General features: G+C 49.8%; 44 protein-coding genes and 6 pseudogenes (2 of these 50 cut by a window edge). 15 read left to right on the top strand and 35 right to left on the bottom strand.

Annotated features, from left to right (window positions below):
* The 9 genes from JO375_RS16915 to araA all read right to left on the bottom strand — a co-directional run.
* Positions 1-244, bottom strand: the beginning of a protein-coding gene (locus JO375_RS16915; protein WP_229525563.1) for an STM4013/SEN3800 family hydrolase. 539 nt of this gene lie to the left of the window's left edge; only the first 244 of its 783 coding nucleotides appear in the window; it begins with the start codon at positions 242-244; the stop codon falls past the left edge of the window.
* A gap of 35 nt (positions 245-279) precedes the next feature.
* Positions 280-1578 carry an STM4014 family protein gene (locus JO375_RS16910; RefSeq protein WP_229525562.1) on the bottom strand — a complete coding sequence of 433 codons (1299 nt, stop codon included), beginning with the start codon at positions 1576-1578 and terminating at the stop codon, positions 280-282.
* Positions 1579-1647: 69 nt separating this feature from the next.
* Positions 1648-2490 (bottom strand): STM4015 family protein, encoded by an 843-nt coding sequence (locus JO375_RS16905; protein ID WP_229525561.1) that lies wholly within the window; start codon positions 2488-2490, stop codon positions 1648-1650.
* A gap of 232 nt (positions 2491-2722) precedes the next feature.
* A complete protein-coding gene (locus tag JO375_RS16900; RefSeq protein WP_229525560.1) occupies positions 2723-4189 on the bottom strand; it encodes an efflux RND transporter periplasmic adaptor subunit in 1467 nt (488 codons plus the stop codon).
* A 65-nt stretch (positions 4190-4254) separates the two neighbouring features.
* Positions 4255-5775 (bottom strand): DHA2 family efflux MFS transporter permease subunit, encoded by a 1521-nt coding sequence (locus tag JO375_RS16895; RefSeq protein WP_229525559.1) that lies wholly within the window; start codon positions 5773-5775, stop codon positions 4255-4257.
* Positions 5776-5791: 16 nt separating this feature from the next.
* Complete coding sequence (locus JO375_RS16890; RefSeq protein ID WP_229525558.1) at positions 5792-6445, bottom strand: HlyD family secretion protein; 654 nt, start codon at positions 6443-6445, stop codon at positions 5792-5794.
* Between the two features lie 360 nt (positions 6446-6805).
* A complete protein-coding gene (locus JO375_RS16885) occupies positions 6806-7618 on the bottom strand; it encodes a hypothetical protein (protein ID WP_229525557.1) in 813 nt (270 codons plus the stop codon).
* A 20-nt stretch (positions 7619-7638) separates the two neighbouring features.
* On the bottom strand, positions 7639-8097 hold the full coding sequence (locus JO375_RS16880; RefSeq protein ID WP_229525556.1) for a flavodoxin: 459 nt from the start codon (positions 8095-8097) through the stop codon (positions 7639-7641).
* 196 nt (positions 8098-8293) lie between these two features.
* A complete protein-coding gene (gene araA / locus JO375_RS16875) occupies positions 8294-9775 on the bottom strand; it encodes an L-arabinose isomerase (protein ID WP_229525555.1) in 1482 nt (493 codons plus the stop codon).
* A gap of 327 nt (positions 9776-10102) precedes the next feature.
* Here araA and JO375_RS16870 point away from each other — a divergent pair, with 327 nt between their 5' ends.
* Both JO375_RS16870 and JO375_RS16865 read left to right on the top strand, forming a co-directional pair.
* Positions 10103-10966 carry a class I SAM-dependent methyltransferase gene (locus tag JO375_RS16870; RefSeq protein ID WP_229525554.1) on the top strand — a complete coding sequence of 288 codons (864 nt, stop codon included), beginning with the start codon at positions 10103-10105 and terminating at the stop codon, positions 10964-10966.
* Between the two features lie 8 nt (positions 10967-10974).
* Positions 10975-11721: an RluA family pseudouridine synthase gene (locus JO375_RS16865; RefSeq protein WP_229525553.1), complete on the top strand. Its 747-nt coding sequence runs from the start codon at positions 10975-10977 to the stop codon at positions 11719-11721.
* A gap of 283 nt (positions 11722-12004) precedes the next feature.
* Here the strand turns inward: JO375_RS16865 and JO375_RS24825 are convergent.
* The 20 genes and pseudogenes from JO375_RS24825 to JO375_RS16770 all read right to left on the bottom strand — a co-directional run.
* A pseudogene (locus JO375_RS24825) lies at positions 12005-12094 on the bottom strand (MarR family winged helix-turn-helix transcriptional regulator); the annotation flags it as partial.
* 50 nt (positions 12095-12144) lie between these two features.
* A complete protein-coding gene (locus tag JO375_RS16860) occupies positions 12145-12615 on the bottom strand; it encodes a MarR family winged helix-turn-helix transcriptional regulator (protein ID WP_229525552.1) in 471 nt (156 codons plus the stop codon).
* Between the two features lie 274 nt (positions 12616-12889).
* On the bottom strand, positions 12890-15352 hold the full coding sequence (gene gyrA / locus JO375_RS16855; RefSeq protein ID WP_229525551.1) for a DNA gyrase subunit A: 2463 nt from the start codon (positions 15350-15352) through the stop codon (positions 12890-12892).
* A gap of 22 nt (positions 15353-15374) precedes the next feature.
* Positions 15375-17354, bottom strand: coding sequence for a DNA topoisomerase IV subunit B (parE, locus tag JO375_RS16850; RefSeq protein WP_229525550.1), 1980 nt, complete (start codon positions 17352-17354; stop codon positions 15375-15377).
* A gap of 98 nt (positions 17355-17452) precedes the next feature.
* A complete protein-coding gene (locus JO375_RS16845; protein ID WP_229525549.1) occupies positions 17453-18442 on the bottom strand; it encodes an ABC transporter permease in 990 nt (329 codons plus the stop codon).
* Positions 18435-19511 carry an ABC transporter ATP-binding protein gene (locus JO375_RS16840; protein WP_229525548.1) on the bottom strand — a complete coding sequence of 359 codons (1077 nt, stop codon included), beginning with the start codon at positions 19509-19511 and terminating at the stop codon, positions 18435-18437. The genes JO375_RS16845 and JO375_RS16840 overlap by 8 nt, the downstream gene beginning before the upstream one ends.
* On the bottom strand, positions 19508-20458 hold the full coding sequence (locus tag JO375_RS16835) for a GDSL-type esterase/lipase family protein (protein WP_229525547.1): 951 nt from the start codon (positions 20456-20458) through the stop codon (positions 19508-19510). The genes JO375_RS16840 and JO375_RS16835 overlap by 4 nt, the downstream gene beginning before the upstream one ends.
* Positions 20459-20689: 231 nt before the next feature.
* A complete protein-coding gene (locus JO375_RS16830; RefSeq protein ID WP_229525546.1) occupies positions 20690-21442 on the bottom strand; it encodes a CAP domain-containing protein in 753 nt (250 codons plus the stop codon).
* Between the two features lie 231 nt (positions 21443-21673).
* A complete protein-coding gene (locus JO375_RS16825; protein WP_229525545.1) occupies positions 21674-22135 on the bottom strand; it encodes a GNAT family N-acetyltransferase in 462 nt (153 codons plus the stop codon).
* Positions 22128-23312 (bottom strand): formate-dependent phosphoribosylglycinamide formyltransferase, encoded by a 1185-nt coding sequence (purT, locus tag JO375_RS16820; RefSeq protein ID WP_229525544.1) that lies wholly within the window; start codon positions 23310-23312, stop codon positions 22128-22130. The genes JO375_RS16825 and purT overlap by 8 nt, the downstream gene beginning before the upstream one ends.
* A gap of 144 nt (positions 23313-23456) precedes the next feature.
* A pseudogene (locus JO375_RS16815) lies at positions 23457-24894 on the bottom strand (ABC transporter ATP-binding protein).
* 283 nt (positions 24895-25177) lie between these two features.
* Positions 25178-28849: a dynamin family protein gene (locus tag JO375_RS16810; RefSeq protein WP_229525543.1), complete on the bottom strand. Its 3672-nt coding sequence runs from the start codon at positions 28847-28849 to the stop codon at positions 25178-25180.
* Positions 28850-29322: 473 nt separating this feature from the next.
* Positions 29323-29595, bottom strand: coding sequence for an NAD/NADP transhydrogenase alpha subunit (locus JO375_RS16805; protein WP_229525542.1), 273 nt, complete (start codon positions 29593-29595; stop codon positions 29323-29325).
* Positions 29596-29653: 58 nt separating this feature from the next.
* Positions 29654-30328 carry an endonuclease III gene (nth, locus tag JO375_RS16800; RefSeq protein WP_229525541.1) on the bottom strand — a complete coding sequence of 225 codons (675 nt, stop codon included), beginning with the start codon at positions 30326-30328 and terminating at the stop codon, positions 29654-29656.
* Between the two features lie 212 nt (positions 30329-30540).
* Complete coding sequence (locus JO375_RS16795; protein ID WP_229525540.1) at positions 30541-31191, bottom strand: GerMN domain-containing protein; 651 nt, start codon at positions 31189-31191, stop codon at positions 30541-30543.
* Positions 31192-31236: 45 nt separating this feature from the next.
* Entirely contained in the window at positions 31237-32730 is a 1494-nt protein-coding gene (locus JO375_RS16790) for an N-acetylmuramoyl-L-alanine amidase family protein (RefSeq protein ID WP_229525539.1), read from the bottom strand.
* Positions 32731-33018: 288 nt separating this feature from the next.
* Complete coding sequence (locus JO375_RS16785) at positions 33019-34530, bottom strand: N-acetylmuramoyl-L-alanine amidase family protein (RefSeq protein WP_229525538.1); 1512 nt, start codon at positions 34528-34530, stop codon at positions 33019-33021.
* 182 nt (positions 34531-34712) lie between these two features.
* Positions 34713-35315, bottom strand: a complete 603-nt coding sequence (leuD, locus tag JO375_RS16780; protein WP_229525537.1) for a 3-isopropylmalate dehydratase small subunit — start codon at positions 35313-35315, stop codon at positions 34713-34715.
* A 20-nt stretch (positions 35316-35335) separates the two neighbouring features.
* Complete coding sequence (leuC, locus tag JO375_RS16775) at positions 35336-36760, bottom strand: 3-isopropylmalate dehydratase large subunit (RefSeq protein WP_229525536.1); 1425 nt, start codon at positions 36758-36760, stop codon at positions 35336-35338.
* Positions 36761-37281: 521 nt separating this feature from the next.
* Positions 37282-37395 (bottom strand): YjcZ family sporulation protein, encoded by a 114-nt coding sequence (locus JO375_RS16770; RefSeq protein WP_229525535.1) that lies wholly within the window; start codon positions 37393-37395, stop codon positions 37282-37284.
* Positions 37396-37804: 409 nt separating this feature from the next.
* On the opposite strand from JO375_RS16770, the gene JO375_RS16765 reads away from it, so the two are divergent.
* The 7 genes from JO375_RS16765 (at position 37805) to hydF (ending at position 45977) form a co-directional block, all read left to right on the top strand.
* A complete protein-coding gene (locus JO375_RS16765) occupies positions 37805-38170 on the top strand; it encodes a Na-translocating system protein MpsC family protein (RefSeq protein ID WP_229525534.1) in 366 nt (121 codons plus the stop codon).
* A gap of 131 nt (positions 38171-38301) precedes the next feature.
* A complete protein-coding gene (gene fdhF / locus JO375_RS16760) occupies positions 38302-40467 on the top strand; it encodes a formate dehydrogenase subunit alpha (RefSeq protein WP_229525533.1) in 2166 nt (721 codons plus the stop codon).
* Positions 40464-41093, top strand: a complete 630-nt coding sequence (locus JO375_RS24585; RefSeq protein ID WP_322098749.1) for a 4Fe-4S dicluster domain-containing protein — start codon at positions 40464-40466, stop codon at positions 41091-41093. Before fdhF ends, JO375_RS24585 begins: the two co-directional genes overlap by 4 nt.
* A 32-nt stretch (positions 41094-41125) precedes the next feature.
* Positions 41126-42631: a [FeFe] hydrogenase, group A gene (locus tag JO375_RS16740; RefSeq protein ID WP_229525532.1), complete on the top strand. Its 1506-nt coding sequence runs from the start codon at positions 41126-41128 to the stop codon at positions 42629-42631.
* 70 nt (positions 42632-42701) lie between these two features.
* Complete coding sequence (locus JO375_RS16735) at positions 42702-43292, top strand: 4Fe-4S dicluster domain-containing protein (protein ID WP_229525531.1); 591 nt, start codon at positions 42702-42704, stop codon at positions 43290-43292.
* Between the two features lie 56 nt (positions 43293-43348).
* Positions 43349-44737: an aspartate ammonia-lyase gene (locus JO375_RS16730; protein WP_229525818.1), complete on the top strand. Its 1389-nt coding sequence runs from the start codon at positions 43349-43351 to the stop codon at positions 44735-44737.
* Entirely contained in the window at positions 44724-45977 is a 1254-nt protein-coding gene (hydF, locus tag JO375_RS16725; protein WP_229525530.1) for a [FeFe] hydrogenase H-cluster maturation GTPase HydF, read from the top strand. The genes JO375_RS16730 and hydF overlap by 14 nt, the downstream gene beginning before the upstream one ends.
* 115 nt (positions 45978-46092) lie before the next feature.
* On the opposite strand, the gene hydG is transcribed toward hydF, so the two are convergent.
* The 3 genes and pseudogenes from hydG to JO375_RS16710 form a co-directional block, all read right to left on the bottom strand.
* Positions 46093-47505, bottom strand: coding sequence for a [FeFe] hydrogenase H-cluster radical SAM maturase HydG (gene hydG, locus JO375_RS16720; RefSeq protein ID WP_229525529.1), 1413 nt, complete (start codon positions 47503-47505; stop codon positions 46093-46095).
* Positions 47506-47555: 50 nt separating this feature from the next.
* Positions 47556-48614 (bottom strand): [FeFe] hydrogenase H-cluster radical SAM maturase HydE, encoded by a 1059-nt coding sequence (gene hydE / locus JO375_RS16715; RefSeq protein WP_267497732.1) that lies wholly within the window; start codon positions 48612-48614, stop codon positions 47556-47558.
* Between the two features lie 306 nt (positions 48615-48920).
* Positions 48921-49082, bottom strand: a pseudogene (locus JO375_RS16710) (alkaline phosphatase); the annotation flags it as partial.
* A gap of 80 nt (positions 49083-49162) precedes the next feature.
* Here JO375_RS16710 and JO375_RS16705 point away from each other — a divergent pair.
* Positions 49163-50080 (top strand): LysR family transcriptional regulator, encoded by a 918-nt coding sequence (locus JO375_RS16705; protein WP_229525528.1) that lies wholly within the window; start codon positions 49163-49165, stop codon positions 50078-50080.
* A 189-nt stretch (positions 50081-50269) separates the two neighbouring features.
* Here JO375_RS16705 and JO375_RS16700 read toward each other — a convergent pair whose 3' ends face one another.
* The gene (locus tag JO375_RS16700) at positions 50270-51091 is read right to left on the bottom strand and encodes a carbon-nitrogen family hydrolase (RefSeq protein WP_377570325.1); all 822 of its coding nucleotides are present in this window, start codon (positions 51089-51091) and stop codon (positions 50270-50272) included.
* A gap of 219 nt (positions 51092-51310) precedes the next feature.
* Between JO375_RS16700 and JO375_RS16695 the strand changes: the two are divergent.
* The 5 genes and pseudogenes from JO375_RS16695 to JO375_RS16675 form a co-directional block, all read left to right on the top strand.
* Positions 51311-52492 (top strand): annotated as a pseudogene (locus tag JO375_RS16695) (aminotransferase class I/II-fold pyridoxal phosphate-dependent enzyme).
* A 342-nt stretch (positions 52493-52834) separates the two neighbouring features.
* The gene (gene proB, locus JO375_RS16690; RefSeq protein WP_229525527.1) at positions 52835-53941 is read left to right on the top strand and encodes a glutamate 5-kinase; all 1107 of its coding nucleotides are present in this window, start codon (positions 52835-52837) and stop codon (positions 53939-53941) included.
* Between the two features lie 12 nt (positions 53942-53953).
* The gene (locus JO375_RS16685) at positions 53954-55246 is read left to right on the top strand and encodes a glutamate-5-semialdehyde dehydrogenase (RefSeq protein WP_229525526.1); all 1293 of its coding nucleotides are present in this window, start codon (positions 53954-53956) and stop codon (positions 55244-55246) included.
* A gap of 38 nt (positions 55247-55284) precedes the next feature.
* Positions 55285-56151 carry a pyrroline-5-carboxylate reductase gene (gene proC, locus JO375_RS16680; protein WP_229525525.1) on the top strand — a complete coding sequence of 289 codons (867 nt, stop codon included), beginning with the start codon at positions 55285-55287 and terminating at the stop codon, positions 56149-56151.
* Positions 56148-57135 (top strand): annotated as a pseudogene (locus JO375_RS16675) (RuBisCO large subunit C-terminal-like domain-containing protein); the annotation flags it as partial. The gene proC and the pseudogene JO375_RS16675, both read left to right, overlap by 4 nt.
* Positions 57136-57197: 62 nt before the next feature.
* On the opposite strand, the pseudogene JO375_RS16670 reads toward JO375_RS16675, so the two are convergent.
* A pseudogene (locus JO375_RS16670) lies at positions 57198-57498 on the bottom strand (DNA-binding transcriptional regulator); the annotation flags it as partial.
* A protein-coding gene (locus JO375_RS16665) for a Crp/Fnr family transcriptional regulator (RefSeq protein ID WP_229525524.1) crosses the window boundary here: on the bottom strand, positions 57499-57671 show its end. It continues 526 nt past the right edge of the window; 173 of the gene's 699 nt are visible here — the last part of the coding sequence; the start codon falls outside the window, past its right edge; its stop codon occupies positions 57499-57501. It abuts the pseudogene before it with no gap.

Below are 57671 nucleotides of genomic sequence, written 5' to 3'. Positions count from 1 at the left end.
TCGTATGAAACAGCCGGATATGAGAACTTTTAACCGTATTCGCCGGAGTCGGTAAAAATCCGCCAAAAAAAGCATGATGTGCAGCATAAGTAAAGCTGCCGGGTGTATGGCGTTTTTCCCATGGCCCGGAGCCGCATAAATTCGGACAATTCTCTTCCTCCAGCTTTGCTACATCATATCGCAACGTATCGAGTGTAATCATGACAATATCATGAGAGCCGACAATTTGGTTCATATCAGTCATTATCCGTCTTTCCTTTCCAAACTGTACTTCCACGGCTAGAGATGCAGCATTTCCCATTCATACGGATTCCTGCCTTGATGCTTCACCCGGTATAGCAAGTCACCGAACGGATTTACATCCAGCACGTAGGGACGACCGCCATGAGCCGGAACCAGTACGTCCAGCCCAGCTACCATAGAGGCAGGAAAAGCACTCATGGCCGCTTCCGCAGTAAGCTGTATGGATTGCACCGTATCCGGCGGCAAGCCGGCTTCCTCCAGTAAAAGCCGCTCATTCCTTAGATGCAGGTTTGTAATGGGACTGCGGCTCAAACGCAATACCGCATGGCAAGCCTCTCCTCCGCACACGAGCTGACGAACGTCATAGACGCGTCCGTTCAGCGTCGCTTTGGGAATCCAGCGTTCCGCGTGGATGCCTTCCATACAAAGCCAGTTCAGAATGGCATGAATATCCTGCTTATCTGTATAGCGGCGCAAGCGTCCAGCATTGTAATACACGCGCTGTCCCTGTACGATTTCTGTGCCAATCGTCGTTACAGCCAGCTCGGCTTGTGTCCGCGGATGTATCTGGTAGGCCATGACGCCAGATGCGCCGGAACCGCAAAATAGTTTTACAAATATGCGGTGAAACCCGCTCTCCCTCATGGCCGTGTGCAAATCGGCAGTGTCGCCAAATGCTGCACCTGATGGTGACAACGCTGGCGGAACCCTGATCCCCGCCTTGTCCAATACGAGGCTGCAGCGCCGCTTATCGAACATCACGGCCACTTCCGCCGGATCATTCATCCAGCGTGACAAGGGCCATAGCAGAGCCGCTTCCCGGCGCAGCCAGGCCAGCAGACGGCAATAACCCCGGAACCATTGTCCCGGGTGCCAAATACGGCCATGCTGCTCTTGCAGACGCCGTGCTTCTGCCGCTGAAATACCTATGCCCTGTGTCCGCTCCGGCCATAGCAAGAGCGAATCATCCCCCTCAGCATCCGGCGCGCCCAGAGCGATCAGCTCACGCTCTATCTCAAAGTTTTCGCCCGGTGCATCCAGACGAAGCAGCGGACTACAATCCGCTTGCCCTGCCAGCAACCGAATGATGCTGTCTTGCCCATGGACACTGCCATCCACGCGATCTGGCGCAGACTGAGCAGCCAATCGGGCCAGCAGCTCACCCAGACTGTATTTCTTCCGAATGGCTGCCAGCACATCCCTGCAGGAAACCTCCACCGCCGGCGCCAGCTTCAATGCCGCACGTGCCTCCTGCAGCCCCGTGGTTCGACGGTTTCCCGGATTTCCGAATAAAATCAACGGCTCACTGGCACTAGTGTAGGATATTTCAACCATAAAAGCCGCCTCACTTTAAACCGCTTTATTTGAACATCATCTGTTACTGATGCATCTTCTCGGGTAAAATTACTCAGTCAACGATGGATAGCGCCAATCATCTTCCTCATCTGCTTTCTGCTGATCGTCCACATTTACAGATCGTCCGGTGCTTTTCCAGCGCTGCATCATTTCATTGGACATATAATGATAGTTCAAATCCAGATGCTTCAATCCTTTAATGCTTTCACTAGACAAAAGTGCCTCTGCTCCCTTATCTGATAAAGTCCCTTGGGACAGATCAAGCACTTCCAATTGTTGGATCACAGGGGCATTCGCTGCTGCAATCGCGATTTCATCCTGCAATTCACTATCTTTTAACCCCAGATATGTAAGCTTGGGAAACGGATTATGGTCGAGGAATGGTAAAACATCCTTCAGGCTGCCGTCAAAACCGTATTCATCCACCCCCAAATACAGCTCCAGCTTGCGCAATTCAGGCAATTCGGCATTGTGGATTTGGTGAAGGACGCTGGCCGGCAGACCGCCGCAAATAATGACCAGCTCCTGTAAGCGGCTATGGCGAAGCGGCTCCAAGCTCAAATCCTGACTTCCCTTGACATAAAAGGATTCCAATGTTGGAAACGCTTCTAACAGCGGAGACAGATTCGTTTGATTAATCCATGATACCTCACACTCGTCATATTCCATATCGCCGATAAACAGCTTGCGCAGCTTCGGAAATTGATCTTTATGCTTTACCAGCACCGGGATAAAATCCTCAGGCGAATTTTCATAGGCTCCGCCCCAATCCCCAATAATCAAATCCGTGATTTCTGCGCACTCCGGCTTGGCTGCCAGCTCCTCAACCAATTTAGCCATCGTTTGCCCATCCTCATAAGCATCAAAATCCACGACTAATTTAACTTCCACAGTCCAATTCCCCCGATCATTTATTTGAGAATGAATAAATTTCGATCTAGTAAACGATCTATTTCCGGTTTAGTCTATCCTATCATACCAAAGTTCGCCAAAAATAGCCTCTTTCCGACATCAAACTATGTAAAAAATATATGTGCAATAAAATAAAACAGGACAGACCCATAGGCTGCTACGGTCTGTCCTGCACATGATGCTTCATTATTTTAGTAGATGCTGAACCACATTATTGGCTGATTGTAATCGGTGAGTTATCGGACAGCAACGCCAGATTATTCACAATTACATTCTCTTCATCGCTCAAACCACTGGTAACCAGCGTTTGGGAGCCTGTCGTTTGAACGGTTTTTACTTCCTTGCGTTTGGCATGGTCTCCATTAACAACATAGACATATTCTTTGCCTTGATCCTTTTGAACGGCTGCAGTAGGAATAACAATGCCCTCTTGTGCATTGGCAGCGACAAAGCTGATATCAGCCAGCATACCGGATTTCAGCTTCATATCCGGGTTCGTGACCGAGATTTTCACAGGATAACCTTTGCCGCTGGCGTCTAACGGGCTTACATTTTTTACCGTACCTGTTGTTACAATATTGGATGCTGCGACACGAACCTGTACCTTGTCTCCTACTTTAACATTGTTAATCTGTTCAGCCGGAACATAGATCAGCGTATTTACTGTACTCAGATTGGCGATAACCAGCGCAGGAGCCTGAGCAGAAACCATTTCGCCGACCTCTGCATTTTTGGTACCTACAATACCGTCGATCGGTGATGTAATTACAGTATCGTTTAGTGCATCCTGTGCGATATTTACATTCAGCTGTGCCTGTTTGAGCGCTTGCTGGCTGGACTCAATAACCGCAGTATTTTGAGCCACCTTAACTTGACCTTGGGCATTGCTGTAACCGTTGTTGGCATTGCTGTAGCTGCTTTTCGCTGTATCATAGCTGTTGTGGGCGGTGGTGAGTGCCTTTTGCGCAGCTACCAGCTGATCCTGTGCGTTAGCCTGCGCATTTTGCGCATTTTTATAGGCTGCTTCCGCGTTCACGACAGCTGTTTTGGCTTGTTCCAATTGAGCTTGGGTGCTTGCACCTGCATCAAACAGGCTTTGTGTACGTGCCACATTTTTTTGTGCATCCGCCAAAGCTTGCCCTGTTTGCTTCACGGTGTTGGCAGCCGAGGAGACACCATGTGTCGCCTGTTCTACTGCTGTAGTGGCCTGATTAATAGCGCCCTGCGCCTGATTGATTGCGCTTTGCGATTGAATCACGCCGCTCTTGGACTGTACCAGGCCAGAATTGGCTTGGACCATGGATGATTCATGGGATGCTTGAGCGCTGCTTACTCCGGCTGCCGCTGCTGCTGCAGCTGCACGAGCTTTTGCAACATTGTTCTGCATATCCTTGTCATCAAGTTTGAACAACACTTGGCCTTTTTTGACCACTGAGCCAATATCCACAGGCAGCTCCATCACTTTACCGCCTGCTTTAGGTACGATATTTACCGTCTCCGAAGGGGTGACTGTACCTGTATAAATGTTACCCTGTCCGATCATGCCCTGCTGGGCTTGCGTGATCTTGACCGGAACAACCATGTCCTGCGCCGCGCCGCTATTACTGGAGCAGCCCGCTAACACTGCGCCGCCGAGGACCAAAGCCGCTAATGTACTTTCTACTCTCAATATTTTCATGATAATTCCCTTTCTTTCTGTCCGTGGAAATAATGTAAGCCATCCAGTCGATATTTGGTAGTTCTTTATTCAGCTTCCGGCTGTGTCTTTGCTCGCTTCCCCTGAATAAACAAAAAGATTAGCGGAATCGTGCAAAACAGCGGTATGGATGAAATGAGGAACGTATCCCCGATGCCTCTTGATGTGGCATCCAGTGTGATTAAACTACTGATGGATGACATCCATGAGCTGCCCAATGTCGCTTGTAGCACATGAGCCGAGTCTTGTGTAATGGACTCCGAAATTTGTTGGGCATGAGCTGCCGACCGGCTTTGCATAATCGCGGTCAATACCGCAATCGCCATCGATGCAGCCACGGTACGTACCAGATTGGATGCTGTAGACGCATTCGCCACCTTGCTCGGGTGAACAGCGTTCATGCCGACCGTGGACAATGGCATCATACAAATACCAATTCCCACCCCCCGTAATGCCATTACGGTCTCCAACCAGGCATGCGGAGTATCTGGCGTAAGCTGATGAAGGTGATAGGTCATAAAGCTGGTTAATGTCAGACCGACCAGACCCAGAGGCACAATGCCGAACTTATCGAACAGCCGCCCGGCAACAGGCATCATGACCGCCATGGCAATGGCCTGTGGGATGAGGATAATACCGGTATCAATCGGGGACACACGCTGAATATTTTGCAAAAACAACGGTGTCAAGAACGTTCCGCCATACATCCCCATCATGACCAGACTGGAGGCAATAACACTAATCGTATATTTGAAATTCTTGAATAATGAAATCTCAATTACTGCATTATCCTTGCCGCTCTCTACATAAATGAGAAAGACAAGTGCCCAGAAAGCAATGAATAGAAGCGATATGATTCCAAAAGAAGTCCAGCCGTCACGCTGCCCGTTCGTCAAAGCATACAAAAGCGTTCCAGCACAAGTTGCAGCCAGCAAAAAGCCCGGCACATCAAATGGCTTTGGCTTTACTTTCGGCGGCTCCTTGATTAGAAGAATCACCATTAAAATGGCAAATAAGGCAACAGGCAGACTGACAATAAACAAGAAACGCCAGTTAAACCACTCAATTAAGTATCCGCTCAGTGTAGGTCCAATCGCTGGCGCCGCCATTGCGGCGATCCCCCATATCCCCAGTGACATGCCGATTTGTTCACGCGGCATGATTTTGTAAATAATCGTCATACTCAGCGGCATAATAACCCCGCCGCCCAGACCAGCGAGCACACGGGCCGCGATCAGGGAAGAATCACTCCATGCAAAAATACATACTCCTGTCCCCAGCGAGAACACGCTGAGCGCAAGAATCAAAAACTTTTTATATCCGATACGCTGCTCCATATATCCGGTAATCGGGACGATAACACCGGATGCAAGCGTGTAACCTGTAATAACCCACTGAATCCGTGTCGTCGTTGATCCTAAATCCGTCGTCAATCGGGGAATGGCGACATTGATCAGACTGTTGTTCAGAATGGCGACAAAGGCGCCTAAAACGATAGCGAAAAAGGCAAGCCAGCGTTCTTTGGAGGAATCTGTCGAAGGAGCAGCAGCAGTTTCATTGGCAGCCACATGGACCCCTCCTTTTTTAAGATGTATGGATTTTTACTTCCACGTTCGTTCCCGGGATCAGCTTCAGGCCCTTCGGCTTGTTCACAGCAATTTCGACAGGCACACGTTGAGTTACCTTATTAAAGTTGCCGCTGGTGTTCACTGCCGGAACGAGTGAAAATACGGCATTCGAAGCTTCGCCTACTTTGCGAACCTTACCTTGAATCGTCTGATCTCCTGCCGCATCAAGCGTAATGTCAACAAGCTGTCCCGGTTTAATCCGGTCAATATCGGTTTCTTCAATATTCGTGGATACGTACAGGTTGTTCATATCAACCATCGTCGCAACAGCACTGCCCGGTGTTCCGATTTCATGCTCCTTTGCATAAATCTTGATGACCGTTCCGTTGATCGGCGCACGCAGTACAGATTTACTAATCATACTGGCATCCAGTCCAGACACATCCTGCTCGGCAATCGGTTCATTGCGCTGCAGCACATCGCCTTCTTCCACATCAATGTGGCTGATTTCTCCGGAGATTTGCGGCATCACCTTATACTGATCGGCTTGAATGCGCGCATCGTCGCTTTTAACAAAGTGTGTGGCCTGATACCAATAATAATAACCAATAGCTCCACCGCTCAAAATGAACAGCACGATGAGGATTGGCAATACAGTTTTCTTACTCACTTGTTCCACCCCTGTTGTCCAAAAAAATTTTTATTATTCAACGCTAATATTTTAAAATTGAAATATTAGACCATTAAACCAAATTTAGAACGTAAATAAACGCATGGCAAATACCATGCAAAAAAGACAGGATTTATTTTATGTATGCCGAGAACAAGCTAACTCATGCTCACAAACTGTCTTCTTCATATTTAAATATTTTCATATACCTATCGTACATTGAAACATTATAGATATATTTATCTATTCAGGCAATACAAATTTTCATTTTTTTCATAAATTTTTTTCGCAAAAAAAGACCTTGTTTCCAAGGTCATAACATCAAAAACAGCGTTAAATGTAAAGGATTCCTCAAATACACTAAGAAAAAAGCAGCGGTCCGAATAACCGTTCTTTACGGCTCTTCGCCTCCTGCTCCCCCTTTTTGTCCCTCGTGGTACTGCTATCCTGGGATAGCTGCTGCTCTATGCAACCGCCACAACGGCATCGCTCTGTTCTCCCATGAACATCTTCGCTGGAATCCCGCAAAAGCTGTACATAATCCAGGGATTGTCGTAAAGAAGAAGGCCCTGGAATAAAAGAAATCTTCTTGCCTTCCAGCAGACAGTATACTTCAATAAGCTGAGGGAGAGCTCCAAATGCATAGTGACAGAATACATTCGTCAAATGCTGAAATGTATGAATAACGTTAGGATTATAGTCGACGATATACTTTTGAATCAGAAGGGAGTCAGCTCCGGCAGATAGCTGCCAGGCCGCCTGCACAATAAGCGAAATATCGACCTTGAGCTCAGGCACGGACGTGCAAAATTGTTCGTACAACATCACCGGTACCAATAAGTCCTTATTAAAGGCACAGATTTTAGACAACTCACCTGTCACTTTATTTTTGACATCCCAATAATGAAACAACGATTCAAAGCTGTTTGGTTGCCGGGGCCACCATTTCTCCAGTACGTATTGAACGGGGACTTCCCGCCGTACCTCTACTTCCATTCCAAAGTATTCATTTAGCGCGTGACCAACGGCATATTGAACCCGCTGCCGCCAATTCCAGCCCTCACGTCCGCGTGCTGCCAGTGACGGATGGCCCGGCTGCGGCCTTCTCCACATCTCCTCAAGCTGATAGTCTTGCAGAAGAGGAAAACCGCTTAAGCTATTGCTACCCCGCATACCTATCCCTCACTCTCTTCTCAAGACACTCCAATACCAGCCTGTGCAAATTGTCTTCCGTAGGCTCGGCAATTCTCCTTTTCATCTTCCATTGGGCTGAATTCGATCTTCAAGCTCTCCTGAATAACGAAGGCGCCTCGTTCTTTGACTTTTTCCTCGACCAAATCAACGGCCCCACAGAACTGCTCATAAGAAGTGTCACCACTGCCAAATACAGCAGTCTTTTTACCAGACAGATCAAGCTCGTCGAGTTCCTCGTAAAAATCTAAAAACTCGTCAGGAAGCTCTCCGTCTCCCCAAGTATATACACCCAGCAGAAATCCATCGTATTCGAGCAGATCTGCTGCGTTGCAATCATAAGAAGCCTTTAGCTCCGCCTCATGCCCTGCCTGGCGAACGCCCTCGGCGATCAATTCCGCGATTTCCTCAGTATTACCGGTCAAACTGGCATAAGCAATCAAGATTTTACCCAAGTTCATCCCTCACCTTTATTTTGAAATATGGGATGCTTTCATTCCCTATGATCCAAATCATATTTGATAATGATTATCATTGTCAAATATAAATTTTAAAGCCGCTTCTTATGATGTCAAAAAGCATACAAAAAACAGCCGCATATCCTGCGGCTGTTCACTGATCCAGTCCATGACTAAGCAGCTTTTATGCAAAGCCTGCTTATTTATTTCTCCAGTACAATTCATTCCATTGCAGTTCCTGGCGGAACTGGCGGATATTCGTGTTGTTATCAATGACCACAGCTTCGATGCCTGTCAGTTCAGCGTAATCCAGCAATTGTTCGGTAGTAACGGCATAGGACAATACCGTATGATGTGCTCCTCCAGCATGAATCCATGCTTCGGCGGATACTTCGAGCGAAGGCTCAGGTTTCCACAAAATACTGGCTACAGGCAGCTTAGGCATGTTGTGTTTATTTTCTACCGCCTGGATTTGGTTAATAATCAGACGAAAACGTCCTTTCAGCTCAATAATGGATGCCACGAGCGCATTGCCCGGTTTGCCTGCAAAAATAAGACGGGCAGGATCGGCTTTGCCGCCGATACCCAGCGGCTGAACATCAATGCGCGGTTTATTTACAGCGATGGTCGGACATACCTCTAACATATGTGAACCCATAATCAGTTCATTGCCTGACTCCAGATGGTAAGTGTAGTCCTCCATAAAGGAAGTGTCCACATTGTTGGCCATCAGCTTCATCAAGCGTGTCAATGCTGCTGTTTTCCAGTCACCCTCGCCGCCAAAGCCATAGCCTTGAGCCATCAAACGTTGAACAGCCAGACCAGGCAGCTGCTTCAATCCATGCAGATCTTCAAATGTTGTTGTAAAAGCGCCGAAGTCCCCATCCTTCAAAAACTTCTTCATGCCTATTTCAATACGCGCCTGTTCCAGAATGGAGTCCCGAACAGCTCCCGGCTGCTTCGCCGCTGCGGACAATTCATACAGCTCATTGTATTCTTCGAATAATGCACTGATTTCGCCTTCAGTCACGTTATTTACGATTTCGACCAAATCGCCCACACCATAGCCATTGATCGACCAGCCTAATTGAGCTTGAGCGGTTACTTTGTTGCCATCGGTAACGGCTACTTCGCGCATATTATCGCCAAAGCGTGCTACTTTGAGGTTCTGGCTTTCGCTATAAGCAGCCGCAGTAGACATCCAGCTGCCGATACGTTTTTGAACACCTTCTTCTTCCCAATATCCAACAACGACTTTGCGTGTTACATCCAAGCGTGCACCGATAAAGCCAAATTCGCGGTCACCATGTGCGGATTGATTCAGGTTCATAAAATCCATATCAATGCTATCCCAAGGGATGTCACGATTAAATTGGGTGTGCAGATGCAGCAAAGGCTTCGCCAAACGCGTCAAGCCGGCAATCCACATCTTTGCTGGTGAAAATGTATGCATCCAGGTCATGATCCCTGCACACAGGTCATCCCCATTCGCATTGATAATCAAACGACGGATTGCGTCGGAATTCGTCAGGACAGGTTTCAATACAACTTCAAACGGCAAATGACTGCTGCGATTCAATCCTTCCACAATTTTGCGGGCATGCTCTTGTACCTGTTCTAGCGTTTCCGGTCCATACAAATGCTGGCTTCCTATAGCAAACCAAAATTTAAACGGTTTCATAATTCAAAATTCCTCCTGTCAGGAAATAAGTATAATTGCAGCTGTGTAATAAATAGAAATGTTATGTACGTACAATCTATTCCATTTTTCATTATTCTACTGAAAAATGGATAGTTGTACGTACAAGTAGGATTGACTTCATTTTAATATGGAAGCGCTCTAATTACAAGTACATCTGAAAAAAATATTTTCGCCTTGTCCACCTCCTGCCACTTTGATGGAATCATTCGATTGTTGTTAAGGTTTGTTGTACAATAGATCCATATGGGGATTTTTGTGCAGCGTGCTGCCGGAATCCTGAATTGACTTCTGAAGGATGGATAGTACATGTATGTAGCACAAGGATGGAAAGACTATGAAGTTATGGATACAGGCGGTGGCGAAAAGCTGGAGCGCTGGGGGGATATAGTCCTGCGTCGTCCCGATCCGCAAATTATATGGCCTTTGGCCCAGGAAACAGCCGAATGGCGCAATGTTCATGGGCATTACCACCGCAGCTCTTCCGGGGGCGGCCAATGGGATATGAAGAAGCCGATCCCCGAGCGCTGGGCGATCAGCTACGGACCGCTTAAATTCCACATTAAACCGACCAGCTTCAAGCATACCGGTCTTTTTCCGGAACAGGCAGCAAACTGGAGCTGGATGATGGATAAAATCAAAGGTGCAGGCAGACCAATTTCCGTATTGAACCTGTTTGCCTACACAGGAGGGGCCACTACAGCCGCAGCGTATGCCGGAGCCAGCGTAGTGCACGTGGATGCCGCCAAAGGCATGGTACAGTGGGCGAAGGAAAATGTACATTTGTCCGGCTTGGCCGACCGTCCGGTACGTTTTATTACAGACGATGTGTTCAAGTTCGTGCAACGGGAACAGCGCAGAGGAAATCGCTATGATGCGATTATTATGGACCCTCCTTCTTACGGACGCGGACCAAACGGAGAAACATGGAAGCTGGAAGAAAGCCTGTACCCGTTTCTCGAATCTTGCATGAGTGTTGTCTCGGATCAACCGTTGTTTATGCTAATCAACTCCTATACCACCGGTATTTCCCCCACCGTGCTGCATAACATGCTGAGCATGACCATGCAACGAAAGTACGGCGGGCAAATTAGCGCTGGTGAAATCGGATTGCCGATCACACGCTCGGGACTGAATTTACCTTGCGGTATTCTCGGACGCTGGGAGGCTTAATTTCCCTGATGATTCCAGATGAAATGACCTCACACGGGCATGCAGAACCGAACATTCCTGTTTTGTACGAGGATAATCATGTTCTGGCGGTTGTAAAGCCCGTCAATGTTCCGACGCAAGAGGATGCCAGCGGGGACCCTGATCTGCTGTCGTTGCTCAAGGAAGACCTTAAAATCAGGCACAATAAGCCTGGCAACGTCTTTTTGGGTCTGGTCCACAGACTGGATCGGCCTGTAGGCGGAGCCATGATTTTTGCCAAGACGTCCAAAGCTGCTTCGCGGCTGTCAGAGTCGGTTCGGGGTCGCCATTTCCGCAAAATGTATACAGCGGTCCTGAACGGAATTCCCGCGGCCCCGCAAGGCCGTCTGACCCATTACCTGCTAAAGGATAGCCGCACGAACACCGTCCGGGCCGTCCGCCCCGGCACGGCTGGCGCCAAGGAAGCTATTTTGGAGTATCGCGTGCTTGGGCAAAAAGATGGGCTCAGCCTGGTGCAGATTAAACTGCACACCGGTCGCTCGCACCAGATTCGTGTGCAGATGCAGGCGATTGGCTGTCCGCTCTACGGGGATCAAAAATATGGCGGCAGCCTGAGCCGTGCCGGTCAGCAGCTCGCTCTTTGGTCTCTGCTTGCCGGAGCACCGCATCCGATCAGCAAGGAGGATATGAGCTTCCATTCGCTGCCACCCGCCCAATTTCCATGGAGCGGGTGGCCCGTGTCGCTGTATGAGAGCATGCTTAAAACTCTCCATTGAGCTGCTCCGCCCGGCTGTATCGAATGGACAATATCGCCGTCATACAATACAAAAAGAACCCGCAGTGCATGTGTCAAGACAACATGCATTACCGGGTTCTTCTTTTGTGCAAGAAATGATGGAACTCCTCCGTTCTTATGACGAGGAAACTGCGGTCTGCCCCTTTTTGCTGCCTACCAGCTGCTGACGAGGTTGGGTGTTTTAAGCATTCGTATTTTTGATGAAAAACGCTAAAATCAGGGCTGTCACGCTTAACAGTGTGGCTATCGGTACCCTGCGTAAATTATTCCGGAGTGTCGTTTGAGGACTGCTCAAGTGAATTCATTCCCTTCGATGTCAATTTCATAATTATTTGCTTATGAATATCCAGAACCCTGATAGGCACATCTATCCGCGTGTTCGTATTGCTATAAAGAGGCGGGATTATTCTGCCTGCTCTAACTGTTCCTTGTCCCCCTCAGCTTCATTGGCTGATACTGACGTCTTCGTTTTCGTTGTAATTTTCCCCAACAAATAAACGAGCAGATGCTGATTATGCTGAGAAATCCGGTTTAGTACAGAGCCTAAAAAAGCATCCCGGATTCGCAAACCGCGTTCTGCCTCTTCCCTGCCTTGATCCGATATTACAATCCATACAATTCTACGGTCCTTTACGTCTCTAAAACGGGTGATCAGGCGATTACGCTCCATCCGATCCAATAACATCGTAACCGCCGCAGGGCTGGTGGCGAGATACGGGATCAGTTGAGACGGCTTCATGCGGCCGTATTCGTTCAGAACTTCCAGCACCGTAAGCTGAGCCTCAGTTAGTGATGGAGCCAACTGCTGCTCCATATGAACCTTGTAATCCTTAGCCATTCTGGACCAGATTTTCGCAAATTCGGTCGTTTGCATTTTGCCTCACTCCTTTGAATAACAAGATCGGTAAAACAACAAAGTTACCGCATCGGCACCCGTCCGAATTGTATTTCATCACATTAAATTTTCGCCATTTCCCTTTGGTTTCCTGCTGTTTTTGAGGGAAGGATTGAAAAGGGGAAGGAAGTCTCACTCCGGTGTTGGAGGCTCTTCAAGGTTCGACAGCATGACGGCAAAAAGGTCCTCATTCGTGCCGGATTGGCACGTGAGGACCTCGCTTTTTCGAGCTAATAAGCGCTTGACTTTTCAATTATTCTTCTGATGGTGAAGTCTGTGGCTCACTATGCGGCAGTACATTCACAATTTCGTCTTTCTTTTCCACAGGGGCCAGCAGCTTGCCCGTATCCTTGCGGTCCATCAATGGGACTTTTTCCGAATGGAACGACAGCATTTGTCCTTCGGCAGTGATGACCTGGAATTGAATAGCTTCACGGCAGTAGAAGGCAGCCACGATTCGAGTGCCGTTTGACCGCACCCGCTTGCCTTCCTTGAATTCGAAGGTAATAATCCCTTTGCCGCCTCTTCCCTGAGACGGATAATCCAGCAATAGCGAACGCTTCCCATAACCGGATTCAGTCAGCACCAGCACTTCTCCTTCATCCTCTGCTACCCATAGCGCTGCAACAATTTCATCGCCTTCCGCCAGCTGCATCCCTTTGACACCCGCCGAGACGCGGCCCATCGCATTTACCTCTTGCTCCTTGAAGCGTATGCTCATTCCTGCACGGGTAATTAGCATAATATCTTGGCTGCCATCGCTCAACGTTACTGACAATACCTCATCATCTACTGCTACCTTGCAGGCTGCTACAGCGCTGGAGCGTTTGGTTGCATATTCTTTCAGCTCTGTTCGCTTGACTTGCCCTTTCTTGGTCACGAACACCAGACTTTTGCCGATTTCCTCGATGTTTTTGATCGGAATTACACTGACGATACGATCTTCTTTCGATAGCGAAATGACGTTGACAATCGGAGTGCCCGGTTCTTTCCATTTATACTCCGGTACCTGATGCACAGGCAATAAAAAGTATTGTCCGCGCTGGGTGAAGACGAGCAGCACATCCAGTGTATTCACATCAAGGAATTGGGTGATGTAGTCCCCTTCTTTTACACCGGCACTTGAACGTTCTCCCCCGGAACGAGTAAACGACAGCATACTTGTACGTTTCACATAGCCATCTTTTGAGAGGGTCAGCAGTACATCCTCGGCCGCAACCATGACCTCCAGATTGACCTTGATCTCTTCTACCTCACCCTGGATCTCCGAACGACGGTCGATGCCGTACTTTTCACGAATTTCCAGCAGTTCCTTGCGAATCAGACTAATTAGCTTGCGGTCGCTTTCCAGAATGGAACGGTATTGGGTGATTTTTTTCTGAATGTCACCCAGTTCTTTTTCAAGTGTGGTAATTTCCAGGTTCGTAAGGCGATACAATTGCAAGGTCAAGATCGAATCCGCCTGACGTTCCGTAAAGCCAAACATCCATTGCAGATTATTTTGCGCATCCTGGCGATTTTTGGAAGCTTTGATAGCTGCGATGACCTCATCCAGAATGTTTAGCGCCTTGACCAAACCTTCCAGTACATGGGCGCGGTCCTCCGCCTTTTCCAGTTCAAACTTGATACGGTTTGTGATCACCTCGCGCTGGTGTGCAATATACGCTTCCAAAATGGATTTTAATCCAAGCTGGTGCGGCGCTTTGTTCACGATGGCTACCATATTGAAGTTGTAGGCCACCTGAAGATCGGTTTTTTTCAGCAGATAGGCCAAAATCCCTTCCGCATCAGCTTCCTTCTTCAGCTCAACAACAATACGCAAGCCGTTACGCCCACTCTCGTCACGGACCTCGGCAATCCCTTCTACCTTCTTCTCCAGACGGATATTTTCCATGGCGGTTACGAGCCTTGATTTGACAACCTGGTATGGAATCTCTGTAATGACCAGCTGCTGCTTGCCTCCACGCAAAGACTGAATCTCCGTTTTGGAACGGATATAAATCCGTCCTTTGCCTGTTCTGTAAGCTTCCTTGATGCCTTCACCACCCATAATGAGTCCGCCTGTCGGGAAATCCGGGCCTTTGATAAAGGTCATGATCTCTTCCAGCTCAATCTCAGGCTTTTCCATCACTGCAATGGTGGCATCAATAACCTCGCGCAGGCTATGCGTTGGAATCTCCGTCGCAAATCCTGCCGAAATCCCGCTGGAGCCGTTCACCAGCAGATTCGGATAACGGGATGGGAGAACTACAGGTTCCTTGGCCGAGTTATCAAAGTTGTCCTTGAACAAAACCGTCCGCTTCTCGATATCACGCAGAAGTTCGAGTGCGATTGGAGACAGGCGCGCCTCCGTATAACGCATGGCCGCCGCCGGATCATCATCCTGTGATCCCCAATTGCCGTGACCGTCCACCAGAACGTGGCTCATTTTCCAGGGCTGCGCCATCCGAACCATACCCTCGTAGATCGAAGAGTCGCCGTGAGGATGGTAATTACCCATAACATCTCCGACCGTTTTGGCGGATTTACGATATGCTTTATCAGGCGTATTGCCTGAATCGTACATCGCATACAGGATACGGCGTTGTACCGGCTTTAATCCGTCCCGCACATCAGGGATCGCCCGATCCTGAATAATATATTTGGAATATCGACCGAACCGGTCACCGACCACTTCCTCCAGAAAAGCTGGCAAAAATTGCTCCGATAAGCTCATGTCTACACCTCATTTAATAGCACTACTCTACATATTCCGTGAAATCCACGTTTTCCACGATCCAGCGCTTGCGCGGGTCCACCTTGTCGCCCATCAATGTGGATACACGGCGTTCAGCCTTGGCAGCATCCTCAATCTGAACGCGCAACAGGGTGCGTGATTCGGGATTCATTGTCGTTTCCCATAACTGCTCGGGGTTCATCTCGCCAAGTCCTTTATAGCGTTGAAGCTCAAAATTCCGCCCGAACTCTTTTAAATAATTTTCAAGCTGCTCATCGTTCCAAGCATAACGCACCGTTTCGAGCTTACCCGATTTGCGGGTTATTTTATATAGCGGCGGCTGAGCAATATAGACGCGTCCTGCATCAATCAGCTCTTTCATATACCGATAAAAGAACGTCAGAAGCAATACTTGAATGTGTGCGCCATCCGTATCTGCATCGGTCATAATAATGATTTTGGAATAATTGCTGTCCTCCAGCGAAAACTCTGTTCCTACCCCCGCCCCGATCGCTGCTGTAATCGCACGGTACTCATCATTTTTCATAATGTCCGCCAGTCTGGATTTCTCTGGATTCATTGGCTTGCCCTTTAACGGCAAAATGGCCTGGATTTTGGAATCCCGTCCCTGTTTGGCCGAGCCCCCGGCAGAATCACCTTCCACAATAAACAACTCACTCCGTGTAAAATCCTTGGATTGTGCAGGCGACAGCTTGCCATTCAAATTGGAGCTTTCACTGCGTTTCTTGCCCGAACGCATTTCGTCCCGCGCCTTGCGTGCAGCTTCCCTAGCCTTGGAGGCCTGAATGGCTTTCCTGATCAAGGTTTGTGCGATCTGCGGATTTTCTTCCAGAAACCGCTGCATCTGCTCAGATACGATGGCATCCACTGTACTCCGTGCCGATGCGCTACCCAGCTGATCCTTTGTCTGACCGACAAATTCAACCTCAGCCATCTTGACACTGATCACAGCCATCATGCCTTCACGCAGATCATTGCCCTCGAGGTTCTTATCCTTTTCCTTTAACATCGCCGTTCGGCGCGCATATTCATTCATGACACGCGTGTAGGCGGTTTTGAATCCGGTCTCATGCGTCCCTCCGCCGCGTGTCGGAATCGAGTTAACAAACGAAGCAATCGTCTCTGTATACCCCGCATTATACTGAATGGCAATTTCTACTTCAATGTCTTCTTTTTCTGCATTAAAGTGAATAACATCATGCAGTACATCCTTACCCTCATTCAGAAAAGCGACAAACTGGCTTGCTCCGCCCTCATAATAATATTCATCCGACTTCCCGCTGCGTTCATCTTTAAGCCCAATACGAAGTCCCGAATTCAGAAAAGCAATTTCCTGAAGACGCTCAGCCAGCGTATCATAGTTAAAGTGAATGCCTCCCTGGAAAACGCGAACGTCTGGTTTGAATGTAATTTTCGTGCCTGTTTTGTTGGTATTGCCCAGCACTTCAAGGCCTGTGGTCGGTTCCCCGACATGCTCTACGCCCTTCTTGTCCTGCCAATATTCAAACCGTTGACGGTGAATCTTGCCGTCCCGGTAAATTTCCACTTCAAGCCATTCCGAAAGAGCATTCGTTACGGACGCCCCCACACCGTGCAGGCCGCCGGACTTCTTATATCCCGAACCACCGAACTTGCCTCCAGCGTGCAAAATAGTGAATACAACCTGAGGCGTAGGTACTCCCATTTTGTGCATTCCCGTTGGGATACCCCGCCCATTGTCTGTTACCGTAGCGGAGCCGTCCTTATGAATTGTAATATCAATGCGCGAGCAAAACTTGGCGAGATGCTCATCCACCGCGTTATCTACAATTTCCCATACCAAATGATGCAGCCCCGAAGAACTGGTACTCCCAATGTACATGCCCGGCCGTTTGCGAACTGCCACAAGCCCTTCGAGCACTTGAATGTCGTCCGCGCCATATTCTAAAGCTCCGTTTCGAGTGTCGGATGCTTCCGCAGACAAGTCGATTTTGTCGACCATTCATGCTCCCCCTTTGTCTAATCATAACCGTGTTTTGCCTTATTCTTGATGATATTCACCAAAAATGCAAACAGATGTTTTCTTTTACCTTGTCCATTTTAATTCAATATATCCCGTTTCGTAAAGACGGCGAATGAAACAATCAACGCTGCTGCCCCCCAGATGCCCAGTACAATTAAAGAAAAGGGCAATGTCATCCCCTCTATCGGTGCAGGGCTCCCAGATAAATAATCGGTTAATTCGAGGTTAACCATAAATAAATATTTAGCGCTCTGCCAAGATGAGGCCATGTTTGTCAATATGGTGCCCGAAATAAGCGCAGCCATCATGACTACGATGCTTGCCGCTGTACTGCGTACCAGCACGGAAACCATAAATGCCAGCGATGCTACCACGAGACTGACAAACCAGATCAATCCGGCTTGCAAAATGAGATAATACCATTGCGGAATCGCATGAACCGCAGACACATCCACCGCCGAGCCGATAATTTGGAAGCCGGTAAATACAGGCACGTTAAAACCGCGGAACCCAAAAAACAAGCCTGAGATCAGGTAGCTAATCACGAATACACTTAAAATAATGAGTGACACGAACATATATAGGGTCAGCAGCTTGCTCAGCAATATTTTCCATCGCCTGACAGGACGGGTCAGCAGCATTTTTATCGTGCCCGTCGTCCGTTCTCCTGAGACCAGATCGGAGGCAATTCCCATAATCAGCAGCGGAATAAACAGATTGATGGAATTATCCATAAATTCTCTGGTAAAGGTGACACCACTCGGCTCATTCGGATTCACGTCGTTTTCCAGATAATACTGCATCTGCTGGACAAAAACCCGCCGATAGGTTTTCCATTCCTCGGGAACCCGGTCGCTGCCGAGCGAGTTTTGGTTATCCGTAATCGCCTGACGCAGCTCCAGCCGCCAGTCACTTCCGAATTTTTCACGATTATTTTGCGCCACCTTCAATTGAGCGTACGTAAAAATCGGCACTAACACAAGCAAAACAAGTAAAATGACATAAAATCGTTTCTTCTTGATAATTTTTAGAGTTTCATTTTGGATAAGCGGAAAAATGTTATTCAAGTATCTCACCTTCTGTCATTTTCAGGAATAGCTGTTCCAATGTCGGGTTGATTTTGGTCACACCTTTAACGGAAATGCCGGAAGCTGTCATTTGTGCGACCAGCTCCGCAATATGTTCTTCATCCATTTCTGTAAAAATGGCCTCGTCTCCGCTGGCTGCCACAATGCTGTCATCCACTGCCTCGTCCGCATTTGTAATGATTTGCACATACGGCGATTTTTGCAATAGGGCAAGTCCTTGATCATGTGGCTCCAGTTGCCACACAGCCAGCCTCGAATGGGTTTCGACCAATTCCCGTACACCGCCGACAGCCAGCACCTTGCCCCGGCTTATAATGGCCACACGATCACATAACAGCTGGATTTCGCTGAGCAAGTGACTGGAAACAAACACGGCCATGCCCTCGGAAGCCAGCAGACGGATAAATGCTCTCATTTCCTTAATCCCCTTCGGGTCAAGGCCATTCGTCGGCTCGTCCAGAATGAGCAGCTTCGGTCTGCCAAGCAAAGCTTGGGCTATGCCCAGACGCTGGCGCATGCCCAGCGAATACGTGCTTACCTTGTCGTGGATACGGCGCTCGAGCCGAACGAGCTCCACCACCTCGCGAATGCGATGCTCATCTATGCCTGGCTGCATACGGGCAAAATGCTCCAGGTTCTCCCAACCTGTCAGGTAGCCGTACACCTCCGGATTTTCCACGATAGAGCCAATATGCTGTAAGGCCTGCTCGGGATCACGGTTCACATTGTGGCCGCACACCGTAATCGTCCCTTCCGTAGGCTTAATTAAGTCTACCAGCATACGGATCGTCGTCGTTTTTCCGGCACCATTCGGGCCGAGAAATCCAAAAATTTCACCCGCCCGGACGTCAAACGTTACATCATGAATAATCATTTTACGTTTGATCCGTTTCTTGACATGCTGAACAGAGAGGACTGTTTCCTTGATGCTATCGTCCCGATCTGCACTTTCGGTCTGGTTATCGGCATGAAAGCTGGATGCTGCATTCGTAGATGTTGAATCCTTTACCGCTTCAGCTTCAGCCTTGTCAGCAGATTGAATGCTCATGATTTATTGCCTCCCTTCTTGCCTTCAGCGGGTTGTCTGCTTGTGGATTGCTGCTTATCATCCGCATGATTGGGATCCCCTGTAGCTGTAACAGCAAACCCTTGCGCTATCCGTTCAGCGATCGCCTGATACCCCTGTCCGTTGGGATGAAAATGATCAGATGACAAATAAACCGGAAGATTTTGCTGGAATAGATCGAAAGTTGGAACCAGCGTCATATTACTGTTTTGATTGGTAACCGCCATTGCAGCCAGATTCCATTCGGTTACAATGAGATTGCCGGGAATTTTCACTCCATGCAGATCACTGAATGGGTTATACAGGCCAACATAGATGATTTTAGCTTTCGGATTGATTTTTCCGACTTTGGTCAGTACTTTTTGCAATCGTTTGGAGGCATCCGGCAATGCTTTGCGTAAATCGCTGAGTGTAGGCGGCTCTTTACCGGTCTCAGCAGCCTGTGCTCCCTGAAATAAATCATTGCCTCCAATGGAGACAATAATAACGTTTGCCTTTTTCAAAACATAGGCCACACCAGGCTCATCCAACTTGGTTAATAATCCTTGTGTCGTCAGTCCATTAATCCCCAGATTATTGATAAGCCGTGCCTGATGGCCTTCCTGTTCATTTAGCAAGTCCACCGCTCGGCGTACAAACCCGCTGCCAGAGTCATCCCCCGTTCCTTTGGCCAGCGAATCTCCAATGGCAGCCACGCGAAACTCTCCCGTCTGAGTCGGGGCAGCTGGCGCCGATTGTGTCTGTGATGAACCGGTATTTATAGGTTGAGTGCTAACCATCGGCTCTGGAGCCATGATGCTTCGCACTGCGGCAACAAATCCGAATAATAATAACAGTGTGGCGGCGATGGACACAGAGCCGACAGACCGCCAAATCCATTTTGATGAATTCACTCGTGTTCCCTCCTGATAGCTTAGTGAAATAAACATAAAGCTTCTCTTATCATTTTGCAAATAAACCGCTCCGGAAGCCATGAAGCATGTATGTAAAAAGGATGGCAAATGGCCCCCCGATTTGATGCCTGTTTTGGCATGAAGCAAGAGTTGGATACCATCGGATAAAGAAATAACATAAAAGGCCCGCTGAATGTGTCAGCAGGCCTTAAGTTTAACGCATTGTCCCTTCCTATTCCAGGACCCGATGCGGTCTTTGCTATCTTTTTAGTTACGTGTGAATTCTTGTACCCAATATCCATTGTAGTACGCCACACCAATTTGCGTATATTCTGGCTTCAGAATATTTTCACGGTGTCCTTGGCTGTTCATCCAGGCGTTCATTACTTCTTGTGGGGTTTTTTGACCCATTGCAATATTTTCACCTGCGTACGTATAACTTACACCGAATTTCTTCATCATATCAAATGGCGAGCCATAGGTCGGCGATGTGTGAGAAAAGTAATTGTTAGTGCTCATATCCTTCGCTTTAGCCAAAGCTACTTCCGTAAGTTTTGCGTCGGAAGTTAGCGGCTTCAGACCGTTTTTGCTGCGTTCGTTGTTTACCAGCTTTACAACCTCTGCTGCAAATTGAGACTTGCTTTGCTGTGCATCCGATCCTGCGGACTGACCTGCATTAGTCTTGGTGTTCTGAGCTTGATTTTGCTGCTTGTGAGCAGACTGTGAAGCATTTTGGTTCCCCTGTTTGCTTCCTTGCTTGCCTGCGAAAGGATTTGCTGTTTGAGTGTTAGCATTGCCCTGTCCGAAACAATCCGTAGTTGCGTTCTTTGTAGTTGTGTTCTTCGTTATTGTCGTCATCCCATTGGACAATTGAACGCTATATCCGCTATTTTGCAGCCATTGTTGCAATTGCGCCGACAAATCGTCAGCTGGTGAAGCTGATGCCGGAACGATGAATCCTGCGGATAAAACGGCGCCCAAACTACCCATCACCAGTGTTTTTTTCAACATATTCTTCATTTCGTCATCTCCTTGTTGTATAAATAATTTGTTGAGTGCATGTTCTCTGTACACATGCCGGTTACAACTTTGTAATCTTTACTCTAGCAGTATATCATGTTTTCTAGCAGGAACAATGGTGTAAAAGTTGGTAAAAAAATAGTCCCGTCTGGCAATAGCCAGCACGGGACTGATCGATGGAAATATGAAAAATAAGGCTTTGATATATAACTTTGATTTTATCCGGGCTTTTTATTTAAGCTTTTTACTGAAACGATAGCCTTGTTTTTCAAAACCGATCCGGTTGTAGAAGGCATGTGCCTCTACTTGTTTGATGCGGTTATTCGCTCCGGTAATGAACAATTGGTAGCATCCTTGCGCACGCCCCCATTCTTCACCACTAGCCACCAGACGTTTGCCAATGCCCTCGCCGCGACACTCCCCACTCACGACCAGCATGGTGATTTGTACAGCAGGTTCGGGATAAGCCAAACTTTGAGCCGTATGCATGCCGATTACACCGACAACACGACCATCCATTTCTGCAACCATCATATTGGCTTGACTATCCTCCTGCGTGGTTCCCATAACTTCTTTCATTACACCACAAGTCATCGGATATCCGACTTCTCTTAGTAATCCAGTTACGGCTTCGCAATCGTCAAGCTCAACTAAACGAATGGTCAGTACTGGAATCATCATATTGTTAGACATGATTTACCTCCACTTTCAGCATAATAGCAGCTTTCTTGGCCGTCTTCCGTGCTGTCTCCACATCTCCTGCAGCGCTAAGCGCTACAGCCATCCGGCGTCCCGGCTTGGTTTCAGGCTTCCCGAACACTCGCACCTGTGTCCGGGGCAGCAACAACGCATCATCTATACCGCTTACTTTGAAATCTCGTGCAGCCAGTCCTGCCTTCAAGGTAGCTGAAGCCCCTGGGGTCAGCAGTGTGACTGACGGCACCGGAAAACCGAGAATTGCCCGTACATGAAGTGCAAATTCCGACAAATCCTGTGTAATCATTGTGACCATCCCGGTATCATGCGGCCGAGGCGATACTTCACTGAATATGACGCTATCAGCTGTTAAAAACAGCTCCACGCCAAACAAACCATAACCACCCAATTCATCCGTAATCGCACGGGCAATGTTCTGTGCCTCTGAAAGCTGCTTGTCCGTCATGCCATGGGGCTGCCAGGATTCGACATAATCCCCGTCTTGCTGAATATGGCCGATCGGTGGGCAAAAAGTCGTACCTGATACCGATCTGACGGTCAATAATGTAATTTCACTCTCAAAGGGGACAAAAGCTTCTACAATGACTCGTGTTGTTTTGGCACGCGCGCCTTCCAGCGCTGTTTTCCAGCAGGATTCTGCATCCTCAGGTATCCGGCATACAGACTGCCCTTTACCCGACGAACTCATCAGTGGCTTGACTACACAGGGTGTGCCAAGCTCATGAATCGCCGACCGCAACTGCTCCAAATCATCTGCAAAGCGGTAGGCAGCAGTCGGAAGCTGTAGCTTCTCGGCGGCAAGTCTGCGAATGCCCTCCCGGTCCATCGTAAGACGAGCGGCCCGGGCTGTTGGTACTACGTGAAATCCCTCTTGCTCCAATTCTTCCAAAGCACCCGTAGCAATAGCTTCGATTTCAGGTACAATTATGTCGGGCTTTTCCTTACGAATCAGTGTCTTCAACGCCTCAGCATCCTGCATATCCAGACAATGAGAACGATGGGCCACCTGCATTGCCGGAGCCAGTTCATACCGGTCTACTGCAATGCACTCCACGCCAAGCCGCTGAGCTTCAATAATGACTTCTTTCCCCAATTCGCCACTGCCCAGGAGCAGCATTTTCTTAGCGTTGGCAGAAAAAGGAGCACCCCACATCTTGAACTCTTCCCCCTCTGACGATATTGCTCTGTTCTTTTTTCATCTTTATTTTCAGGGTTTAGCTGCAAGAATGCAATAGTGCTCGGCACGAAAATTTACAAAAAACGCGATTTTTTGATCTTTTTTTTACAAAAATCTGAACTATGCTTCCACCAACCCCCGATATATTCCATGTTTTTTCATCAATTGTTCATGATTACCACTTTCCTGAATCTGCCCGTGATCCAATACGATAATATGATCCGCATTCCGAATGGTAGACAAACGGTGAGCGACCATAAAAGACGTTCTGTCTTTCAGCAGGACCTGAAGAGCGTCCTGAATTTTCAGCTCCGTTTCGGTATCAATGCTGGCTGTCGCTTCATCCAAAGTAAGAATTCGCGGATCAGCCAGCAAAGCCCGGGAAAAGGACAGAAGCTGACGCTGGCCCATAGACAGCATGCCGCCCCGCTCCTCCACCTCTGTCTCATAGCCGTCCGGCAGGTGAATGATGAAGTCGCATAAGGCTTCATGTAGGCAAGCAAACGTTTGAACTCTGGCCAGTTAAATGGTTTGTCGATCGCTTCATCATCCTGATATACAAAACGTTGATTCGTCGGCTTTTTTAACGGATCAGCTTTTTCTGCGGGAACATTCATGGTCTCGCCTGCCTTTCGGATACACTGTCTGGAGCCTGATTTATGTAGTCGGCGTATAGTTATTAATATGAAAGCCAATGCTCCAGATCGGCCCGATAATATAGCAAATCAAACTAAAAAAGCAACAAGCTGCCTCAAAGTCATCGCCTTCATAATGACCAGGTATCCCCCCATACCCAGCAAAAGGACCACGCTGACCGAAGCAATCAGCTCCATGGCGGGGAAGAAAAGGCTCCACAAGGAAGCAGCCTCAATCTGATTCCGTTTATACCGTTCATTCCGTAATGAAAACTTTTCAACCTCATAAGCTTCGCGCGCAAAGGATTTGACGGTGCGCACACCCGCTGTACTGCTGTCGTCAAGGCGCTGAGCGCAAGCCGCATTTCCTGAAAGGTGGGATGAATCCGGGATTCGAACTTAAAGGTGACGAAGAGCAGCAAAGGCATGCTGATCATCGTAAAGAGGGTGAGCTGCCAGTTGATATACAGCATCATGATCGAATTGAATACGACCATCAGTATTACGTTGAGGAGTTGGGCAAAACCAAACCCAATGAAATTGCGAATAGCCTCCAGATCGCCTGTCAGCCGTGACATTAAATCCCCTGTTTTGGCAGTATCATAATATCTGAAGGACAGAAATTGCAGCTTTTCGTAACAGGCATTACGGAGCTGGTACGCCAAATAGTTGCCCAGCCGTCCGCCAAAAAAAACATGCAGAAACTGCATAAATGCTTTGATGATCACGACACCCAGCACAGTCAGAGCCAGCACCGGGACTCGCTCGAAGTCACCGGGAATGATAGCGTTATCAATGAGCCTTTGAAGCAGGTTCGGATACACCAGTCCCAGGGCTGTCGCTATCGCAAGGCATAGAATGGACAGAAACAGATAATATCTCCTCTCATGAAAAAAAACCTGCAGATGCCTGAGCACTTCCATGTCAAGTCCCTCCATTGTTGCACGACGTTGTTATATGGCTTAGTGAAGTTTACCATTCGCTTTCCAAGGCGGCAGAGAGGATAATAGACCATTTTCAGACAAGTTCGCAATTAGCGGGTGATTATACAAATTAAATCGCTTTCTTGTCATTGAATATGGCTCTTTCCTCCATATTCCTTTTCTTTTGGAACATGCACAAAACACCGGGTTGTCCCGCAAGCCCGGTGTCCTGAAGCATCCAGCAATCGTGTATAGAGTTACATACATAATCATGTTGATGGCGTTACGCCAGCGTTTTTACCTGCTCCAGGTTCGCAATAAGGGCTGCCAGCTCTTCCCAGACCTGCGGCTGCTCGTCACCTGTGAGTGCATGCTCTATACCGTCAAGCGTTTCCTGCATTTGCTCCCGAAGCTGTGCCGTCTGCCATGCCAGCTCCTCCTGCATCCGTGCAGCATAAAAGGAAGACATTCGTTCCCGCTGCAGTTCCACCGCTTCTGCAACTTTCTCGCGCAGCATCGGTTCCAGTCTGGATTGCAAATTCATCCGGCCTGTCCCTTCAAAAAATGCTTTCGGATTTTTGAAGGTACTCCAATACTCCTTCCAGGCAACGGAATCCTGCAGCGAAATTCCGATCAGTTCAGGTACAGCCCATGCTCTGGCTTCAGGAGCTGTGCAATCCAATCCGCCCAGCCTTTCGTTCATCTCTTGCACACATCGCTGTACAGCCTTGTGTACCAAGGCTTGGCCTGTTTTTTCCAGCCTGAGTGTGGTTGCCAATAGTTCCTGGGACAGCTCCAGTTCAATCAAACGCATCAACTCACGACCGCAAGAGGCAAAGGCTGAGCGAAGATCCCCTGCACCTTCACGCAAAACTGACGGGTGAAAGGCTTCAGCCGTAAACTCTCCAGTCCGGTAAGCCAGCCGTTGACGCACATGATACAGCAATTCATCAGTTTCACCTGATAAGACGGCTGTGCCGCTGCTGACAGACACGCTGTGGAGTAAATGCTCCAATTCGCTGCGAATGCGTTGTAATCGCTCTAATCGGATTGCGCGTTCTTCCACGCTATACCGGGCATCCGCAGCATGCTGTTCTATCCGGTTGCGCAGCCGGCCCAGCTCCTGCATGGCAGAAGTAATGGACAATCCCGCCAATTCTTCAGCCGCGAATGCCGAAAAATCCTGTTCAAACCCGTCAAAACGGGAAGCCGCACGCAGCGAAGGCTCTCCCTGTTCGGCTGCTTCCAATGCCAGCATACTGGACAGCGGATAAATACGCGGTTTACGTATACCGTTCGCCTGCAATTGTTCCTGTACATGCCGGGTTACGGATTGCAGTTCTTCTTCGGATGAAGCCAGATCTGAGGCATTGACGATAAAAAAGGTCTGTTCCAGCGCGAGCGCCTCTTTAACACGGCCAAGCTGGTTCAAAAATTGGCGGTCTCCTTGCGTAAACGCATGGTTGTAATACGTAATAAATACAAGAGCGTCGGCATGCTTCATATAATTAAAGGTCACACCTGTGTGCCGTGCGTTCACAGAATCCGCTCCAGGCGTGTCGACCAATACGATGCCCTGGCGGGTCAGTGCGCAATCATAATAAAGGTCGATATGTTCCACAAAGCATGACTTGCGCTCGGACGCAACAAAATCCCGATACTGTTCCAGATTGACGTGAAGCTGTTGACCCAGCAGGTGTTCGGCTTCCTCCCATCCGGCCGCAGCGGCCTTCAAAAAGCTATAATGCGGCCTGCCAGCAGGGTGAATTCCTTCCGGGGACAGCTCATGCACGGCATTCTGCCAGCCCGTTTCTTCCGGTTCGCCCAATCCCAATAACCGGAACGAATATTGAAGATCGTCCCGCAATGCGTCCACTGATTTCATGTGGACGTCAGCGGTTGCATGGCGCTCCTGGCTTGCAGGCGCCATAATCCGGTTAATCGCCGCTGTCGTCGGATGCGGCGATACGGGCAACACCGCTTCGCCCAGCAAAGCATTGGCGAAGCTGGACTTCCCGGCACTGAACGCTCCGAACAGCGCCAATGTAAATTGCCCGCCTTCCAGCGCAGCCGCGCGGGCATACAAATCCCGTACCGTTGCCTGCATGGCCGGGTACGGGTTCACCAGGGCAGCGGCTTTTTTCAGCCGAGCCGCTGCTTCATCCAGCCGCGCGCGGCGCCCCCCGGCGGCAGGCTGTGCTGCCTCTGTGCCCGCACGCGGCAACGCCGATGCGGCGCGTGTGCCAGCGGCGGATAGGCGTGCGGCACTTGCAGGCGCGGCTGACGCCGGCCGGGCCGTGGTGTCGGCTGCGGCTGCAACCGCGCGGGGCAACGCGGCAGGCACGGAGGCCTGCGGGAGCAGGCTGCGCAGTGCGGTGGCGTGGGCTGCCGCAGCGCGCACCCGTGTGCTGTAGCGGCCTGCCGCATCCGCCTGCACCAGCAGGGCATGCCTGGCCGGCGCAAGCGCCGCGCGATGCTCCCCGGCCTGCTCCGTAAGCCGGGCCAGCAGGCGCTCAAGCAGCGCCAGCGCCTTGCGGCGGCAATCCGCCGTCACTGCGGCACGGAGGTCTTTACAATAGTTCAACGTGTATTCTGGCGATAACGCCGTTTCCTTCACCGTTTGCTCAATCAACTGCCAATTTGTTACCGGACGAATGCCATCCAGCTCCTCCTCTGCCCTAGCCGACCACAATCCATAGCTCTCGCCCCAGCTTCTCAGCAGCTCCCGCACGTGGGGAAGCAATTGTCCCTCCACCTGGTCGGTCAGCATCTGTGCCAGCCGCTGCAAGCGCCGCTCTTTTTCCCGCTCCGTCTTTCCTCCACTGAACCACAGCCCGGCTTTGAAGCCAGGCTTGCGGCTCTCCAGATATTCGCCCGCTGCTTCGCGCAGCTCCGCAGGCGTCAAATGCGCGTGCTCCAGCAGACGATCCACCTCTTGCCGCAGCCGCTTATGCTCCTGTTCCGGCAGCATTCGCCAATGTTCATCCTCTTGCTGCAGAGCTTCCTGCTCCATCGCCAGACGCGAAATCGCTTCTGCCCCGCCTGCCTCTTCCAGCAGCGTGCTCAATGCCTCTTCTTCCGCTGCCTGCTGGGACGCTACATGCTGCTCTACCAAATGCTGCATCGAGGATACCAGGCTATAAGCAAGCAGCTCCGTTTTCCGCTGCAGTAATTGTTCGATCAACAACGGCAGCTGCGGCCGCTGGTTCAAAGGGTGATCCGGCTCTTTCAGGGTAGTAAACAGGATATCTGCGTATTGGACCTGCCACGCATGAAAGCTGGTCTCCACCTCATTGCGGTATTGTGCAAATGAAAGCTCCCGCTCCCGATGTTTGTCGATTTGATTGATGATCAAGTATAATGGCTTGCCCCAATCCGATAAACTTTTGGCAAAAGACAAGTTGTTTTCAGATTGGACATGGTTGTAATCCATCACATAAAATACGATATCTGCCCAATGTAAAGCGGAATGCGTCGCAAGCGCATGTCCCTGGTCAGTGGAATCTACGCCTGGTGTATCCAGCAGCACTCCGCCCCCGGATAACATGGGGATATCCTCCCATACCTGAACCGATTCATAGGCCCCGCCATTTTTGCAATATTCAGCCAGCTCGGCCAGAGAGGTTTCCAGCACCTTTGGCTCCGGGTTTTCCGATGTTCGGACCGGATGAATGAATGCTTTCGAATGTCCATACCGGATGGACACTACATTTGCGCTTGTAGGTACCGGCCCGGAAGGCAACACCGTTTTACCGCACAGGCTGTTAATCAAGCTTGATTTACCGGCCGAGAAATGCCCGCAAAAGGCAATGGTCAGCTCGTTCGCATTCGCTTTCTCCAGTAGATCAGCAAAAGCCTTTGCTCCCGCCTCATCCCCGGCATTACGCAAATTATTCCGTATCTGTTCTATCGTGCCCGACCACTTGCCGGCATCTTCTGTAATCGTTTGCATCATAAGCTACGGTTCCACTCCTTGTCTCTTGAAAGCATCAAACAGCTTTATTGTAGCATTCTTGAGCCACTGTGAGAATCATCACAATTAAAAACGAAAAAGCGCTCTGCCAATGTCCGACTTGGAGAACGCTTTTTTCGTTTAAAGATATGTTTGGTCATACGCTCTGTTTAGAGACTCTCATTACAGCAAAGCTTCAATATCCTGTTCCATTTCCATAAGGTCCGTTGCCGCCTCAAAGCGTTTGACCACGCTCCCGGGATTAAAGGAATAAGTATTTGGGCAACCGAATATGTCTCATCAAAACCTTGAAAAGCACATATGAAACAAGATATGTAAACAACGGATAAGCTTGTTCATCACGTACATACGCCTTTTAGAACATCGGGAACTCGTGTAGATCATGCGTCTTCAGGCTGGTCAGACCAGCCGAACCGCACCCACCGGACCATGCAGCGCATGTCCACCCCTTGAACTTAATTTGCTGCTGCCTCAAGCACCGGCAGCAAAATTTCAAACACTTGACCATGCTGCAAAATCGTAATTCCGCGGGCTTTGTCCTTCATTACGACCACTTCCGGCTTTTGTGACATGCGTTCCAGATAGTGCTCAGGTACATCACCAGAATGGCTGACCGTGATTCCCTCCAGATCGCGCTCTTCATTTTCAGCAAACTCTGTTGATACAATTTGCTCGAAAATATCAGAAAACGCCTCAAAATTGTCTGTATATACCGAAATGCACTTCATTACTCTTCATCCTTTTCTACACATAAATGGTTAAACCCTCTGCAAGCTCTCTGGGTCTTTAAGCTTTACGTTCCTTATCTTTCCTGATAATGGACGTTTTCATACGTTTCTTGCCTTCCCTGCATACATCGAGCAACGGACATATCTGACATTGAGGGTTTTGCGCTTTACAATGGTAGCGACCGAAAAAAATAAGCCTGTGGTGGGTCAAAGACCATTCATCTTTAGGTACTCTTTTCATCAGCTTTTTTTCCACTTCAAGCACCGAATCATCCCATCCTGCAAGGCACAGCCGCTTGGATACGCGCTCTACATGCGTGTCCACTGCAATAGCCGGCACGTTAAATGCAACAGATACGACGACATTAGCCGTTTTGCGTCCCACACCGGGAAGCTTGACCAGCTGATCATGCTCAGACGGTACTTCTCCCCCGTACTGGTCTATCAATATACGGCACAGGTTATGAATATGCTTGGCCTTGTTTCGGTACAAGCCGATTCTGCGAATATCCTGCTCCAGCTCCGCAAGGGGAACAGCCAAATAATCCTCGGGTGACTTGTATTTTTGAAACAGGTCTGCCGTTACTTTATTGACCATCTGATCAGAGCATTGAGCTGACAATAACACGGCAATCGTTAATTCAAAAGCATTGTCATGGTTCAACTCACATTGGGCATCCGGAAACATCGTGCCGATGGTGTCCAATATATGACGTGCGGTTGCTGCATTCACGGAATCCTACCTCCTGCCAAAAAAAACGTCCTGATACGGGATAACCCGCATCAAGACGGTCACTCTAAATAATCATCCGGAAAGAAACGAATACTATTTGTGCATGACTGCCTGCATAGGCGAGAAATACACTCCTATATTATCATTATCTGTCACAAATTGCACGTGAAAAGTGTGTAAATTTCCGAGAAATCTTCAAATGTTCAGGTCTGTTAACGGCTCATCGGATGTTCCAAATCTACATGTCCCATTAAAGATTCAGGAGCCTGTCCATCCACAAGCAGATCCAGTGTTTTGATCTCTTTGAACTGGAACATCATTTTCTTCAAAGCATCAATCGCCAATTCCTCGCCGCCTGCACCCAAACGTGCTTCGTCCGGCAGAGAAATATCTATGGTTAATGCTCCGTTGTCCAATTTGATCTTATGCACGGAAATTTTATCAGACCACAATGGAACCAAAGCGGAATTGCCGCTCTTTTGCAAAGCTTCAAACGCCTTTTGGTATTTTTCCAGCTCACTCGGATAGGTAATTTCCTTTTTCTCTTCTTTCAGGCCATTCTCTTGCGTATCGGTGTAATAAACCGTGATCTGCTCTGTTTGATGGTCTCCTGATTTTTCTGTTCCCGTCTTGGTGTTTGCAGTTTCTGTTGACGGGGATGCGGGAGCCTGAGTCGCCCCGTTATGTTCAGCCGACTGAGCAGTTGAATCAGGGGTTGTTTGCCCAGGCGTAGTGTTGGGCGCAGCAGGCGTTTGTGTTTCCTGAGCCGGAGCTGTCGGAGCTGCAGTCTGCTTGGAGGCACAACCCGCGCCTGCTATGACAAACAATGCCAGCAGACCTGCAATTACGATTTTCTTATTCATAAGTCCCCCTCCTTGCTTGACGCTCGCAAGCGATTTGTTGAAGATTTATTTTACACCAAGATACGCTGTGATGCCATCTGCAATCCCTTGAGCTACCCGGTTTTGGAAATCTTCATCAAACAGTGTGGCTTCCTCTTTTGCATTACTCAAATATCCTACCTCAAGCAATACGGCTGGCATAGTCGTTTCCCGAATAACATGGAAATTGCCATAACGAATGCCCCGGTCTGCCAGACCCGTCGCAGGAGCAAAGTACTTATGCATTACGTTGGCGAACGCTTTGCTTGCACTCCGCTGGTAATACGTTTCTGTACCGTTGGAAGCTGAACTGCCGCTGCTGTTAGCATGGATGGACACAAACACATCAGCATTGAGATTCTCAGCTACTTTTACACGTTGTTTAAGCTCCAGGAAGGTGTCGTCACTGCGTGTCAGCACAACCTGAAGTTTGGGGTTCTGCTTTAAGATGCTTTCCACTTTCAAAGCCATGGCCAGATTGAAGGCCTTTTCGTAATTTTTTCTCGAAATTCCGACTGCTCCAGAATCTTTTGCTCCATGACCGGCATCAATAACAACGATCTTTTTGCCATTACTGTTAGGTTGCGTCTGTGAATCATCGTTTGAGCCATCCGGTAGCGTTGCGTCAGGTGTCGTATAGACGGAATCCTTGGACGCCAGATCGACAAAGATATGATTGGAATCATCATTATATGCAGAGTACTTCATCGGATGTTTCAAATCAATAACAACACGAACCGTAGAAGGTTCCTTTTGGAACAAGGAATAACGGATACCCGACACATCTGCTTCATTCTGAATGTCCAGCGAGCCATTCAAGGTGCTGTCCAGCTTCTGCTGGTCGCCAAAATGATCAGCAAACGCAGTTGCTGGCAAATCCACAACAACCCGATCAGGACCTGTCATCGTAAACGCTTTAGGGTTGACGGTGCCCGCAGTGGTAATGGTTAAGCGATTTTGGCTGAAACTGATTTCCTGCACTGGCGTAACACCTGTACTCACATTATTAACCGGTGCAGTTACATTACCTGTGTTTGTTCTGTTATTCCCGGATTTCGGAGGTGTAAACTCCCCGTTTCCAGACCCGCTGCTGCGGGTATATAATTTTACGGACTTGGAGCTGCTGTCCCATTTTACGTCCAGTCCCATTTGCTCCCCGATAAAGCGAAGCGGTACAAGGGCATAATTGGAACGCAGCAGAGGCGAAGCATCCAGACTAATGTCACTTCCATTGACAGTCGCCGTCTTACTTCCGATTATCATTCGGATTGAGGTACCGTCCTTCTCAATCGTTATGGTTCGCGCCTGCTGCTTCCATGTCACGTCATATCCTAAATTTTCAGAAATTACGCGTAGCGGAACCATTGTACTTCCGCCAATTACTTGTGCCTTAGCACCGCTAGGGACACTTAACTGTTGATCGTCGAGATAGATTTGTGTGCCACTCGAAGCCGCATGTCCATAACCCGGAACCGCCCACATGAAGACAAATAATAACAACAAAAAACCAAATTTCCTCATTCGTCACCCTTCCATTCATAATTTTTTTGCCACATGCTCCGGTGCGGCGACCTGATATACGTGCTTATGTAATATCAGACAACCTTTTAGACGTTACTCCACACCAAAAGTTGCGAATATATTCCATCATATCAGAAATATACGTACCAAAGAACTATTTTTGTCGAATTTTGACTCAAAGTGTAGTTCCTTTGCTCCCCGTCAAAAGTCAAAGCTTAAAACATAAAAAACTGCTTTTCACCTTCATAAATTCCCATAAAGGTGGAAAACAGTTTTTTTCTAGCGGTTCTAGTTCAGCGGTTCCGTTGTTTCCGTTTCCGTCGCAAAATACTCTTTTAATCCATCGACTATCCCTGCTGCTATTCTCTCCTGTGTTTCTTCCGTGAACATAGCTCCTTCATCAGACGGATTGCTTAGATAGCCGCATTCCAGCAGTACAGCCGGCATTTGTGATTTTCTTGTTACCAAATGGTTGGCGACCTTTATGCCGTTATCCTTGAAGCCCGTAGCCGCTACAAGATGTTTGTGCATTATTGCCGCCAGGCTTGAGCTTTCCTGACGAGCATAATAGGTTTCAGAGCCATTGGCTTTTCCATTATTGGAGGCTGGCATGCTGTTGCCATGAATGGAAACAAACACGCCCGCCTGTTGATCATTAGCAAGCTGGGCACGCTCATCGAGCGTCGGATACGTATCACGATCGCGGGTCATTACAATCTGGATGTCAGGGTCGGCTTGCAAAAGCTGCTGAACCTTCAATGCTACAGCCAGTGTGAATTCCTTCTCGTGTCGTCCAGCTATACTGCCTGATCCAGGGTCTTTGCCGCCATGTCCGGGATCGATGACGACAATCCGCTTTCCTTCAACATAGGTCGGTGTGACCACCGGATTCTGACTTCGTTCACGCAATTGGAGAGTGATCTCACCCTTGCTATTGGATGAAAGCTTGTAATCCCGTGCTTGATTCAAAGCAATGACGACACGAACACCCCCTTTTGTTTCATCAGAGGGAGCAAATCGGATTTCCTGTACGTCTTCGCTCTTACTATTCGTCAATGCCCGAGTACCATCGCTGCGAACGGGGAATGAGCGGGAAAACTCAGGGGCCAGCGCTGCTCCTGGCAAATCCACAACAATGCGGTCAGGTCCTGTCATTGGCGATACTTTAGGATCTGCATGTTGGTTCAAAGAAATCTTTAGCACTTCATCGGCAAAAGCTATGTTGTGCACAAGCAGCCTATTTGCTTGGGGCTGCTCTGTATTCTGCTGCTTGGACGGTGCTGCAGTTGCAGTATGCTTGTCTGCTTCATTGGTTTTGGTTTTTGTTGTCGTTGTTGCAGTGGCAGAAGTCTTTTGCTGTGGAGCTGCTGCCTTTTGACTGAGATTTACGGATTTGCTCTGATTATTCCAATCTACTTTTAAGCCCATCTGTTCGCCTACAAAACGCAGCGGAACTATGGTAGAATTGCCGCGAAGCATTGGAGGCGCATCCAGACTAACGGTTTTTCCATTCACATCAGCCGACGTGCGGCCTATGTACATGGACATGTCCGTGCTGTTTTTTTGAATTGAAATTTTATATGCTTGCGGCTCCCACTTGAATTGATATCCAAGCTGCTCCCCAACCACCCGAAGCGGTACCATCACCTTGCCATTGATCATTTCAGGCCTGGCATCCGCCGGTGCCTCCACTCTTTTACCATCCAGAAACAAGTCTGCTCCAGCCGCATTCGCATGAGGGAAGGACGGCCACGACCAGATCAAAATCGCCGCCCATATCACCCAACTGTATTTCTTCATCCTCATTCCCCTAACTTATGTATGTAATTTTACGCTCTTGAACAGGGATAATCTTTCTACTTACTACATTTACAATACCATGCACAGTCGAGCCGTCAACCCCTTATTTGCCAATTTATCTTCATATAACAAAAGCCCGCAGGCAATATAATTACCGATACGGGCTTGTCGTTCAAATGAGGTTATGCACCTTGCTTCGCAGCACGCTTTTGCTCATACGCCAGAATTTCAGCCTCGTGCTGGAGCGTCAACCCAATGTCATCCAAGCCTTGCAGCAGGAATTGGCGACGATGCTCATCCAGATCAAAATCAATCTGCAGACCATAATCGTCTGTAATTGTTTTTTCATTGAGGTCAACGTTCAACTGGTAGCTATCATTCTGTGCTGTGCGCTGGAATAAATCCTCTACCTGCTCCTCAGACAGCTTGATCGGCAAAATACCATTTTTAAAGCAGTTATTATAGAAGATATCGGCAAAAGACGGTGCGATGACACAGCGAAATCCATAGTCCATAATCGCCCACGGCGCATGCTCACGAGAGGAGCCGCAGCCAAAGTTGGCACGAGAGATCAGTACAGATGCCCCTGCATAGCGAGGCTTGTTCGGTTCAAATTCAGGATTCATATTTCCCGCCTCATCAAAACGCCACTCGTAGAACAAAAACTGTCCAAAGCCTGTGCGTTCGATTCGTTTCAAAAATTGCTTGGGAATAATAGCGTCCGTATCTACGTTTACCCGATCCACAGGAGCTACAATTCCTTTTAAAGTTGTGAATGCTTCCATGACAAATTCCTCCCCGTATCCTAGCGGACTACTGCTTCCTGCTTGAATTTCCAATCCCGTACATCAACAAAATGTCCATGAATCGCCGCAGCGGCTGCCATTGCCGGGGATACGAGGTGAGTTCGCCCTCCGCGTCCCTGACGACCTTCAAAGTTGCGGTTAGAGGTCGATGCACAGCGCTGTCCCGGTTGAAGTACGTCCGGATTCATCGCAAGACACATGCTGCATCCCGCTTCACGCCACTCAAAACCGGCTTCCTTGAAAATAACGTCCAGCCCTTCCTGCTCAGCCTGAATTTTCACACGACCCGAACCTGGTACGACGATTGCCGTTACTCTGTCGGATACCTGGTAGCCTCTGGCAACCTCGGCTGCAGCACGCAAATCTTCAATCCGCCCGTTTGTGCAGGAACCGATAAACACATAATCAATCGCAATCTCCGTCATCGGAGTGCCTGGCTTCAAATCCATATATTCAAGCGCTTTTTCAGCCGCTTTGCGTTCATTTTCCGTCGGCAATTCTGCCGGAATCGGTACGTTCGAAGAAATATCTGTACCCATGCCCGGGCTGGTGCCCCAAGTCACTTGCGGAATTAAAGTATCTACATCAAACTCCAGCACGGTGTCAAACTCAGCGCCTTCATCTGTTACAAGCTTTTTCCACTCAGCAACTACCTGCTCAAAAGCAGCTCCTTGCGGTACATGCTCACGTCCACGCAAGTAATTGAAGGTCGTTTCATCTGGTGCGATCATGCCGGCTCTAGCTCCGCCTTCTATGGACATATTGCACACCGTCATGCGCTCTTCCATGCTCAATTCACGGATGGACTCACCTGTGTACTCAATAACATAGCCTGTAGCGAAATCAGTACCATATTTAGCAATAACGCCCAGAATCATGTCCTTTGCTGTTACACCCGGTTTGCGGCAACCGACAAAACGAACTTCCATCGTTTTGGCCTTGGCCTGCTGAAGACATTGCGTCGCCAGTACATGCTCAACCTCGCTTGTTCCGATCCCAAACGCAAGCGCCCCGAATGCGCCGTGTGTGGACGTATGGCTGTCACCACAAACAATCGTTTTCCCCGGGTGAGTCAGACCAAGCTCAGGTCCCATCACGTGAACGACACCTTGATCAATCGTATCCAGATCATACAATGTAACACCGAAATCCCGGCAATTTTGAGTCAATGTATCAATCTGCTGCTTGGAAATCGGGTCCGTAATATTGTAGCGATCTTTTGTCGGTACGTTATGATCCATCGTCGCAAACGTAAGCTCTGGACGGCGCACCTGGCGCCCGCTCAGACGAAGTCCCTCAAACGCCTGCGGCGAGGTTACCTCATGTACCAAGTGAAGATCAATGTACAAAATGCTCGGCTTTCCCGCTTCCTGATAGATGACGTGGTTATCCCAAATTTTCTCGAACATGGTCTTTTTACTCATCAATATTCACCCCTGTGTTTTCGAACCTAGTGGAGAGAAGCTCTACAGTTCTCTCTTGGATGTCAACAATATACCACGACATATCTGATTGGTCTAAGATATGATATCTATAGAAGTGATAGCCTTGACCTATAAGGCTGCAAAATCTATTCTCTACTATTACGATCTCGGTCTTCTTGTTTACGTTTGGTGTCTAATAACCTATCGATCACTCCTCTATATAAATTATCATATACAGACATATGTTCACTATTAAGATTACAAAAATAAAAAAAGTTCTGCCGACCAATCAAGGTTAACAGAGCTTTGCAATTTATGTAGCGTATGTGATAAAGCTAAAGCTTGATTTGAAGATGGAAATCTTTTTTCAAGCCGCATTTTATACGAAAAGAGTTTAAAAATATTCCCCAGCCGGCCATTAAAGGTTGGCTGGGCTTTTGGTTATTCCAATAAGTGCAACGGGCTATTATGGCAAAATGAGTCAAGTAGAGCGGTAGGAATCAGCCGTTCTTTTCACAAAATTAAACCCAAAATGCTTTAGTGATGATAACCAAGAGGATAAAGAGCACCAAAATTGCCGCTGTAGAAGTCCACATACCGCCGCCGTATGCACCTGTACCTTCATATCCACTCATGGCCTTAACCTCCTTTACTTGTTCTACTCTTTAATATATGTATAAACATATTCTGTGGTAGGGCATTCCGGCAAACAAATAAACACCCCACCAGCGTACCAGTAGGATGCCATCGATGCTTTCGAATTACATCATGCTCCTTCCGTATGTGTTGTTATAAGACTGATAAAATCGAGATATTTTGTAAATCTTTTTGATTATAAAACATCTCTAAGTAAAATTTTGGTTAGGTGTAATGAATTTCACATCTTTCCGGGTCAACCTGTTCTAACATAAAAGTGTGATACGCCGTGCTGGGCAGACCACGAAGTGGACGGGACGGTTACATCCCTTTTCAGCATAAGCCGCACCGGCTGTCCGGCATGCGCGGCAAGTACGCTTTTATTTTGATTCGAAGCGGAGTGTCCAGATGTTGAATACCGAATGGGAATACCGTGAGCGCATAAGGAAGCTAGCTGTATGCATTGTTAAGCATTATCGGGGCAAAGGACCGGATAACGTCAAGGTTTCACTGGATTCACCGCTCCGGATTACGGTAGAAATTCGCGGCACCTTGTCCAACCTGTCCGAAATTCTTGTTCATGAAGGGGCCGAGGAGAAGGTCAAGGAATATTGGAACGTCCTTCGGCCTTATCTGGAAAAGGAGTTTATGAGCGAAGCGGAAAAAACAATTGGCAGTCCCTTCATTTACACCTGGGAGGTCTGTCCCTCCGTTCGTGGAGAAGGACACATTATCATTACTCTTGAACTAGAACACATACACCGGTTGGATTAGCAGGAAGGGGCTTGTCTCCTCGCCCGCGGATAAGCCAGTACAGGATACAGCGTAAAGCGGTATTTTTTGTATTGGCTTTTTTTCGTATTACGAGTTTCATCTATTTCATATAAAAAAGAGGTGCTCTACACATGGCAGACAAGGTATTAACGGTATGTCCCTACTGCGGAAGCGGCTGTAATCTTCATTTGCTGGTAGACAATGGACAGGTAGTTGGCGCAGAGCCGGCTAATGGTCGTACAAATGAAGGTACAATGTGCCTGAAAGGACACTATGGATGGGATTTTCTGAATGATCCGCAGATTCTGACTGCCCGCTTGCGCAAGCCCATGATTCGAAAGAATGGAGTTATGGAGGAAGTGGAATGGGAGGAAGCCATTCAATATACAGCCGAACGGCTGTCGGCAATCAAGGAGAAATACGGACCTGACTCCATCATGGGAACGGGCTCGGCGCGCGGTCCGGGAAACGAAGCCAATTATGTCATGCAAAAGTTCATGCGGGCGGTCATTGGCACGAACAATATTGACCATTGTGCCCGTGTATGTCATGGCCCTTCCGTGGCAGGCTTGACTTACTCTCTCGGAGATGGAGCCATGTCCAACTCGATTCCTGAAATTGAGCATTCTGATCTTATTTTCGTGTTTGGCTATAATGCACCTGAAACGCATCCGATCGTCGCCAGACGCATTGTAGCTGCCAAGCAAAGAGGGGCCAAAATTATTGTATGTGATCCGCGCATGACTGAAACCGGACGCATTTCAGATATGTGGCTGCCTCTAAAAGGCGGCTCGAATATGGCTTTGGTTAACGCTTTTGGTCATGTGCTTGTACATGAAGAACTGTATGACAAACGGTATGTAGAAGCCAATACTGAGGGCTTTGCCGAATATGTGGACAGCATTCAAAAATATACTCCCGAATATGCGGAAGGCATTACGGGAGTCAAGGCGGCTGACATCCGGGCGGCAATGAGGGAATATGCCAAGGCCCCGACCGCTACAATTCTGTACGGAATGGGCGTATGTCAATTTTCACAGGCCGTTGACGTGGTAAAGGGACTCGCTTCCCTTGCCCTGTTGACTGGAAATCTGGGCAAGCCGAATGTAGGCGTCGGACCCGTGCGTGGACAAAACAATGTGCAGGGCTCCTGTGACATGGGTGCATTGCCGAATGTGTATCCTGGTTATCAGGATGTTACGGATACTGCGGTTCGCAAAAAGTTTGAAAAAGCATGGGGTGTCGAGCAGTTGCCGCGTAAAAAAGGATATTCCCTTACAGAGGTGCCGCACCTCATCCTGAAGGAGAACAAGCTGAAGGCTTACTATATTTTTGGCGAGGACCCTGTGCAAAGTGATCCGAACGCCGCCGAGCTGCGTGAAGCGTTAGAACAACTGGAATTTGTCGTGGTACAGGATATCTTCATGAACAAAACGGCGCTGCACGCCGATGTCATCCTCCCTTCTACCGCCTGGGGCGAGCATGACGGTGTATATTCTTCGGCAGACCGCGGCTTTCAGCGCATCCGCAAGGCCGTGGAGCCGCAGGGCGATGTCAAACCAGACTGGGCCATTATTAGCGAAGTGGCTACTGCCATGGGCTACCCGATGTCCTATGCAAACACAGAGGAAATTTGGGATGAAATGCGAAGCCTCTGCCCCTTATTCGCTGGTGCTAGCTACCAAAAAATGGAGGAGCAAGGCGACGTGCAATGGCCCTGTCCTACAGAGGATCATCCTGGCACTCCGTATTTGTACAAAGGCAATCAATTTTCCACGCCTAGCGGCAAAGGCCGTCTGTTCGCCTGCGAATGGCGTCCACCTCAAGAACAGCCGGATGCCAAGTTCCCGCTTGTCTTATCTACCGTTCGCGAGGTAGGACATTATTCCGTGCGCACCATGACCGGCAATTGCCGTGCGCTGCGCCAGCTGGCTGATGAACCGGGCTTTATTCAGATTAGCCTGCAAGACGCAGCCGATCTGAACATTCTCGATGGCGAAATTGTCGCGATCTCCTCCCGCCGGGGACACATTATGGCACGGGCACAAGTCAGTGACCGCGTACAGCAAGGTGCGACCTACATGACCTATCACTGGTGGGTTGGAGCATGTAACGAGCTGACCGCTGATTTTCTCGATCCGGTATCCAAAACCCCGGAATTAAAATATTGCGCCATCCGGCTGGAACGGATTGCCGACCAAGCGCAGGCCGAACGTGATGTACATGAATCGTACCAGCGGATTCGCAGACAGATGAATGTCCATGAAGCCGTTTTGGCTGATAAGGTGACAAGATGAGCGGCGCACGAAACACGCTGAACCGTTCGACGGGCAGAATGGGAGCAGCCGACAGAACAAACGCTGTCGCCTCCTCCTTCGTAGTCGCAGACGCCGGGCACTGTATTGGCTGCAAAGCCTGTGAACTGGCCTGCTTCGCCGTTCACAGCCAGGCGGGCGGTACAGGCGCATCGGTCGGAACCGTCAGCGTGCCCGTCGTACCCAAGGTATATGTGGTACGCACCGGAAATGCATATGTGCCTGTGCAATGCAGGCATTGTGAAAATGCCCCTTGTGCGCATGCCTGTCCGGTTCAGGCCATTCGTCAGGAGGACGGCGTGGTCATGATTGACGAGGAGCGCTGCATCGGCTGTACCTCCTGTGTTTTGGCCTGTCCCTTCGGGGCCATCGAGGTGGCTCCGGTCTACCGGGCAGGACGCGTTGTAACGCAAGCCGGCTTGACTCGCCAGGTAAATCGGACCGCCCTCCCCCGCACCGCTGCCAGCAAATGCGATTTGTGCGCAGAAACAGCTGACGGACAGCCTGCATGTGTAGAGGCCTGTCCGAATCATGTGCTACGGCTGGCCAAAGGCGTATCCGATCCGTCTCCAGCGCGTCGTCGGGAAGTCTATTTCCCACGCTTGTAAGGCCAAAATCAGCCGCAGAAAGGTAGAAAGCCATGTCAACGACAAAAGACAAGAGCTCGTCCCCTCCTTGTATGGAGACGACTGATCATACAGACCCTGTCATTCATATCGACCCTACGTTATGCACTGGTTGCAGACGCTGTGCGGGAGTTTGTCCGGTAGGTGCCATAGAGGGATTGCCGGGAGAACCGCAAACCGTGAACGCTGACCGCTGCGTTTTTTGCGGTCAATGTGTACAAATATGCAGCGTATATGCATCAGATTGGGCAGATTCATCTCCACAGGAAGCCGCCGTCAGACGGCACACACGTTTGCGTGAGCGCGACATGCCTGCCGACATCGGTGAACCGCTGTTCGCAGCCTATTATAGCTATAGTCTGAACAAGGTAACGAACATGATGAACAAATCTGGGCAGTTGCGGATCGTCCAGTGCGCTCCAGCCATTCGCGTGTCGCTCGCGGAGGAATTCGGCATGCCGTTCGGCACCCTGACGCCGGGCAAAATGGCCGCTGCCCTTCGCCGCCTCGGCTTTGATCGGGTATATGACACGAACTTCGGCGCTGACGTGACCATCATGGAGGAAGGCACCGAGTTGATTCGCCGCGTAACCGAGGGAGGACCGCTGCCGATGTTCACTTCTTGCTGTCCGGCGTGGGTTCGTTTTGCCGAGATTGAATATCCCGATCTGCTGGACCATCTGTCCAGTTGCAAATCGCCGATGCAAATGGTGGGCGCGCTGGTCAAAACCTATGGTGCACAGCTGGACGCGGTAGAGCCTGCAAATATTTATAGCGTCGCGATCATGCCATGTACCTGCAAACAATTTGAATGCGACCGCCCTGAAATGGAATCCGACGGTTACCGTGATGTGGATGCGGTATTGACGACGCGTGAACTTGCATACTGGATTAAGCAGCGCGGTATTGATTTTATGAGCCTGCCTGATGAAGAATTCGATTCACCGTTAGGACAATATTCCGGAGCGGGCACTATTTTTGGTGTAACCGGAGGAGTTATGGAGGCTGCCATCCGTACAGGCTACGAGCTGCTGACAAATGAGAAGCTGCCGAAGCTCCAGCTTGATTTTGTACGTGGCGAGGAAGGCATTCGGGTAGCAGAGGTTCAGGTGGGCGAGCTGCAGCTCAAGGTGGCGGTCGTCGCCGGCCTGCAACATGCGTACCAGCTGCTGGATCGTGTGCAGGCGGGTGAATGTGACTATCATTTTATCGAGGTCATGGGCTGTCCAGCCGGATGTATCAGCGGAGGAGGGCAACCCAAGCTCATGTTGGAAAAACACAAAATGGAGGCTTATCGTGCCCGCAAATCGTCCATTTATGGACATGATGCTGCATCTCAGGTGCGCAAATCACATGAGAATCCTTTTATCATCAAACTTTACGATGAATTTCTGGGTGAGCCGCTTGGGCATGTATCCCACCATCTGCTGCACACGACCTTTCATAAACGGGGACCCGGCAGGCAAAGCCTCAGCAGGGATGCCTCCACCGAAGGGAATAACGATTATTCACTTCACTAGTATGTAAAACACATAAATCCAGTCAACCAAAATATATTTTGTCGTTATGTTAGAGAGGAGTCGAGTTTGTATGAATCGCTTTGTTTTAGCTGATCCCGATCAATGTATCGGCTGCCGTACCTGTGAAATCGCATGCGTAATCGCACATTCGCCGGATAACCCTTTTATTTCGCCGGATGATGAGTTTCATTTTCACCCTCGCCTGAAAGTGATCAAATCATATGGAGTCACAGCACCTGTTCAATGCCGTCACTGCGAGGATGCCCCATGCGCCAACGCTTGTCCGAACGGGTCGATTACGAACGCAGACGGCTGTATTCTCATTAACAGCGAAACCTGCATCGGTTGTAAAACCTGTATGATTGCCTGCCCATATGGCGCAATTACGATGGTCCCCCAATATAGAGACGGGCAGCCTGTCGTGCAAAACGGGCTGTACACCAATTTGTCAGGACGTTTGCAGCCCAAAGAACGGATGATTGCCAGCAAATGTGATCTGTGTGAAGGGGTGGACGGCGGTCCGGCCTGTATCGGAAAATGTCCAACCCAAGCGCTCAAGCTGGTCGATCCAGATCTGATTCATGCCCGGGTTGAGGAAAAACGGGCTGCAAGTGCACGTCAGCTGCTGCATATGACGCGCATTCCGGCGACGGGTCTATGATTCCGTCTTCTCATCAGACCAAAGATACACGTACCGAACGGGATGCGTTAGGACACATGGAAGTTCCTGCGTATGCCTTGTACGGGATTCACAGTGCACGCGCCATGAACAATTTTCCGGTCAGCGGCAGGCCCGTGAACCGGAAGCTGATTCATGCACTTGTATTGGTAAAAAAGGCAGCCGCGCAAGTGAACGGTGAGCAGAAGCGGCTGTCCGCCCAACGTGCAGCTGCCATAATAAAAGCCTGCAACGAGTTGCTTGCCGGACGGCACGATGATATGTTCACCATTGATGCCCTGCAAGGCGGCGCAGGCACCAGCACCCATATGAATGTGAATGAAGTCATTGCGAATTTGGCTATCATGCAGCTTGGAGGCCAGCCCGGACAATATGAGCTAGTGCACCCGCTGGATGATGTCAACTGCTGCCAGTCCACGAATGATGTCTATCCCACAGCGCTCAGAATTGCGGCGATCCGGCTGCTTCGGCCCTTATGCGATGCCATGTCTTCGTTACAGGCGACTTTGCAGCAAAAAGAAACGGAATATGCCGACCTGCTCAAGCTGGGCCGCACACAGCTGATGGATGCCCTGCCCATGATGGCCGGGCAAGGCTTCGGCGCCTACGCCAAAGCCATCGCACGTGACCGCTGGCGGCTCTACAAAGCCGAAGAACGGCTGCGGGAAATCCCGATTGGCGGCACGGCCATTGGCACAGGTATGAATGCGCCTCGCGCTTACAGCTATCGAATGGTAGAACAGCTGGCGGACGAGACGGGCTTGGGGCTGTGTCGCAGCGACCACCCGATGGACCCGATTCAGAATATGGATGTCTTCGTAGAGGTATCGGGCCTGCTCAAATCCGCCGCTGTAAACCTGCTCAAAATATCTGGCGATTTTCGCTTGCTGGCCTCTGGCCCTTTTGGCGGTATCGGTGAATACACACTGCCTCCGGTCCAGGCCGGCTCGTCGATCATGCCTGGCAAGGTGAATCCGGTAATGGCCGAAATGGCCGGATTAACAGCAATGCGCGTAATAGCAGAAGATGCTGCTATTACGCTGGCCGCTGCCTCCGGACAGCTAGAGCTGAACGCGTTCCTGCCCCTTATTGCCGAATCCCTGCTGGAATCACTGCACATTCTCAGCAATGCCGTTCGACTGTTCGAGGAGCGGTGTGTACGCGGCCTGGCCATAGATGAAGCACGCTGCACTGCCAATCTGAGCAACTCCGCTGTGATGGCCTCCGCGCTGGTCGCGGAGCTTGGTTATGATGAAGCTGCCTCCATTGCTTCAGCTGCCATAGCCCAGGGTTGCACGCCACAGGATATTGCAGAAGCTCGCGGCCTGCTGACACGCTCGCGTATTGACCAATTGTGCCATCCCTATACCGTAACCAAGCCCGGAATTCCGGGGCAGGAAGAAGGAACTCACTATGGGAATGAATGATACCCCTCGCAGCAACCGGCCGCATATCGTCCTGCTCGGCCGCCGCAACGCAGGCAAGTCCAGCATTTTGAACGCCCTGACCGGCCAGTCCGTAGCCGTGGTATCTCCTATAGGGGGAACAACCACGGACCCGGTTTTTAAGCCGATGGAGCTGCTCCCTGCGGGACCTATTGTTCTGGTGGATACCGCCGGACTGGACGATGAAGGTGAGATCGGGGCGCTGCGACGTGACAAAACGCTACAAATACTGAACAGTACGGATTTGGCTCTGCTGGTTGTCGACGCCACGGCTGGAGTCAGTTCCTTCGAGCTTGAACTGCTCGACAAGCTCCGCACCAAAAAGATTCCCGTCATCGGGGTATTAAACAAAGTAGATACCCTGAGTGAATCTGATCAAATGATCATAGCGCTGGAGGCTAAGCTGGATCTCACCCTGATTCCTTTTAGCGCTTCCATGCTTTGGGGAGATACGGAGCTGAAAAAGGCCATCACCGGTACCCTCCCCCAAAATGAGGATCGTTTCCGCATTGTCGGTGATCTGCTGTCACCTGGAGATGTTGTCGTATTGGTCGTTCCCATCGACAAAGCTGCCCCGAAGGGACGATTGATCCTCCCGCAGCAGCAAACGATCCGCGATACGCTGGAGAGTGACGCCATCGCAGTCGTAACCAAAGAGCATGAATTACGGTTAACATTGGAACGATTGGGACAGAAGCCTCGTTTGATCATTACCGATTCGCAGGTTTTTATGAAAGTAGCGGCAGATACACCTAAAGATGTGCCGCTTACCTCCTTTTCCATCCTGTTCGCCCGACATAAAGGTGATCTTGACGAACTGGTGCGAGGAGCAAGAGCCATTGAGCATCTCAAGGACGGAGACCGGGTACTCATTGCCGAGGCCTGTACGCATCAGTGCCAGTCGGATGATATCGGCCGTGTAAAAATTCCCCGCTGGCTCCGTCAAACGATAGGTAAACGCCTCATCATCGAGCATGCATCCGGTCCCAGCTTTCCTGACGATCTGAGCGAATATGCTTTGGTTATTCATTGTGGAGCCTGCATGCTCAATCGGCGTACGATGCTTCATCGGCTCTCGGAAGCGAAAGCCGCAGGGGTACCTATTGTGAACTATGGCGTTTTTATTGCTTATGTACAGGGGGTCTTCCCACGTGCCATTGAATGCTTTCCATCCGCTATGCTGGCATGGGAGCAGGCCACTGGTGCTAGCTGCTATACTTGAAAAGTCCTGAAATAATGTTTTCTCATTTCCCTATATACACATAAAGCAGCCGCGTTGGCGCCCAACGCGGCTGCTTCTTGCTTTCCGTCCTATTATTTCAATTATAATGAAATTGCTAAAAATACAAATCCCGCTCGCCCGCTTCCAGCCGTTCCAGCCTGTCAAGTGTCAAACGGCGCGTCGATTCACGCGGTATACGCTCCAGATTCTCCCGCAGCGCAGCTGCTCCCAGCTCACGCGCTTCCTCGTCCCCATAATCCAGCAGATATTCCTGAAAGGTCAGCAGCGAATTCGGCTGGCACACATTGTGAATCTGCCCGGATTTGGCAAGCTCCATAAAGCGATCTCCGGTTCTTCCCTCACGGTAGCAGGCTGTACAGTAGCTCGGCATATATCCGCCGCGACACAGACTTTTAATAATTTCGACCGGAGAACGATGATCCCCGACCTCAAACTGCGGCTTGTCATTCGTCTCTTGTCTTGCATATGCCCCAACACCGGTAGCGGAACCAGCACTGATTTGGGATACACCCAAACCAATGACCCGGTCCCTGAATTCCGACTCCTCGCGTGTAGACAGGATCATTCCCGCATAAGGTACAGCCAGCCGAAGAACCGCCACAATTTTCATAAAATCCTCGTCACTCACCAAATACGGATAGCATTCCGGGTCCACATTTTCAGCCGGACGTAGCCGCGGAACCGATACCGTGTGCGGGCCGCAGCCAAACACTTCCTCCAGGTGCTCAGCATGCTTGAGCATCGCGATGGTTTCATAGCGGAAATCGTACAAACCGTACAACACACCGATCCCCACATCATCTATGCCTGCGCGCATGGCCCGGTCCATGGCAGTGGTATGCCAATCATAGTCCCGTTTGGGTCCTTGCAGATGATATTTGCGATAGCTTTCACGATGATACGTTTCCTGGAATAAAATATACGTACCGATCCCGACCTCCACAAGCTTGCGGTAATCCTCCTCCGTCGTTGCGGCAATATTAACATTAACCCGCCGGATGCTCCCGTTGTCCACCTTTATATCGTAGATCTGACGGAGACAATCGACGATATAATCAATAGAACAATGGGCCGGGTCCTCCCCTGCTTCCAGTGCAAGCCGTTTGTGCCCCATTTCCTGCAGCACCCGAACCTCCTCGGCCAGTTCCTCCGGTGTCAGGCGGCTGCGGGTAAAGCTGTCATTCGTATGCTTGTAGCCACAGTATTCGCAGTTATTAACGCAGTAGTTGCTTACATATAAAGGAGCGAACAGCACAATCCGATTGCCGTAAATCTGCTCTTTAACCGCTCGTGATGATCTGAACATCTCTTCCAGCAGCTCGGGATCATCTACATGCAAAAGAGCCGCCGCTTCACTTGCATTCAGCCCCCGGCAGGCTCTGCCTTTTTCCAAAATTTCCAATATTCGCTTTCGATCCTGTGCCTCTTGCTTCCCCTGCTCCACGGCCGCCATAATCTCTGCTTCATTAATAAAATCCGCCGACAGTTTCTCCCGTACTCCACTCACGTATACCCATCTCCTTTTTTATGGTTACTGCAATGTTTCCGTCATTCGTCTTACAAAGTTTCCTGTCTCATGAACTGTCGCTGAACCCTCAAGCTGTCTCCCCGGCCCATATCCACCTCAAACCCTGCTCCTCGAATGCGTAGCTCCAGGCAATGACGGCATTGGGCAGACTCATCACCCAGGCATATTTTATTTTCGTAAATCGCATACTTGGGCCTTACCGCCAGCGGGGATAAATTGGGCATCACCACATTCGCCCCGGCCTGAAGCGCCTTTTCCCTGCCTTGAGGGTGAATGGTCCCCATCGCCGTAGACGCCGGAATAAGTGCATCCGGAGCGACCAGGCGGGACAATGAAATCATATCCAGCGCCTTTTCCATGCTTCCCTGAGTGGCATCTCTGAGCGGCGTGTTGCTATGTGGTAAAAAAGGGCCAATGCCGATCATATCCGGGTTCAGGCTGTGCAGATAAACCAGATCGTCTGCCAGCTCGCTGTTGGTCTGTCCCGGCAGCCCAACCATACATCCGGCCCCAATCTGGAAGCCGATTCGCTGCAGTGCCAGCAGACGACTGCGCCTGCTTTCTATCGTCATTGTCGGATGCAGCTTGGCGTACAAACGAGGGGAAGCTGTCTCATGACGCAGCAAAAACCGGTCTGCTCCCGCCTCGAATAACCGCTCATACGTTTCATCATCCCGTTCGCCAATGGACAGTGTCACCGCCACATCCGCAAAACGGCTTTTAATTTCCCGAATCAGTTTCGACAGCCGGGCTGTCGTAAACCAGACGTCCTCACCGCTTTGTAGCACAAAAGTTCGATAGCCCAGTTCATATCCTTCCGCGCAGCAGGCCAGAATTTCTTCCGGTCTCAAACGGTAGCGGTCTGCATGTTTGTTGGAAGCACGCAGGCCACAGTACATACAGTCCTGTCGACATATACTGGAAAATTCAATTAATCCCCGTAAAAAAACACCCTTGCCGTAACGCTCCATTTTAGTGCGGGCGGCCAGCTTGCGTAATTGAGTCCGCAGCATCGGCTCTTCATCCAGACGCGCCAGCAGCGCCGTCATTTCCGTATGCGTCCATGCCTTGCCGTCAGCCAGACGCAATAATAATTCGTCCGTGACTCATCCCTTCTTCCCTCGTCCATCTGGACTTCACTTCGTCAGCAGGTTGTACCGTACATGTATAATTTTAGCAACATCAGTGGAGATATAACGTGATTTGTTTCACAAAATATCTCATTTTCCACATTCCAGCTCTACCCTCTGCCTCAAAAAATACATAATTAACGCTGCACAGGCAAGTAACACAAAAAGAGGCCAAAAAAGCTGTCTCCTCCTTTTAGGGAAGAAACAGCTTGTGGATCGTTCTGTTTATTTTATTGGATCAAATCAACCGCGTCCATAGCAACCCTTCACTGCATCGTCAAACGAAAGCACGTCGCTATTAATACCCGTTGGATCGTTTGCATGTGCTGCCCAGTCCACTTTACTGCCTTCCACCATCAGAAAGAAACCTTTTTCGTTTTTGAACAATACACCAATGGCTTGGGTTGTCATTTCTGCCAGGCTAGGGATTGGGAATTTGATTCGAATAATGTATAATCGATCTATGACGTAATAGGTAAAGCTTATAAGATAAGGGGTCAAAATCGATGGAATTCAGACAGCTTCAGTATGCCCTGCAAATTGCAGCGGAAAAAAACTTTTCACGCGCGGCAGAAAAGCTGCACATTGCCCAGCCTTCGCTGAGCCAGCAATTATCCAAATTGGAAAAAGAGCTCGGTGTTCTGTTGTTTCAACGCAATACCAGCACCGTAGAATTAACGCATGCAGGTGCAAGCTTTGTGGAAAAGGCCAAAAAAATCGTCGATGCAGTCGAGCAGCTTCGCCAGGAAATGGACGATATTTCCCAGCTCCGCAAAGGGAAGGTCGTCGTTGGCAGTATGCCGATTACAGGCTCGCATTTACTGCCGCACGTATTGCCTGAATTCAAGAAGGCGCATCCAGACATTGAAATCGTGCTGGTCGAGGATTCTTCCATGAATCTGGAGAAAAAAACCGCCAGTGGAGATACCGATCTCAGTCTGTTGTCCCTTCCATTGGTCGAACCTTCGCTTTCCTATGTGCCGATCGGTGAAGAATGGATTGATCTCGCTGTTCCCCCGGGTCATCCCTTGGCCCTGCGTAAAAACGGTGGCCAGCCCCAGCCAGTACGTATGGAAGAGCTGAAAGACGAGCCTTTTGTCGTCTTGAAAAAAGGGCAAGGCTTTCGCAAGCTGACGATGGATTTGTGCCATCAGGCGGGCTTTGAGCCCCATGTGGTGTTTGAGAGCACCAACATGGAAACCCTGCAATCGCTCGTAGCGACAGGGATGGGGGTCACGCTCGTTCCTCGTTTTATCGCTCGGGCCGCCAGCAGCGAGTTTGTTCCGGCCTTACTGCCCTTGGCCGAACCGACACCCAGCCGCACCCTGGCTATTGCGTACCGTAACGGACGTTATCTGTCCAAAGCGGCCGAAGCTTTTATTGAAACTTTCCGGGAAACGGTCAAGCAGCTTTCACAAAAGTAGCTGTGAACACGAAAAGAACCGTTTTTCTCCCCGGCCAAAGCCAGAGAAGAAGGCGGTCCCGGGGCTACGCCCCTATCTATTGAATGGATTTGCGGTGGAAAAATGGCCTCTATAATACTCTACAATACTTCCCTGCTACAGCCTGGGCAACTGAGAGGAAATATACAGGACGGCTAAACAGAACGACGTTTATCGGTCATACATAGAAGGGCGACGATCCTCGAACACCGGGATACGCCCGCGCACATCCTGTACCAGGGCCGGCTCCAGCCCTCCCGTGATAATTTCCTCCTGTTCTCCGCCCTCGGCTATAATCTCCCCCCACGGATCAATGATGAGCGAATGTCCGAAGAAATCGGCATCTCCGCTGCGGCCTACCCGGTTGCAGGCAATGACATACATTTGATTTTCAATGGCGCGCGCAGTCAGCAGGGTACGCCAATGATGGAGCCGGGGATGAGGCCATTCCGCAGGTACAATCAGCAGATTGGCCCCGGACAAGGCCAGACTGCGGGCCAGCTCGGGAAAACGGATATCGTAGCAGATCGAGGCCCCGGCCTGAATCCCGCCGTCCAGCGTGAACAACACCTTTTCCCCACCAGGGTGCAAATATTTTTCCTCCTCCATAAGACGAAACAAATGGATTTTGGAGTAGGAAGCAACCTCGGCTCCGGTCTGGTCAAAAACGAGCATCGTGTTGTACACATGACCATCGCTTTTTTTCTCTGCGATGGACCCGGCGACCACGTTCACCTGATGAGTGGCGGCGAATGGCGCAATCCATGCCCGGGTCTCAGCCCCTCCCTCGTCCGCCAGCTCTTGAATATGATCCAAAGCATAGCCCGTATTCCACATTTCCGGCAGGACAATCAGGTCCGGCTTCTGTGCGCCTGTTACTGCCTGCTCCATTAAAGTGCGCATATGATTGCGATTTACCGCTGGATTTCCCAGTTCAATATGAGCCTGTACAAGTGCAACATTAAACGGATGTGCTTTGTGATTCGTCAACATCGTTCATCCTCCCTATAGGCCCTAAGTTTATGTTGATTGTGATCCGGCATTTTCTCCCATCATAGCCCGACCAAGCTTCGACATGCAACCGTACAGATTCAATTCCTCCTATACAACTCGGTAAAATCATGATAAATTTATCCTCAAAACGGTATAAGCATAACTTGAAAAGCTACATAGACAGCTTAAATTAACGATTCCAAAAGGTCGTGTGAATGCATGAGTCATTTTTCCATTCCCACTGCTGACGTGATGAAACAGCTGCCTACACCATTTTTTGCCACACTTGTACAACAAGTAAACCGTGAAATTGCGGCAGGGCATGATGTCATTAATCTCAGGCAAGGAAATCCGGATACACCCACCCCACCTCATATTGTAAAAGCTTTGCAGGAATCAGCGAACAATCCGCTATATCATAAGTATTCGCCGTTTCGCGGCTACGCCTTTCTCAAGGAAGCTGTAATCCAGCGCTATCGCTCGGATTATGGGGTGACGCTTGACCCGGAAACCGAGGTCGCCATTTTTGTTTGGCGGAAAAACAGGTTTGGTGCAATTGCCGCAAATCCTGCTCAATCCTGGCGATGTATGCCTTGTGCCTGACCCCGGCTATCCAGATTACTGGTCAGGTGTCGCCTTGGCTAAAGCGGAGATGTCTTTTCTCCCATTGAAGGAAGACAACCGTTTTCTACCCGATTACGAAGCCATCTCTGAAGAGGACCGCCGCCGTGCCAAGCTGATATTCCTTAACTATCCGAACAATCCGACCTCGGCAACGGCCCCGCTTTCCTTCTATCAGGAAACGGTCGAATTCGCACAGCGCAACGGTATTGTGGTTGCCAGCGATTTTGCCTATGGTGCAATCGGCTTCGACGGCGAACGTCCGGTCAGCTTCCTGCAGGCCGAGGGGGCCAAGGACGTGGGCATTGAGTTCTATACCCTGTCCAAAACCTATAATATGGCAGGCTGGCGCGTCGGCTTTGCGCTTGGCAATGCCGAAATTATTTCTATGATTAACCTGTTGCAGGATTATATTTATGTCAGCTTGTTCGGCGGCATTCAGTCGGCAGCGGCGGCAGCTTTGACGTCCCCACAGGATTGCGTAGACGAGCTGGTGGCTCGCTATGAGTCGCGCCGCAACGCTTTTTATGATACGCTTGAGCATATCGGTGGAAGGCGAGTCCCCCGAAGGGCTCCTTCTTTAGCTGGCTGCCTGTGCCGCCCGGCTATACTTCAGCCGCCTTTGCCGATTTGCTGCTGCGTGAGGCCAAGGTAGCTGTCGCTCCGGGGATCGGCTTCGGCAGCGAAGGCGAAGGATATGTGCGGGCGGGGCTGCTAAGCTCGGAAGCCAGGCTGTTTGAAGCAGCTGAACGGATCGGCAGGCTGAATCTGTTCCGTTAAGCCGTATTTTCCAGCTACAACTTCTTTGCCAAACTCGACTCTTTCGTGGTATTCTGTAACCAATATCATTTAGCGCATTGAAGGGACTATTAAGAGAGGCCCGTCCTGTTCAGAGAGTAAATTCCGATAGGCTGCAAGAATTTACCTGGATTCTCTCCCAATTCCTATCCCCGAGCGCCCTGCGCAATCAGGCGGTCCCTACCGTTAACAGGTTTAAAGTTGGATGATCATGAATCATCAATGAAGGTGGTACCGCGGAAGCTAAACTTTCGTCCTTTGCATACAAAGGATGGAAGTTTTTTTTGTATTACAAAAAGAGCACAGATTAAGGAAGTGGACGTCTTGTCAACACGTATCGTCATTAAAATCGGAAGCAGTTCCCTGACTGGAGTGGAAGGTGGCTTGAACCGGGAGGCAATCGCCTTTTTTGCCCGGGAAATCAGCTTGCTGCGTGCAAAAGGCCATGAAGTGCTGCTGGTCACATCAGGCGCAGTAGCCGCCGGGTTCCGGGAAATCGGGTACCCGTTTCGCCCCAAGCTGCTGCATGAAAAGCAGGCGGCAGCGGCCGTAGGCCAAGCTCTTCTCATGCAGGCCTATCAGCAGGCTTTTAAAGATTTTGGCCTGGTGAGTGCGCAGATTCTGCTGACCCGTAGTGACTTTTTAAGCCGCAAACGGATGAACAATGCCGGAATGACCGTCGAAGAGCTGCTGCGCCAGCAGATCATTCCGATTTTTAACGAAAATGACACCGTATCGATTGACGAATTGAAATTCGGCGATAACGATATGCTGTCTGCACTGGTCGCCAATCTGGTCAAAGCCCAGCATTTGATCATCATTACGGATACCGATGGCGTATATACGGCAGACCCGCGCAAGCATCCAAATGCTGTCCGTTTTGAGCACATTGACGAAATTACGGAAGAGATTTATGCACTCGCCGGAGGCTCCGGGTCAGCGGTAGGAACCGGCGGCATGCGATCCAAGATCGAAGCTGCCAAAGTTGCTACGCGCGGCGGTGTGCCTGTGTATGTCGGACGTGTCAGCGCAAACGGCGATCTGGACGCAGCCGTCGAAGGGCATGGACCGGGAACTTATTTTGACACCCACCTCTCTTCCCTGCCGATGAAAAAGCAATGGCTTGGATTTATGTCCACCCCCCTGGGGGCGGTGCATGTAGACCAAGGGGCCGAAGAGGCGTTGGTTAACGGTGGACACAGTCTGCTTCCGGTTGGCGTCCGGCGTGTGGAGGGCAGCTTTCATGCCGGGGATGTCGTTGAGGTACTGGGACCGGAAAATAAGGTGTTGGGACGCGGCATCGTCAATTATGACGATGAACAGCTGCGAATGGTACAAGGATTACCCAGCGGCGAGGTTGTGGGCAAAATTGGCCCCATTCACCGGCTTGAGGTAATTCACAGGGATGAATGGATTACATTATGCATGTAGGGAGGCCGTAAAATGAGTGAATTAACGACAAACACAGCGACAACAGAGGAAAATCAATTCAGTGAAGTACGGACCAAGGCAGCGCTTGCCAAAAAAAGTGCCAGAGCCATGAATCGGCTGACTACAGCACAAAAAAATGAAGCATTGCTCGCTATGGCTGAGGCACTGGTTAGCCATACGGAAGAGCTAATTGCAGCCAATCGTGATGATCTAGAGCGAGGCCGTGAACTGGGGACATCGGAATCGCTGCTCGACCGCCTCAAGCTGACGGAAGACCGGATCGAGGCTATTGCTGAAGGCTTGCGTCAAATTGCGGAGCTGCCTGATCCGGTCGGCGACACACTGGAGCATATCGAACGTCCAAACGGCCTGCGGATTGAGAAGATACGTGTGCCGCTGGGTGTCATCGGCATCATTTATGAAGCGCGTCCGAATGTAACGGTGGATGCGGCGGGCCTGTGTTTGAAAACAGGCAATCCGGTTGTGCTGCGCGGTGGCTCGGCGGCCCTCTCCTCCAACCGTAAAATCATTGAGGTGCTCCAGCAGGCGCTGGACACAACGGCGGTACCGCGCGAGGCGATTCAACTGATTGAGGATTCAGACCGTGCCTCCGTCAACGAAATGCTCACCTTGAACGGTCTGCTGGATGTAATCATCCCACGCGGGGGACGCTCGCTGATTCAAAATGTGGTTCAAAACGCAACCGTACCTGTCATTGAAACCGGGGCTGGCGTGTGCCACACCTTTTTGGACGCAACCGCGGATCCACAGATGGCTCAGGCCATTACACTGAACGCCAAAGTGCAAAGACCCTCTGTATGCAACTCTATGGAAACGCTGCTTGTTCACGCCGATTATGCGCAAACACACCTGCCGAGCCTGGCTGAGCGCTTTCGTGAGGCCGGGGTCGAACTGCGCGGCTGTGCACAGACACGTGTACTGGTTCCTTGGGCTGTTCCAGCCACAGAAGAGGATTTCGGTACCGAGTATAATGATTACATTATGAACGTCAAGGTGGTAGACCATCTGGACCAGGCACTTGAGCATATCGCCCGTTACGGTACGATGCATTCGGAGTGTATTGTCACCGAGGACCAAGCCCATGCCGAGCGTTTCCTTCAGGAAGTGGATGCGGCAGCTGTCTATCACAATGCCTCTACCCGCTTTACCGATGGTTTTGAATTCGGGTTTGGCGCTGAAATCGGGATTAGCACGCAAAAATTACATGCCCGCGGTCCTATGGGCCTGCCTGCGCTGACTTCAACCAAATATCGCGTGTACGGGGCCGGGCAAATCAGGAAATAATATTATAAATAAACCGTATCCTTGGAGGTTAAGAAACCATGTGTGAATCACAAACGAAGGCTTTAATTAACGAGCAAATTACGTTTTTCGGAGCAGGCTCAATGGCAGAGGCTATCATTCGCGGGATGACGGCTCGTTCCGTCGTCCAACGTGGCGGTATTACCGTCATCAACCGCAGTAATCAGGCGCGCCTTGAAGAGCTCCAGCAGCAATACGGGGTGTTGTTCCAAACAGAGGAAGCCGCGAAAACCGAGCTGCTGCGCCGTTCTCCGGTTATCGTACTTGCCATGAAGCCCAAGGATGCTGCTGGAGCACTTGGACAGCTCGGTCCGCTCCTGTCAGATGATCAGCTGATCATTTCGTTAATCGCCGGACTGTCCATTCGTACCATACAAACGCTGCTTGGCCGCAATCAGCCCATCGCACGGACGATGCCGAACACCTCCAGCTCGATTGGGCTGGGAGCAACAGGCATCAGCTTTTCCAAGGAAATCAGCGAAGTCCAGCGTAAGAATGTGCTCACCATGTTCGAGTCTGTAGGTACGGTGACTGTTATCGAAGAAGAGAAAATGGATATTTTGACCGGAATCTCCGGAAGCGGCCCTGCCTATATTTACTACTTGATGGAAGCCATGATTGCGGGTGGGATTCGTGGTGGCTTGACCCCTGAGCAAGCGCACGAGCTGACAGTCCAAACCGCGCTTGGGGCGGCACGTATGGTACAGCAGACCGGAGAGGAACCCTCTGCCCTGCGCCACAAAATCATGTCGCCTAATGGCTCGACGATAGCCGCATTGGAGACACTGGACAAAGGCGATTTCTATGAAACCGTGATTGCAGCGGTGCAGCGTTGTACCGAACGATCCCGTGAGATGGGAGCTGTACTAAAGGAGGGCATTGAGTGAGCTATTGCTTGGCGACTACCGGGTATACGATGACAAAGCCGATTTTATAAAAAGGCCCAATCTATTGCCATCGGCATGACGGTAGGCAGCTGGACCGAGCTTCCACAAGCCAGGCGGGACGGGATGCAAAAAGCATCTGGGCACGGGTTCAATCTGTGGAAGTTCATGATGGGGCCGAATCAAGCTGACGAAGCTGGGCTTCTCGGAAGCATTCCGTTCTGCATTTCCGGACCGAAATTTGGCATTGGTGGCTTGCGCGAGCGTCTCGGCGTGTATGACCGTCCTCTGCTCATGAGCATTTTCAAATCGGTGTTCGGTTTGAATCTGGACGAGCTGAGCGGGCAATTTACCCGCCAGGCTCTCGGTGGCGTTGATCTGATCAAGGACGACGGAATTTTGTTCGAAAATGCACTGACACCGATTGAAAAACGTGTCGAAGCCTGTATTAAAGCCGCCGAGTCGGCTGAGCGTGAAACCGGCAAAAGCTGCTGTATGCAGCGAATTTAACTGGACCGACCTCGCAGCTCAAGGCGCAGGCCCTCAAAGCCATCGATGCAGGTGCGAACGCACTGCTGTTCAATGTGCTGGCCTGCGGCTACGATGCGCTGCATGAGCTTGGCAGCGATCCTGCCGTCTTCGTCCCGGTTGCAGCCCCCCCTTCATTGGCGGGTGCTGTTTATCCGTCGCCGCATTATGGTATCTCGGCGTCCGTACTGCTCGGTCAGCTTATGCGGCTGGCTGGCGCCGACCTCGTGCTCTTCCCTTCTCCTTACGGCTCGGTGACGATGCCGCGGGAGGAAAACATGGCAATCCGAGATGAGCTGATCCCCCCGGAGCCGACGCTGAAGGCCAGCATGCCTGTACCCTCCGCAGAAATTCACCCCGGCCTGGTACCGTTAATTGTACGTGACTTTGGTACTGACGTTGTGGTCAACGCCAGGGGCGGTCATTCACGGTCATCCAATGGTTACCGAAGCTGGCGGAATTGATTAATGATATACCCTATTATAAAAAAACTTTACTGACATCTTCCGTCAGTAAAGTTTTCAAACTTGATAATCATTAATTAACTTATATAGAACTTCAACAAGTTTTTGCTTCAAACTTATTGGTTCAATTACTTGAATAGATTTTCCATAAGGTAAAAGTAAATACGGTACATACGTATGAATTACTTCTTTTTCCAGCAGAAATATCACTTTCTTTGAAGTCCGTTCTTTGAAATGATGTCCTAAAAACCAATGCTGGCATAAGTCCTTGCTTATCTTCTACTTCTGGAAGCAGGTTTTTCATAAAAAATTCACCTGACGAAAAAATCTTTGGACGATTGAAGATAATTTCTGTTTTTTAGCTACATGTAGAAAGCGCATCTTGTAAACGTCTTTGGTGAATCCAATAATTTCTTCTTATACCCTCTTTACGTACTAAACCTTCTGAAACCAACTGATTTAATATTGAAGTTACGGTCTCTCTTAGACTCCCCGTCATACTTGCTAGTTCCTGATGCGTGATAGCAATCT

Source organism: Paenibacillus farraposensis (genome assembly GCF_020736845.1).
GTDB classification, from domain to species: domain Bacteria; phylum Bacillota; class Bacilli; order Paenibacillales; family Paenibacillaceae; genus Paenibacillus; species Paenibacillus farraposensis.
The sequence above is the reverse complement of the archived record's forward strand: the minus strand, read 5'-3'. Positions and strand labels throughout refer to the sequence as shown.

What these genes read in the sequence shown, in the direction of transcription:
- JO375_RS16910 (WP_229525562.1), bottom strand. Translation starts at nt 1,578, where the DNA reads ATGGTTGAAATATCCTACACTAGTGCCAGTGAGCCGTTGATTTTATTC.
- JO375_RS16900 (WP_229525560.1), bottom strand. Translation starts at nt 4,189, where the DNA reads ATGAAAATATTGAGAGTAGAAAGTACATTAGCGGCTTTGGTCCTCGGC.
- JO375_RS16885 (WP_229525557.1), bottom strand. Translation starts at nt 7,618, where the DNA reads ATGCGGGGTAGCAATAGCTTAAGCGGTTTTCCTCTTCTGCAAGACTAT.
- JO375_RS16880 (WP_229525556.1), bottom strand. Translation starts at nt 8,097, where the DNA reads ATGAACTTGGGTAAAATCTTGATTGCTTATGCCAGTTTGACCGGTAAT.
- araA (WP_229525555.1), bottom strand. Translation starts at nt 9,775, where the DNA reads ATGAAACCGTTTAAATTTTGGTTTGCTATAGGAAGCCAGCATTTGTAT.
- JO375_RS16870 (WP_229525554.1), top strand. Translation starts at nt 10,103, where the DNA reads ATGTATGTAGCACAAGGATGGAAAGACTATGAAGTTATGGATACAGGC.
- JO375_RS16865 (WP_229525553.1), top strand. Translation starts at nt 10,975, where the DNA reads ATGATTCCAGATGAAATGACCTCACACGGGCATGCAGAACCGAACATT.
- JO375_RS16860 (WP_229525552.1), bottom strand. Translation starts at nt 12,615, where the DNA reads ATGCAAACGACCGAATTTGCGAAAATCTGGTCCAGAATGGCTAAGGAT.
- gyrA (WP_229525551.1), bottom strand. Translation starts at nt 15,352, where the DNA reads ATGAGCTTATCGGAGCAATTTTTGCCAGCTTTTCTGGAGGAAGTGGTC.
- parE (WP_229525550.1), bottom strand. Translation starts at nt 17,354, where the DNA reads ATGGTCGACAAAATCGACTTGTCTGCGGAAGCATCCGACACTCGAAAC.
- JO375_RS16840 (WP_229525548.1), bottom strand. Translation starts at nt 19,511, where the DNA reads ATGAGCATTCAATCTGCTGACAAGGCTGAAGCTGAAGCGGTAAAGGAT.
- JO375_RS16835 (WP_229525547.1), bottom strand. Translation starts at nt 20,458, where the DNA reads ATGTTTATTTCACTAAGCTATCAGGAGGGAACACGAGTGAATTCATCA.
- JO375_RS16830 (WP_229525546.1), bottom strand. Translation starts at nt 21,442, where the DNA reads ATGAAGAATATGTTGAAAAAAACACTGGTGATGGGTAGTTTGGGCGCC.
- JO375_RS16825 (WP_229525545.1), bottom strand. Translation starts at nt 22,135, where the DNA reads ATGTCTAACAATATGATGATTCCAGTACTGACCATTCGTTTAGTTGAG.
- purT (WP_229525544.1), bottom strand. Translation starts at nt 23,312, where the DNA reads ATGTGGGGTGCTCCTTTTTCTGCCAACGCTAAGAAAATGCTGCTCCTG.
- JO375_RS16810 (WP_229525543.1), bottom strand. Translation starts at nt 28,849, where the DNA reads ATGATGCAAACGATTACAGAAGATGCCGGCAAGTGGTCGGGCACGATA.
- JO375_RS16805 (WP_229525542.1), bottom strand. Translation starts at nt 29,595, where the DNA reads ATGAAGTGCATTTCGGTATATACAGACAATTTTGAGGCGTTTTCTGAT.
- JO375_RS16795 (WP_229525540.1), bottom strand. Translation starts at nt 31,191, where the DNA reads ATGAATAAGAAAATCGTAATTGCAGGTCTGCTGGCATTGTTTGTCATA.
- JO375_RS16790 (WP_229525539.1), bottom strand. Translation starts at nt 32,730, where the DNA reads ATGAGGAAATTTGGTTTTTTGTTGTTATTATTTGTCTTCATGTGGGCG.
- JO375_RS16785 (WP_229525538.1), bottom strand. Translation starts at nt 34,530, where the DNA reads ATGAAGAAATACAGTTGGGTGATATGGGCGGCGATTTTGATCTGGTCG.
- leuD (WP_229525537.1), bottom strand. Translation starts at nt 35,315, where the DNA reads ATGGAAGCATTCACAACTTTAAAAGGAATTGTAGCTCCTGTGGATCGG.
- leuC (WP_229525536.1), bottom strand. Translation starts at nt 36,760, where the DNA reads ATGAGTAAAAAGACCATGTTCGAGAAAATTTGGGATAACCACGTCATC.
- JO375_RS16770 (WP_229525535.1), bottom strand. Translation starts at nt 37,395, where the DNA reads ATGAGTGGATATGAAGGTACAGGTGCATACGGCGGCGGTATGTGGACT.
- JO375_RS16765 (WP_229525534.1), top strand. Translation starts at nt 37,805, where the DNA reads ATGTTGAATACCGAATGGGAATACCGTGAGCGCATAAGGAAGCTAGCT.
- fdhF (WP_229525533.1), top strand. Translation starts at nt 38,302, where the DNA reads ATGGCAGACAAGGTATTAACGGTATGTCCCTACTGCGGAAGCGGCTGT.
- JO375_RS24585 (WP_322098749.1), top strand. Translation starts at nt 40,464, where the DNA reads ATGAGCGGCGCACGAAACACGCTGAACCGTTCGACGGGCAGAATGGGA.
- JO375_RS16740 (WP_229525532.1), top strand. Translation starts at nt 41,126, where the DNA reads ATGTCAACGACAAAAGACAAGAGCTCGTCCCCTCCTTGTATGGAGACG.
- JO375_RS16735 (WP_229525531.1), top strand. Translation starts at nt 42,702, where the DNA reads ATGAATCGCTTTGTTTTAGCTGATCCCGATCAATGTATCGGCTGCCGT.
- JO375_RS16730 (WP_229525818.1), top strand. Translation starts at nt 43,349, where the DNA reads ATGGAAGTTCCTGCGTATGCCTTGTACGGGATTCACAGTGCACGCGCC.
- hydF (WP_229525530.1), top strand. Translation starts at nt 44,724, where the DNA reads ATGGGAATGAATGATACCCCTCGCAGCAACCGGCCGCATATCGTCCTG.
- JO375_RS16705 (WP_229525528.1), top strand. Translation starts at nt 49,163, where the DNA reads ATGGAATTCAGACAGCTTCAGTATGCCCTGCAAATTGCAGCGGAAAAA.
- JO375_RS16700 (WP_377570325.1), bottom strand. Translation starts at nt 51,091, where the DNA reads ATGTTGACGAATCACAAAGCACATCCGTTTAATGTTGCACTTGTACAG.
- JO375_RS16685 (WP_229525526.1), top strand. Translation starts at nt 53,954, where the DNA reads ATGAGTGAATTAACGACAAACACAGCGACAACAGAGGAAAATCAATTC.
- proC (WP_229525525.1), top strand. Translation starts at nt 55,285, where the DNA reads ATGTGTGAATCACAAACGAAGGCTTTAATTAACGAGCAAATTACGTTT.